This window comes from Mycobacterium sp. 663a-19, assembly GCF_035616495.1.
GTDB lineage: Bacteria > Actinomycetota > Actinomycetes > Mycobacteriales > Mycobacteriaceae > Mycobacterium.
On the sequence record NZ_JAPJAV010000002.1, the window covers coordinates 454765 to 495165 of the forward strand.

A 40401-nucleotide genomic window follows, 5' to 3' on the forward strand; every position below is an offset into this window, starting at 1 on the left:
GCAAACGCGTAACTTTTTGCGGCATCGGATCGTCGAAGGTTCATGGACCAGTCGGATGAACAGATCAGCGAGGCGTGGCGTCAGCACCGCCCGTATCTGATCAACCTCGGATACCAGATACTCGGCGACGTCGGCGACGCGGAAGACGTTGCGCAAGAGGCGTTTCTACGGCTGTCCCGTGCAGACCTGGATGAGATCGACGATGTCCGTGGCTGGCTGACCGTAGTCACCAGCCGGCTCTGCCTCGATCAGGTGCGTTCGGCTCGCGCGCGCTACGAACGGCCGGGTGAGGTCGACCAGCAGTTGTCGTCGGCGCAGCTTGATCCGGCCGACCGGGTCACCCTCGACGACGAGGTCCGCGCCGCGTTGCTGGAGGTCCTGCGCAGGCTCAGCCCCGGTGAGCGGGTCGCGTTCGTGCTGCACGACGTGTTCGGCGTCCCCTTCGACACGATCGCGGAAACGGTGGGCCGCCCCGTCGGCACCTGCCGCCAGCTGGCGCGGCGCGCGCGGGCCAAATTCGGCACGGCCCGACCGAAATTGGGCGAGGTGGCCTCCGCCGAGCACCAGCTCGTCACCGAAAGGTTCATCACCGCGTGCGCCAACGGCGACATCGCCGCGTTGACCGCGGTGCTGGACCCGACGGTCTGGGGGGTGGGCACGGTCCTCGCCGACCCGGCGCCGCCCCCGCAGGTCAACCACGGGCCGCACGCGGTGGCCACCAACCTGCTGCGCTACCTGGGGCCGGAAGTCACGCTGGTGAGCGGTCCGGCCGGGCAGCCGGTGCTGTTGGCGTTCGCGCAGCGCCGGCTCTTCGCCGCGATCGTGCTGACCATCCGGGGCCGCCTCGTCACGAAGATCGAAGCGATCGCCGACCCGTCGGCCCGGGCCGGAGCCGCCCCGCGGGCGTAGCGGCGCCCGGGGCTCAGCTCCCGTCCGTGTCCGGCCGGCGATCGCGACCGGGCCGCGCGGCGAAATATCCTGCGACCGTTGCGGTTACCTGCAAAAATTTGCGGCGCGTCGCCGAGGCCATCTCGTGGGTGACGTCGATGACGCCGCCGGGCCGCAGGTGGGGGTCGAAAGGCACCTCGACGACGGGCTGCCCGTGCTCGATGAACTCGCGCGCCAGCAATTCCCGGGTGCGCTTGTCGGCGTGGCCGTCGGAATCGTTGAGCACCACGATGGTGTGGCGCAACAGCTCCGCCATGCCCTGATCCGACAGCCATTGAATCGTCCTGGCGGCCGCGGAGGCGCCGTCGGCCCACGGCGACGAGACCACGATCAGCGCGTCCAGGTCGCGCAGCACCTCCTGGGTGACCGGCGAGTCCATGGTCGAGCCGCAGTCGATGACCGAGATGGTGAAATGGCGGTCCAGCCGCAACGCGGCCTCCCGGTAGATCGCGGGATCCAGCACCCGCCGCGGGCCGGACGCCGGTTCGCCGGCCAGCACGTGCAGCCCGGTGGAATTGCGGCCGACCCGCTCGATGACGTCGGTGAAGGAGCGCAGGTTGTTGTCCGACGTGATTTCCCAGAAGGAGGCCGTCGAGTGCGGGTCGATGCGGCTGCTCAGCCGGCCGAAGGCGGTGTCGGCGTCGATCGCCACCACGTGGTCCTGCGGGCGGAGCTCGGCGAGAAGCGATCCGACGCTGGCGGCGACCGACGTCTTCCCCACGCCGCCCTTGCCCACCACGCCGACCTTGTAGTTGCCGCGCAGCCCGGTCCGGATGGCCGCCTCGAACCGCGCCTCCTCGCGTTGCGCGGCCGACGGGCCCGGCTTGACCAGACCGAAGGTGACCAGGCGGAGGATGCGGCGCCAGCCGCGCTCGGGCAGCTCCGCCGTCACGGGGGCCGCGGGTGCGGTGGATCGCGGCGGCAACCGGGACGGCGCGGGCGGGCGCGGGGCCGATGGGGTCGACGGGGCCGACGGGGCCGGCGGGCGCGGCGCGGCGGGTCTCGACGGGGCCGGGGGGATGCCCGGGCGTGCCGCGGGGGCGGTGGGCCGGCCGGGCTGCAGGCGGTTCCGCAAGAATTCGTCGCGCTCGTTCATGGGCTCCTCGGTGCGATGCGAGCGATCGTCGCGTGTGCGGCCGACCACGGCGAACTCCCGAAAGTGATGAGGCCCGCGGTCCCGCCGCCGTCCAGTATCGCCTCCGGCGCCGCCTTGGACCCCATCAATTTCGCGCAAAGGCCACTCAGCGCCATTGTGCTGCGCAGGGCGGAACCGCAGCAAACTGCGGCCCGCGGCGATGTGGCGAGCGGCACGGCGCACCGGGGCGGGTGGCCGGCCGATCAGCCGCACCAAAACAGCATGTCGCGCCGGTGCCGGACGCCGCCCGCAGCGAATTTACGTTGCCGGTAGCCGCCAGGCTAGACTTAGGGAAGTTGGCATGTCAGGCGGTTTTTGTCATATCGTTTTACGACTTGTCGAGACCGGGTACTCGCCACCGTTCAGCGCAGCACGGACGATTCCCTGACCGGAACACTTCCGCCTGGGGGACAGCCTATCGACAAGACCGAAGGGGCTCAGCCCGCAACCTCCGGGTGCGGCCCCGTCGGAGCCGCAGACAACGGTCGTGCAGAAAGTTCTGGTGAAGGGTCAGGTGCGTATGACGCCCAAGCGCGTAGGGTTGTACAACCCCGCGTTCGAGCACGATTCGTGCGGGGTAGCCATGGTCGTCGACATGCACGGCCGCCGTAGCCGCGACATCGTGGACAAGGCGATCACCGCGCTGCTCAACCTCGAACACCGTGGCGCTCAGGGCGCCGAGCCGCGCAGCGGCGACGGCGCCGGCATCCTGATCCAGGTTCCCGACGCGTTCCTGCGCGAGGTCGTGGACTTCGAGCTGCCCGCGGCGGGCAGCTACGCGACCGGCATCGCGTTCCTGCCGCAGTCGTCCAAGGACGCCGCGGCCGCCTGCGCCGCGGTGGAGAAGATCGCCGAGTCCGAGGGCCTGCAGGTGCTGGGCTGGCGAAACGTGCCGACCGACGACTCGTCGCTGGGCGCGTTGTCCCGCGACGCGATGCCCACATTCCGGCAGGTGTTCATCGCGGGCGCCTCCGGCATGACGCTGGAGCGCCGCGCCTATGTCGTCCGCAAGCGCGCCGAGCACGAGCTCGGCACCAAGGGCCCGGGCCAGGACGGACCGGGCCGCGAAACCGTCTACTTCCCCAGCCTCTCGGGCCAGACGCTGGTCTACAAGGGCATGCTCACCACCCCGCAGCTCAAGGCGTTTTACCTTGACCTGCAGGACGATCGGCTGACCAGCGCCCTGGGTATCGTGCACTCCCGGTTCTCCACGAACACGTTCCCGTCGTGGCCGCTGGCCCACCCCTACCGTCGCATCGCGCACAACGGCGAGATCAACACCGTCACCGGCAACGAGAACTGGATGCGCGCCCGCGAGGCGCTGTTTCACACCGACATCTTCGGGTCCTACGACGACGTCGAGAAGCTGTTCCCGATCTGCACCCCGGGTGGCTCCGACACCGCCCGCTTCGACGAGGCGCTGGAGCTGCTGCACCTGGGTGGGCGCAGCCTGCCGCACGCGGTGCTGATGATGATCCCCGAGGCCTGGGAACGCAACGAGTCGATGGACCCGGCGCGGCGGGCGTTCTACCAGTACCACGCGTCGCTGATGGAGCCGTGGGACGGCCCGGCGTCGATGACCTTCACCGACGGCACCATCGTGGGCGCGGTGCTCGACCGCAACGGCCTGCGTCCGTCGCGGATCTGGGTGACCGACGACGGCCTGGTGGTCATGGCTTCCGAGGCCGGCGTGCTGGACCTGGACCCGTCGACGGTGGTGAAGCGGATGCGGCTGCAGCCGGGCCGGATGTTCCTGGTGGACACCAAGCAGGGCCGCATCGTCTCCGACGAGGAGATCAAGGCGGAGCTGGCCGCCGAGCACCCCTACCAGGAGTGGCTCGAGAAGGGCCTGGTCCCGATCGACAAGCTGCCGGCGGGCGAGTACGTGCGGATGCCGCACGAGCGACTTGTCCGGCGGCAGCAGACATTTGGCTACACCTACGAGGAACTCAACCTGTTGGTGGCGCCGATGGTCCGCACCGGCGCCGAGCCGATCGGATCGATGGGCACCGACACCCCGGTGGCGGTGTTGTCGCAGCGGCCGCGGATGCTCTACGACTACTTCCACCAGCTGTTCGCTCAGGTGACCAACCCGCCGCTGGACGCCATCCGCGAAGAGGTGGTGACCAGCCTGCAGGCCACCACCGGCGGGGAGCGCGACCTGCTCACCCCGACGGAGCTGTCCTGTCACCAGATCTGGCTGCCGCAGCCGATTCTGCGGAATTTCGAGCTAGCCAAGCTGGTCAACCTCAACCCCGAAGACGAAGTCAACGGACGGCCACACGGCCTGCGCTCCAAGGTGATTCGCTGCCTGTACCCGGTCGCCGAGGGCGGTGCGGGGCTGGCGGCCGCGCTGGACGAGGTGCGGGCCCGGGCCTCGGCGGCGATCGCCGACGGCGCGCGGGTCATCATCCTGTCCGACCGTGGGTCCGACGACACGATGGCGCCCATCCCGTCGCTGCTGGCGGTGTCGGCGGTGCACCACCACCTGGTGCGCGATCGCACCCGCACCCACGTAGGTCTGGTCGTGGAATCCGGTGACGCCCGCGAGGTTCACCACATGGCGATGCTGATCGGCTTCGGCGCCGCGGCGGTCAACCCGTACCTGGCCTTCGAGTCGATCGAGGACATGCTCGACCGCGGCGTCATCGAGGGCGGCACGAACGGGATCGACCGCAACACCGCGCTGAACAACTACATCAAGGCCGCCGGCAAGGGTGTGCTGAAAGTGATGTCCAAGATGGGCATTTCGACGCTGGCCTCCTACACCGGCGCGCAACTGTTCCAGGCGGTGGGCATCTCCGAGGACGTGCTCGACGAGTACTTCACCGGGCTGAGCTGCCCGACCGGCGGCATCACGCTGGACGACATCGCCGCCGACGTCGCCACCCGGCACCAGTTGGCGTACCTGGACCGGCCCGACGAGCGCGCCCACCGCGAGCTCGAGGTGGGCGGCGAGTACCAGTGGCGCCGCGAGGGTGAGTACCACCTGTTCAACCCGGAGACCGTGTTCAAGCTGCAGCACGCCACCCGCACCGGCCAGTACAAGATCTTCAAGGACTACACCCGCCTGGTCGACGACCAGAGCGAGCGGATGGCGTCGCTGCGCGGGTTGCTGAAGTTCCGTGCGGGCGTGCGCCCGCCGGTTCCGCTCGACGAGGTCGAGCCCGCCAGCGAGATCGTGAAGCGCTTCGCGACGGGCGCGATGAGCTACGGATCGATCTCCGCCGAGGCGCACGAGACGCTTGCCATCGCGATGAACCGCCTGGGCGGCCGCTCGAACTGCGGCGAGGGCGGCGAGGACGTGCGGCGTTTCGACCGCGACCCCAACGGCGATTGGCGCCGCAGCGCGATCAAGCAGGTCGCCTCGGCCAGGTTCGGTGTCACCTCGCACTACCTGACCAACTGCACCGACATCCAGATCAAGATGGCGCAGGGCGCCAAACCCGGTGAGGGAGGACAACTTCCGGGCCACAAGGTGTACCCGTGGGTCGCCGAGGTCCGGCACTCCACGCCCGGCGTCGGGCTGATCTCGCCGCCGCCGCACCACGACATCTACTCCATCGAGGATCTGGCGCAGCTGATCCACGACCTCAAGAACGCCAACCCCTCCGCGCGGGTGCACGTGAAGCTGGTCTCCGAGAACGGCGTCGGCACCGTGGCCGCGGGTGTGTCCAAGGCGCACGCCGACGTGGTGCTGATCTCGGGCCACGACGGCGGCACCGGCGCGACCCCGCTGACGTCGATGAAGCACGCCGGCGCGCCGTGGGAGCTGGGCCTGGCCGAGACGCAGCAGACGTTGCTGCTCAACGGTTTACGCGACCGCATCGTGGTCCAGGTCGACGGCCAGCTCAAGACCGGCCGCGACGTGATGATTGCCGCGCTGCTGGGCGCCGAGGAATTCGGCTTCTCCACGGCGCCGCTGGTGGTCGCCGGCTGCATCATGATGCGGGTGTGCCACCTCGACACCTGCCCGGTCGGCGTGGCCACCCAGAACCCGGTGCTGCGGGAGAGGTTCACCGGAAAGCCCGAATTCGTGGAGAACTTCTTCATGTTCATCGCCGAGGAAGTCCGGGAGTACATGGCGCAGTTGGGCTTCCGCACCTTCAACGAGGCCGTGGGGCAGGTGGGATCGCTCGACACCACGCTGGCCCGGGCGCATTGGAAGGCGCACCGGCTGGACCTGACGCCGGTGCTGCACGAGCCGGAGTCGGCGTTCATGAACCAGGACCTGTACTGCAGCTCGCGCCAGGATCACGGCCTGGACAAGGCGCTCGATCAGCAGCTGATCGTGATGAGCCGCGAGGCGCTGGATTCGGGCAAGCCGGTGCGGTTCTCCACCACCATCGGCAACGTCAACCGCACGGTCGGCACCATGCTCGGCCACGAGCTGACGAAAGCCTATGGCGGCCAAGGCCTGCCGGACGGGACCATCGACATCACCTTCGAGGGATCGGCGGGCAACAGCTTCGGCGCATTCGTGCCCCGGGGGATCACGCTGCGCGTCTACGGCGACGCCAACGACTACGTCGGCAAGGGCCTGTCGGGTGGCCGGATCGTGGTGCGGCCGTCCGACAACGCGCCGCCGGACTATGTCGCCGAGGACAACATCATCGGCGGCAACGTGATCCTGTTCGGGGCCACCAGCGGGGAGGCCTACCTGCGCGGCGTGGTCGGCGAACGGTTCGCGGTCCGCAACTCCGGCGCGCACGCGGTGGTGGAGGGCGTCGGCGATCACGGCTGCGAGTACATGACCGGAGGCAAGGTGGTCATCCTCGGCCGCACCGGCCGCAACTTCGCGGCGGGCATGTCCGGCGGTGTCGCCTACGTCTACGACCCGGACGGCGAATTCCCGCAGAACCTCAACGCCGAGATGGTCGAGCTCGAGAGCCTCGACGAGGACGACGTCGAGTACCTGCACGGCACGATCCAGGCGCACGTCGATGCCACGGATTCCGCCGTCGGGCAGCGGATTCTGGCCGACTGGCCCGGGCAGCAGCGGCATTTCGCCAAGGTGATGCCGCGGGACTACAAGCGGGTGCTGCAGGCCATCGCCGAAGCCGAGCGCGACGGCGTGGATGTCGACAAGGCGATCATGGCGGCCGCGCATGGCTGATCCGACCGGCTTCCTGAAATACACGCATCGGGAATTGCCGAAGCGCCGGCCTGTCCCGCTGCGGTTGCGGGACTGGAACGAGGTCTATGAAGACTTCGACGAGAAGACCCTGCGCGAGCAGGCAACCCGCTGCATGGACTGCGGTATTCCCTTCTGCCACAACGGATGTCCGCTAGGCAACCTGATCCCGGAGTGGAACGACCTGGTGCGCAGGGGCCGCTGGCGCGACGCGATCGAGCGGCTGCACGCCACCAACAACTTCCCCGACTTCACCGGCCGGTTGTGCCCGGCGCCGTGCGAGCCGGCGTGTGTGCTCGGCATCAACCAGGATCCGGTGACCATCAAGCAGATCGAGCTGGACATCATCGACCGGGCCTTCGAGGAAGGCTTCGTGGTGCCGCTGCCCCCGCACAAGCTGACCGGAAAGTCGGTCGCCGTGGTGGGCTCGGGCCCGGCGGGCCTGGCCGCCGCCCAGCAGCTGACGCGCGCCGGCCACAGTGTGACCGTCTTCGAGCGCGACGACCGCATCGGCGGGCTGCTGCGCTACGGCATCCCGGAATTCAAGATGGAAAAGCGTGTCCTGGACCGGCGGCTGGACCAGATGCGCGCCGAGGGAACCGAATTCAAGACCAGCGTCAACGTCGGGGTGGACATCACAGCCGAGCAGCTGCGCGCCGACTTCGACGCCGTGGTGCTGGCCGGCGGCGCCACCGCCTGGCGCGACCTGCCCGTCCCGGGACGCGAACTGGACGGCATCCACCAGGCGATGGAGTTCCTGCCCTGGGCCAACCGTGTGCAGGAGGGCGACGACGTCCTCGGTCCGGATGGCGAGCCGCCGATCACCGCCAAGGGCAAGAAGGTCGTCATCATCGGCGGCGGTGATACCGGAGCCGACTGCCTGGGCACCGTGCACCGGCAGGGCGCGGTCGCGGTGCACCAGTTCGAGATCATGCCGCGTCCGCCGGACGAACGCGCCGAATCCACCCCGTGGCCGACCTACCCGCTGATGTACCGGGTGTCGGCGGCGCACGAGGAGGGCGGCGAGCGGGTGTTCTCGGTCAACACCGAGGAGTTCGTCGGCAAGGACGGGCACGTCACCGCGCTCAAGGCGCACGAGGTGACGATGCAGGACGGCAAGTTCGTCAAGGTCGAGGGCTCCGATTTCGAACTCGAGGCCGACCTGGTGCTGCTGGCGATGGGATTCGTCGGCCCGGAGAAGGCCGGCCTGCTCACCGACCTCGGCGTCGAGTTCACCGAGCGCGGCAACGTCGCGCGCGGCGCCGACTTCGACACCTCGGTCCCCGGTGTGTTCGTTGCCGGCGACATGGGTCGCGGGCAGTCGCTGATCGTGTGGGCGATCGCCGAGGGCAGGGCCGCCGCGGCGGGCGCGGACCGGTATCTGATGGGTGCGACGGCGCTGCCGGCGCCCATCAAGCCGACGGCCGTGCCGCTTCAGTAAGCCACACCAGAAATCACACCAGCCACAATAGAAACACTGATATCAAATTTCGGCGTTTCTGCCCACGTTTGCCAGCGCACGGGTGTCTAATGGGCCGTTGTGGGCTTCGTCACAGGGGGAGTCCCGTGGAACGGACCGATCGCAGGAGTGATCACTGTGCATATCAACCCAGTACCTCGGTCGCGGATGGGGCGAATCGCCTGGTCATGGTTTCGTCACCCGATGAAGAGCCGCGAGTTTCCCGCCAAGCAAGAGCGTCTGGTCACCGCTGAAGAGCTGATGGCTTTCGGGGTGTAGCCGATCAGCGCTCGCATCCAGGGTTTGCCCGGCGCGTTTGCTCAGCGTTACCAAATCGTTATTGCGACCCGTCCCACAGTCCCGAATCCCGGATCGCGTCCGCCAACGGCTCCAGGACGGCGGGGTCGTGCGGCGGTGAGATGTACGCGATGCCGAGGTCGAGTCCTTCGGCGGCCAGCCCCGCGGCGTCCTCGATGACCTTCCCGAAGTTGCGGTCGGGCCCCAGGAACAGGTGCGCCGACAGGGTGATCTCCTTGGGATCGCGCCCGATGTCCGCGCAGCACGCGGCCAGCACGTCGCGCTTGCGCGCGAACTGCTCGGGCGTGCCGCCCGCGAAATTCCAGTGCTGGGCGTAGCGCGCCGTGATCGGGAGGGTGCGCTTCTCCCCGCTGCCCCCGATGCAGATGGGCGGGTGCGGGCGTTGCGGCCCTTTGGGTTCGTTGCGGGCGCCGTTGAGCTGGTAGTACTTGCCGGCGAAGTCGGTGGTGTGCTCGCTGAGCAGGCTGATCAGCACCGCGCAGGCCTCCTCGAACCGGTCGAAACGCTCCTTGACGGAGCCCAGCTCGATGCCGTAGGCGCCCGACTCCTCCTCGTTCCACCCGGCGCCGATCCCGAGTTCGAGGCGTCCGTCGGAGATGATGTCGAGCGCGGCCGCCATGTTGGCCAGCACGGCGGGGTGGCGGTAGTGAATGCCCGTGACGAGCGTGCCCAGCCGCAACCGCCCGGTGGCCTGCGCCAGCGCGGTCAGCGTCGTCCAGCCCTCCAGACAGGGACCGTCGCTGTCGGAGAAGATCGGATAGAAGTGGTCGAAGGTCCACCCGGACTCGTAGACGTCGATGTCGTCGGCGGCCCGCCACACGGCGAGCATGTCGGCCCAGGTGGTGTTTTGGGGTGAGGTCTTGAAAGCGAATCGCATATCCCCGACGTTAGCCGGGCTTTATTAAGGGCAACTAAACTCCTGACACCATGACGTGCGCGCTCGGAATCGACACCAAGGTCACCCTGCTGGCGGCCGGGCTGATCTTTCTGCTCGCGCTGGTTCTCGGCGTCTGGAAGTACCGGCAGATCATGGCCGCCGAGGACCACAGGGCCCATCCCTATGTCGACATCGCGCACCGGGCGGCGTTGCTCTATTCGTTCGCGACGCTGCTGCTCGCGGTGTTCGTCGAATTCAGCGCGTGGCCGGCCTGGGTCAACCTGACGGCGGCGATGGTCGTCGTGTTCTTCTTCCTCGCGGCCATCGCCAGCTACATCCACCACGGCGCGCGCCGCGACACCACCAACCAGTTCGAAAACGCCAACCGTCGGCTGCGGGTGGAGATGGCGGCGCTCATCGTCGGGGAGATCGGCGGCTTCGGCGTGATCCTCGCCGGGTTCGTCGCCGGGCAGTTCTCGTGACCCGGGCGGGCACACTGGAGTCATGGATCCGGTAATCGCGCTGCGGCGCATCGCCTATTACAAGGACCGGAGCCGCCAGGACCCCAAGCGCGTCATGGCCTACCGCAGGGCGGCCGACATCATCGAGGGCCTCGACGACGCCGCGCGGGAACGCCACGGGCAGGCCAACAGCTGGCAGACGCTGCCCGGCATCGGGCCCAAGACCGCGAAGGTCATCGCGCAGGCCTGGGCCGGCCGCGAACCCGACGCGCTGATCGAATTGCGCTCTGCCGCAACCGATCTCGGTGGTGGCGAGGTGCGTGCCGCGCTGCGCGGGGATCTGCACCTGCATTCCAACTGGTCCGACGGCTCGGCGCCCATCGAGGAGATGATGGCCACCGCGGCGGAGCTGGGCCACGAGTATTGCGCGTTGACCGACCATTCGCCGCGGCTGACGATCGCCAACGGGCTCTCGCCGGAGCGGCTGCGCGCCCAGCTGGACGTGATCGACAGGTTGCGCGACGAGTTCGCGCCGATGCGCATCCTCACCGGCATCGAGGTCGACATCCTTGAGGACGGCAGCCTGGACCAGGAGCCCGCGCTGCTGGAGCGCCTCGACGTGGTGGTGGCCAGCGTGCACTCGAAGCTGTCGATGGACGCCGACGCGATGACTCGGCGCATGGTGCGCGCCGTGTCCAACGGCCACGCCGACGTGCTCGGCCACTGCACCGGCCGGCTGGTCGCCGGGAACCGCGGGATCCGGCCCGAGTCGAAGTTCGACGCCGAGGCCGTGTTCACCGCCTGCCGCGATCACGGCACCGCCGTGGAGATCAACTCCCGCCCCGAACGCCGCGACCCGCCCACCCGGCTGCTGAACCTGGCGCTGGAGATCGGCTGCCTGTTCAGCATCGACACCGACGCGCACGCCCCCGGCCAGCTCGATTTCCTGGGCTACGGCGCCCAGCGCGCGCTGGGCGCCGGCGTGTCGGTGGACCGGATCGTCAACACCTGGCCGGCCGAGAAGCTCTTGGAGTGGACGGGTTCATAGGCTGCTCTGGACGGCGATGAGGCGCTCGGTGTGTGATCTGGACCATGACCTTTCACAGCGACACCGGCGCGCCGGGCGGCCCCGCGGTCCTCACGCCGGAGGTTCAGCGGGCGGTGTGGTTTCTGGGCGGACTGATCCGCATACGCGCCGGGGCAGATGCGACGGCCCGAAACCTGGCAGTGCTGGAACACCAGGGTGAGCGCGGCTACGGCAGTCCCGTGCACCGGCATCTGGCCGACGACGAAACCTTCTTTGTGATCGACGGCGAACTGCGCGTGGAGGTGAGCGGCGAGGCGCACGCCGTAGGGGCGGGAGCGGTCGCATTCCTGCCACGCCAGCTCCCGCATGGGTTCGTGGTCACCAGCCCGCAGGCCCGGTTCCTCACCCTGCACACGCCAGCGGGTTTCGACCGGTTCACGCTCGCCGCCGGATCACCGGTCACCGGCACGGTGATGGGCCCACCGGATGAGGTGCCGCCCGACCCCGCCGCTCTCGCCGAACTGGCCGCTTCCTATGGCATCGAGGTCGTCGGGCCGCCTCTCTCGCCATGAAAGACGTCGTCGAAACTCAGTCGGGCAGGTGCGGCATCTCCAGGCCGGTGTCGCGGCCGAGCAACACCGCGGGCGTCAGCGCGGACCGGCCGTAGCGACTGCGCACCCGGTCGATCGCGGCGTCGACCGCGAGTCGGCCTTCGCCCTCGCCGAACGGCAGCATCAGCTGCGGAGCGCCGGTGCGATCGATTCCCGACACCGCGAAGCCGACCAGTGTCAGCCCGCGCTCGGCGATCAGCGGGCCCGCCGCCGCGACCAGCCGCCGGGCGGCGGCCAGGATCGGCTGCGTCGACGACGTGGCCCACGGCAGCGTGTGCGACCGGGTCGCCCGGCCGAAGTCGTCGAACCGCAGCCGCAGCACCACCGTGCGACCGGTGCGCCCGGCGGCGCGCATCCGGGTGGTGATCCGGTCGATCAGGCCGACCACCACCGCGTCGACCTCGGCGGGGGACATGCGGTTGCCGGCCGCGCCCAGCGCCCGCTGGGCGCCCACCGACCGGCGGCGCGCCCCGGTGGTCACCCGACGGCGGTCGATATTGTGGGACAGCGCAAACAGTTGGCGGCCCATCGCGGCGCCGAGCAACGAGGCCAGCGTCGACTCGCTGAGCTCGGCGACGTCGGCGACGGTCGCGATGCCGTGCGCGGTCAGCTTGTCGGCGGTCACCGCGCCCACGCCCCACAGCCGGCGCACCGGCAGCGGGTGCAGGAAGGCCAGCTCGCGATCCGGCGGCACCAGCAGCAGCCCGTCGGGCTTGGCCTCCCGGCTGGCGACCTTGGCCAGGAACTTGGTCCGCGCGACCCCGACCGTGATGGGCAGTCCCACGCGATCGCCCACCTGGGTGCGCAGCCTGCGAGCGATCTGCAGCGGCGGGCCGGACACCCGGGTCAGGCCGCCGACGTCGAGGAACGCCTCGTCCACCGACACCGCCTCCACGATCGGTGTGACGTCGCGAAACACCTCGAAGACGGCGTCGCTGGCGCGGGTGTACGCGGTCATCCGCGGCGGCACCACGACGGCGTGCGGGCACAGCCGGCGCGCCTGCGACCCGCCCATCGCGGTGCGCACGCCGTAGGCCTTGGCCTCGTAGCTGGCGGCCAGCACGACGCCGCCGCCAACGATCACCGGGCGGCCACGCAGCGTCGGGTCGTCGCGCTGCTCCACGGACGCGTAGAACGAGTCGAGATCCGCGTGCAGGATGGACGCGTCACACCGCACGAACACATGTTCGCACGGGGTTACGACAGTCGGCCGGGCTCGCCGTAGATGCTGCTGACCCAGACGTGGGTGAGGGTGTCGACGACCCGGTCCGGGTCGACGGCCGGGGTCTCGGCGGACAGCGCGGCCATCATGGTGCGCTCGTTCATCTGGTTCAGCGAGGTCGCCAGGTCCGCGGCCGGGACGGTCTCCGGTGCGGCGCCGCGGGCCCGTTCGGCGGTGATCATGGCCGCCGTCTGATCGATCCACTTCTGCATGAACCCCGACCAGACGCTGCGCAACTCGGAACTGGTGGCCAGCGCCTCCCGGGCGGCGCGGCTCAGCGCTGGCTGCGAGGCGAACGCGGTGTAAAACGCCTTGATGCCGTGGCGCCATGCCCGGAGCGGGTCCGCGGGTAACCGCGCAATAGCGTCGTCGATCTCCGCGTCGGCACTCGCGATCACCGGCTCGAGCAGCGACAGCAGCACCGCCTCCTTGGACTTGAAATAGAAGTAGAAGGTGGGCCGCGACAGGCCGGCGCCCCTGGCCAGGTCGTCGACCGAGATGTCGGCGAACGAGCGCTCTTCGAGCAGCCGCGCGGCGGTCGCGAGGATGGCCTGCTCGCGGTCGTCGCCCGAGGGGCGGATGGAGCGGCGGCCGCGCAGGGCGCGGGTCGGGCTGGTCACGGCCGCTACTTTACACGGTGTTGAGTATTTCGACAGAGTGTTGACCGACTCGACGCGACGTTGATAGCGTGGCGGAATGACCGAGCACCTTGACGTCGTCATCGTGGGCGCCGGAATCTCCGGCGTGAGCGCGGCCTGGCACCTGCAGGACCGCTGCCCGACCAAGAGCTACGCCATCCTGGAGAAGCGTGCCGCCATGGGGGGCACCTGGGACCTTTTCCGTTACCCGGGCATCCGCTCCGACTCCGACATGTACACGCTGGGCTTCCGGTTCCGGCCGTGGACCGAGCGCCAGGCCATCGCCGACGGCGGGCCGATCCTCGACTACGTCAAGGACACCGCCGCGATGTACGGCATCGACCAGCACATCAGGCTCAACCACAAGGTGGTCGGCGCCGACTGGTCCAGCGCGGACAACCGCTGGACCCTGCAGATCGAAAGCGACGGCACGGCGAAGACCATCACCTGCACTTTCCTGTTCCTGTGCAGCGGCTACTACAACTACGAGCAGGGCTACGCGCCGAGGTTCGAGGGCGCGGAGGACTTCACCGGCCCGATCATCCATCCACAGCACTGGCCCGAGGACCTCGACTACGCCGGCAAGAACATCGTCGTGATCGGCAGCGGCGCCACCGCGGTCACGCTGATCCCCGCGCTGGCGGAGTCGGGTGCGGGGCACGTCACGATGCTGCAGCGGTCACCGACTTACATCGTCTCCCAGCCCAAGCGCGACAAGTTCGCCGAACGGCTCAACCGCTGGCTGCCCGAGACGCAGGCGTACACCGTGGTTCGCTGGAGGAACGTGCTGCGGCAGGCGGCGCTGTACGCGGCCTGTCAGAAGTGGCCGCGGCGGATGCGGAAGATCCTGCTCGGCTTTGTGCGCCGCCAGCTTCCCGAGGGCTACGACGTGCAGAAGCACTTCGGCCCGAACTACAACCCGTGGGATCAGCGGCTGTGCCTGGTTCCCAGCGGCGACCTGTTCCGCGCCATCCGGCACGGGCAGGCCGACGTGGTCACCGACACCATCGACCGGTTCACCCCAACCGGCATCCGGCTCAACTCGGGTCAGGAGCTGCCGGCCGACATCATCATCACCGCAACGGGTTTGAACCTGCAGCTGTTCGGTGGGGCGACGGTGAGCGTCGACGGGACGCCGGTGGACCTGACCAAGGCGATGGCCTACAAGGGCATGATGCTGTCCGGGCTGCCGAACATGATCTACACGGTGGGATACACCAACGCGTCGTGGACGCTCAAGGCCGACCTGGTGTCGGAGTTCGCCTGCCGGCTGCTGAACTACATGGACGACAACGGTTTTGACACCGTGGTGGTCGAGCATCCGGGTTCCGATGTCGAGGAGCGCCCGTTCATGGAGTTCACCCCGGGCTACGTGCTGCGCTCGCTGGACGAGTTGCCCAGGCAGGGCTCACGCACGCCGTGGCGGCTGAACCAGAACTACGTGCGCGACATTCAGCTGATCCGGCGCGGCAAGATCGCCGACGAAGGCCTGCGGTTCGCGAAAAAGCCCGTGACGGTGGCGGTTTAGTCACCCGGCGCGACGACGACGATGCCGTCGTCGTCGCTGTAGGCGGTATCGCCGGGCACGAAAATCACACCACCCAGGCTGATTTCGACGCCGCGCTCGCCGGCGCCGGTCTTGGTGCTCTTGCGGGGATTGGTGCCCAGCGCCTTGATGCCGATGTCGATGTCGCGCAGCGCCGCGGCGTCTCGCACCGCCCCGTTGACGATCAGCCCGGCCCAGCCGTTGGAGCGCGCCAGTTCGGCGATGACGTCGCCGACAAGCGCGGTGTGCAGGGAGCCGGCCCCGTCGATCACCAGGACCCCGCCCGCACTGCGCTGCGAGAGCACCGATTTCAGCAGCGCATTGTCCTCGAAGCAGCGCACGGTGTTGATGGGCCCGGCGAATTGCGCGCGGCCCCCGAACTGGCGGAACTGGAGGTCGCAGCTGCGAACGTCGGGCCCGATGCTGTCTACGAGGTCGGCGGTCGGCCGGAATGACGCGGTCAACGACGCCGCAGTTGCCGCACCAACAGGATCGCCAGGAGGCTGAGCGCCAGGGCAACCAGCACCGGCACCGGCAACGGGCTCGCGGTGGGCGCCGGAACGTCGGCGGGAAGCGGGTTGTTCGCGCGGTCGACCGTTGACTTCGCCTGCGCCGCAGCATCTTTCGCGGCGGCCAGTTGGCCGTTGGTTTCGATCCGCTGCTGGGTGGGTTCCGGGGTCTTTGCGGCTGCCTTCTTGGCGGGGGCTTTCTTGGCAGGTGATTTCTTGGCGGCCTTTTTGGCGGGGGCCTTCTTCGCGGCCGCCTTCTTGGCCGGCGCCTTCTTGGCGGGCGCTTTCGCGGCCTTCTTGACCGGCTCGTTGACCGGCTCGGCGGGGGGCTTGTTCTCCGGCGGTGTCGATGCGCCGTTGGGCTCGCTGTTGGGGTGATCCTGAGGGTCTGCCATGCGGCCGCTCCTTTGCAGCTTTGTCTCTAGCGCACCGGGTCGTCGCGTCCCATCATGCCAGGGCGCCACTGGGCGCCTCGGTGAGCGGGGCCGGTCACGGCCTGCGCCGGGCCGCCCATAGGGCGCCCGCGGCGACGAGCGCCACCGCTACCACCACAAACGGCCAGACCGGGAACTCACCGCCGGTGTCGGTCGCGGCGGCCGGCCCGGGGGTACCGCTGCCCGGCACCGCCAGCCGAAACGACCAGGAACCGGACACCACGTGGCCGTCGGCCGACGTCACCCGGTAGTTCACCGTATAGGTCCCCGATGGCCCGAGCGGTCGCACGCCGACGCCGACCACCGCGCCCTGCACCGTCGGCTCCCCCGTCGACCACACGTTGCCGTCGGGCCCGACGACCGTCATGGCCGCGAACGTGGTCTGCAGCCGCTCGTTGAAGGTGGCGCTGACCCGGTCGGGACCTGTCGTCAGGACCGCATTTTCCGCCGGTTCGGCGGACACGCGCGCGGCGTGCGCCAGCGCCACGTGCGCGTTCAGGATCGCGGTCAGTGCCAGGGCGGCCAACAGCACCCCCGCCCACGCGACACCCGCCGCTCGCCTCATGCTCGTCGGCGCACCAGCACCAGCAAGAAGCCCAGCGCGCCCAGCACCAGGGCCGCCCCGCCCAGGAGGCGGGCGGTGTTGTCCGGCGATCGCGACGCGCGGAACCCGACCGTCGTCAAATACCATGTCCGGCAACCGCTTTCAGGTCAACCCGAGCCGGGCCATCAGGTCCGCCTCGATCCCGTCGAGCTGCGACGAGATCGCGCCGTGGGCGGTCCGGCGGCGCGCCGCCGGCATGTTCTCGGCGGCGGTGACGGCCGCCGAAAGGTCGGTGAGCCGTTCGTCGATGGCGGCGACGAACTGCTTGGTTTCGGCGTCCTTGGGCTTTTTCTCCTGCACCATCCGCAACGACTTCTCGGCCCCGGCGATCCGCGCCGACAGCTCCGCGCCGCGCCCCGAGAACTGGCCGATCTGAGCCAACGGAACCCCCAGCCGGTCCGCGCGGCGCTGGTCGATGAGCGCGCGGGCGGACACCGCGGCCCGGTAGATCAGGGGGGTCAGGATCGGGGCGAGCAACCGGGACACGGTCAGCAGCCGGCGGATGCGCGTGGGCGACAGCAGCTTTCCCTCCCGCGCCGCCTTGAGTTCGGCCTCGGCGACCTTGACCGCCGCGCGGTCGCTGTCCCGCTGCGCCTTGATCTGGGCCTTGAGCGCCTTGTCCGCGGCGCGCAGGTCGCCCTTGATGCGGCGGGCCTCGTTCTTGGCGGCCAGCCGGGCCTCGAGCCTGGCGCGGTGCTTGATCGCGCGGGCTTCGGCGCGGCGCGTGGCGCGACTCTTTCGCTTGCGGAACAGGGCCATTCCCGGCCGCCTCCCGGTATCTCGTGGACTATCGCTCTCGCGTGTACGCGATCCGTGAGCCAACCCTAATGGGAATGGACCGGCGGCAGCCGTTCAGGTCGGGCTGCACTGCCTCGGTGTGCTTTAGGCGCCGAGCTGCTCTTTACGGCGCAGCTCGTTGACCCGCTCCGCGATGTCCTGCTGGGCTTCGGGAGACAACTCGGCGGCCCCCATCGCGATGCGGCGCACACCGTCGTCGCGCATCGTGGCAAGCCACGACAATTCCTTGTCGAGCTTTTCGTAGTACTCGTCGTCAGTGAAGTACGCCGACTTGATGCGGAAGAAGTTTGCCAACGCCGCCATGGTGGCTGTCGACGGGTTCGTCCTGTTGCCGGAACGTAGCTGCGACAGGTAGGGAGCCGACATCGTGATGCCCTCCGCCTTGAGCGCCGCGATCACCTCCGCGGAGGTGTGCGGCCCGCGTCCGGGTGGATAAACCGTGTCGAACAGGCGGTTCAGGCGGGCGGCGAACGTCGTGCTCATCGATATGACCTCCACTGGGCTGTAGAAGTGAACTGTTACCTATGCATATTTGCTCATGGTAGCGAGCGCCTGAGTACGCGACCAAGTGCAAACCCTAGCGGTTTTGGTGGCGGCGTTGCTGGCGCCCGCCAATTCCTCACTGGACGAGCGTCTAACTGATTCGCTGGGGTGTCCACTAAATATCCGAAACTCACAGGTTATCCGCAGAATCGGGGTGCGGCGTCGAAGTGGCGGGCCAGCGGGTTGGGACCCGGCCCGGAGGCCGCACCGATCGTGCTGGCCGATCGCGCCGCGATCGGCAGGCAACCTGACCCCATCGAACGGCAGATTTGCTGCCAGGTCTGCAAAGCGGCGGTGGAACGGACCGTAGGTACAGCGCACCTGCCCACGGAGATACCTCTGGGGGCGGCTGCCGGCCGGGGCCGGGGAGCGGTGGTGCCGTCAGCAGCTAGGCGATGTCCGGTGACCTCCCGGTGATCGAGACTTCGGTTCGGCGGCGCCGCCGCAGAGTTTGCGCGGCCGCGGCCGCCGCGGCGGCCAGCACCACCATCGCGGATGCCGAGATTGCTAGCGGCCGCTGGCCCAGCGCGCCGTCGAACAGCATCCACAGGCCGAACATCAGGAAGAGCAGGCTGGCCAGCACGTGCAGCAGCTGCTGGGGCAGTCGGCGATTCAGCAGCGCGCCCACGCCGATCGCCAGGGCGTCGGCCACGACCATGCCCACCGTCGAGCCGATCCACACGCCGCGCCAGTCCTGGTCGCTGGCCAGCGCGAGGGTGGCCAGCGTCGTCTTGTCGCTCATTTCGGCGAGCACGAACGACGAGATCACGGCGACGAGCGCGAAGCGCGGCTCGGCCGGGCTCGAGACCGCCTCGTCCTTGGTCGTGCCCTCGCGCCACGCCCACACCGCGAAGATCAGGAACGCGACCGCGGACGCGAACCCCAGCGGGCGCGCCGGCAGCGCGGCGCCCAGGAAGTGGCCGACGGTCACCGAGGCCCCGTGCACGCCGAACGACGCGATCCCGACCCCGATCAGCACCACCCACCAGCGGCAGCGCAGCGCGTAGGTCAGGGCGATGAGCTGAGAGCGGTCGCCGAGTTCGGCGAGGAAAACCACCCCGAGGCTTAACAACGTGGCGGCGAGCATGCGGGACGACCTTTCGACGCGTTGTCGACGACCAAGTCGCCGAACATCGGTCGAAGGTCTCGCCCACCGATCCGTTCGGACCGGTTCGCCGGCCGGGCTGTGCGCCAGTATGTCGACTCGACGATTCGGGGCTACTCCCCTTCGCTGACCGTCTCAGGCTAACGGGCTGATCCGGCGGGCGCCAGCGCGCGGAGAAAGTTCGGGAATCCGAAATCCCTTATGCGGCAAGTAGCATCGCCAGGATCGCGGTGTCGGGATGGCTGATGGGGTCGACGCCGACGCGGCTCACCATGGACGTGATGGTGCCGTCGGCCTCCGCTTCCACCCAGGCCGCGCGGTGCTCCAGCCCCAGATACGGCAATCCCGGAAGCAGCACGCATCCGGACGCGGCGCCCGTGCACTCCGGCAACGACGGCATGGTTTCCGACGGCGGGTGCAGCATCAGCAGCGCCGGGGGCTGATGATCGGCGAAATACCCTGGCGGGATTGCCGATTCACCGAAGACGGTGCCCTCGGCCAGGACCAGGCCGACGGTGCCCGGCTCGGGTTCGTCGGGCAGCTCCTCGCGGGCGCCGAACACGGTTGTGGTGGAGAGCAATCCGGGCAGGGAGGCCACCCGGACCGCGACCATCAGCAGCTGGGCCCATTCCTTGGTCGAGTCTGGCCAACGCCCGGAGATGACGAACCCCTTGAGCGCACCGCGGGCATGGAACGGGGCGACCCCTATCGGTCCGCTCGACCCTGTGTCCACCTCGACCTCCGCGCGACGCCTTCCTCCGAAATAACCACGCTGGCAGCTCGAATAACTAAGAATGCCTGCGGTTTAGGCGCGTTGCAACTCGACACGGCCGGTGGCCTCCGGCAAAGACAGGGGCGCCACGGATGCCCGTGACGCCCCAGCCCGGAAACGGCCTCAGCCGGCGATCAACCCCTTGGTCTTCGAGGTCGCGGCGGCGTAGCGGTCCTGCACGTCCGCCCAGTTGACGACGTTCCAGAACGCCTTGGCGAAATCGACCTTGACGTTCTTGTACTGCAGGTAGAAGGCGTGCTCCCACATGTCGAGCAGCAGCAGCGGCACGATGCCGAGCGGGAAGTTGGACTGGTGGTCGTACACTTGGAAGACCAGCAGCTTGTTGCCGAGGGTGTCCCAGCCCAGCGCCGCCCAGCCCGACCCCTGCACGGTGGTCGCCGCGGCATGGAATTGGGCGCGGAAGTTGTCGAAGGACCCGAACGCGTCGTCGATGGCCGCGGCGAGCTCGCCGGTCGGCTTGTCGCCGCCGTTGGGCGACAGGTTCTTCCACCAGATGGTGTGGTTGACGTGTCCGCCGAGGTTGAACGCGAGGTTCTTCTCGTTCAGCAGGATGGCGGCATGGTCTCCCTTGGAGCGGGCCTCCTCCAGCTTTTCCAGGGCGTCGTTGGCGCCCTTGACATAGGTGGCGTGGTGTTTATCGTGGTGGAGCTCGTTGATCTGGCCGGAGATGTGCGGTTCCAGCGCTCCGTAGTCCCAGTCCAAATCGGGCAGGGTGTATACAGCCACGGCATTCCTTTCTTCGGTGCATCGTTGGTGATCGGACGCTCATCGCGCGGGGCTGCCACGCGGCGGCCAGCCATGATCAACCCTGCTCCATGAGCGCGCCCGCCGCAAGAAACGGCTAGTAGCCGGTAACCCCGATATCCGTTCGGCGAAACGTCACGACAAGACGATGATGGCGAGAACCGCCAGTAATGCCAGCGCGATCAGGCCGGCCCGCAGGCACGCGACGCTGTAGCTATGGCTCCAGGTGGGCGAGCCGGAATACGAGTTCGAGGGGCCCGATGATCCCGGACGGAACGAATGCGTGGCCATCAATCGCCTTCCACCAGCACGTTCACCCCGCTCCAGTGAGGTGAGTCACAACGACGTTTTCGTGATGGCGATCATAACGCGTCGCGGCGGGCATGAAAAACGCGGCGCCGCACCCGCCCGCCGCGGTCGCGGGTGCTTAGCTGGGCAATCCATTTCGCTCGGAGCCCGTTCCGGGCTGTCGATAGCGCGCCGGAACCACCCGGTGTTATCCACAGTCGCGGCCCGGGTGCACCGGCTGAGGCAGTGCAGATGGCGTTTGTACCCGAAAGACCGGTGTGGATAAACCTGTGGAAACTGTGGATAGCCTCAAGCGAACGTTCACGTTGCGGACGCCTCGCGGCGCACCCGGTCCGCGCCGCCGGCCCGGCTCGCCGCCGGAGCTACGCTGGTCCGGTGATCCAGGTGTGCTCCCAGTGCGGCACTCGGTGGAACGTGCGCGACCGGCGGCGCGAATGGTGCCCCCGCTGTCGCGGCGCGCTGATGGCGCCCCTGGCGGATCCGCCCCCCGCCGGCCCACAGTGGGGCACCCGCGGTATCCCGCCGGCGCCGCCGCGGCCGGCCGGGTGGCAGCGCACCCCGCCCCGGCTGCCGCCGGGCTTCCGGTGGATCGCGGTGCGCCCCGGTGCCGCACCGCCCGCGCGGCGCCGGCTGCGGCCCCTCGGGCCCACCCCGCGCTACACCGTGATCCCGCGCTGGGGGTTGGCCGACCGCGTCGAGCAGGCCCCCGCGGGGGCCGAAACCCCAACGCCGACAGGGCCATCGGTCGCGTCGGTGCGCACCAGCATCTTCGTCGGCGTGCTGGTGCTCGGCATCGCGGCCCTGGTGTACGTCGTGCGGTACGTGCTGTTGATCGTCAACCGGAACACGCTGCTGAACACGGTGGTGGCCGTCGCGGCCGACTGGCTCGGGATCCTGGCCAGCGTGGCGGCGCTCGCGGCGGTGATCACCGCCGGGGTGATGCTGATCCGCTGGCTCATCGCGCGGCGGGCCGCGGTGTTCTCGCACCATCGGATGCCGGAGCCGCGCTCCGTGCGGGCGCTGTGGGCCGGCTGTGTGGTGCCGCTGGCCAACCTGCTGTGGGCGCCGGTGTTCGTCATCGAGCTCGCGACGATGGAGGAGCACTACCACCGGCTGAAGAGACCGATCCTGGTGTGGTGGATCGCGTGGGTCGCCAGCTACACGGTTTCGACCTTCGCGATGGTCTCCAGCTTCGCCACCGACGCGCAGGGCATCGCCGACAACACCGTCATGATGGTGTTCGCGTATCTGCTCGCGGCGGCCACCGTGGCCGCCGCGGCCCGGGTGTTCGAGGGCTTCGTGCGCAAACCGGTCGAACGGCCCGCGCATCGCTGGGTCGTGGTGGACCCCGAGGACGCGGGTCAGGTTGAGTTGCGGGGGCAGGAACCGGCAGCATAGCGGTATGACATGGGCCGACGAGGTGCTCGCCGGGCACCCCTTTGTCGTGGCCCACCGCGGCGCGTCGGCCGCCCGCCCCGAACACACGCTCGCCGCATACGATCTCGCGCTCAAGGAGGGCGCCGACGGCGTCGAATGCGACGTGCGGCTGACCCGCGACGGCCACCTGGTTTGCGTGCATGACCGTCGGCTGGACCGGACGTCGACGGGGGCGGGGTTGGTCAGCACCATGACCCTGGCCCAGCTGCGCGAGCTGGAATACGGCGCGTGGCACGACAGCTGGCGCCCGGACGGCGCGCACGGCGACACCGGCCTGCTGACGTTGGACATGCTCGTCGGCCTCGTCCTGGACTGGCACCGGCCGGTGAAGCTCTTCGTCGAGACCAAGCACCCGGTCCGGTACGGCTCGTTGGTCGAGAGCAAGTTGTTGGCGCTGCTGCACCGCTTCGGCATCGCCTCGCCCGCGTCGGCCGACCGCTCGCGCGCGGTGGTGATGTCGTTTTCGGCGGCCGCGGTCTGGCGGATCCGGCGCGCCGCGCCGATGCTGCCGACGGTGCTGCTCGGACGGAACGCGCGGTACCTGGCCAGCAGCGCCGCCACCGCCGTCGGCGCCACCGCCGTCGGGCCGTCGCTGGCGGCGTTGAAGGAGTATCCGCAACTCGTCGACCGCGCGATCGCCCAGGGCCGGGCGGTGTACTGCTGGAACGTCGACGAGTACGAGGACATCGACTTCTGCCGGGACGTCGGGGTGGCCTGGCTGGCCACGCACCACCCGGGCCGCACGAAGGCCTGGTTGCAGCACGCCCGCAGCGTCGGCGACTGAATCGGGCGCCCGGAAGCCGTTACCGCTGTCCGTCGAGCGCCTCGGCGGGCACCGGGGCGTCGGCGGCCAGCGCGTCGAACAGCTTGCCCGCCACGTCGTGGTTCCACACCACCACCGCGCCCGCGTCGCCGCTGCCGAACTCGCCGATCGGCACCGTCACGGAGGTGGGGGACCCGCGCAGCGCCCAGCCCAATCGGGCGAGGTCCCATACGTGGTCGCCCCGGTCGACGGTCAGGGCGCCGGCCGCGGCATGCGCGATCGCGTACCAGCGAAACGGGTTCAGCCACACCGACGGGCTCGACGCGCGGTGCAGCAGCGCCGACATGAACTGCCGCTGGTTGATCATCCGGTCCAGATCCGCCCGCGGCGTGTCGCGGGACCGGACGTAGCCGAGCGCGTTGCGGCCCTCGAGCTTTTGGCAGCCGGCCGGCAGGTCGATGCCGGCCAACGGGTCGCTGACCGGCGCGGTCGGGCACACGGTCACCCCGCCGAGCGCGTCGACCAGCGCGGCGAAGCCGGCGAATCCGATCTCGACGTAGTGGTCGAGGCGTAGCCCGGTGGCCTGCTCGACGGTTTGCGTCAGCAGGGTCGCCCCGCCCATGACGAACGCGGAGTTGATCTTGTCCTTGCCGTGGCCGGGGATGGGCACGTAGGAGTCGCGCGGCAGCGAGACCATCGTCGCCGGCGTGCTCGAACCGAACGACGGCACATGCACCAGCAGGATGGTGTCGGTGCGGCCGGCGCCGACATCGCCGCCGGTGGACAGGTCCTGTTGCTGCTCGGCGGTCAGGTCCCGGCGGCTGTCGGACCCGACGAGCAGCCAGTTGGTGCCGCGGCCGGCCGCGGGCCGGTCGGCGTAGTCCGTCAGCACCGCCTCGCGGCGCAGCGTCCTGTCGAACCAGGCGGCCCCGCCCACGATGCCGGCGCCGGCCAGTAGCGCGCCGATCAGCAGGAGCAGCGCCACCCTGCGGCCCCAGCGGCGCCTGCGCCGTGCCCTCGGCGCGACGGGACGCGGCGGGGGTACCTGCGTGGGCGCCCGGCGCAGCGGCACCGTCTCGGCCGTCGGCGACGCGGTGTGGCGACGAATCACCTGCGGCGGCTCCGGACGCGGCGGCTCCGGACGCGGCGGCTCCGGCCGCTCCGGGGATCTGTCGCCGTTCACCCGGATAACGTACGTGGCGTCGGGGGCCGGTTACCGGCGGGCGCGCAGCCCGTTGATGAACGGGCAGCCCATCAGCACCCGGAACGCCTGGCTCAGCCCGGGCATGTCGTCGGCCGGCTTGTGGAAGGGCAGCCGCACGTCGCGGTCGCCGTCGTCGCCCTCGATGCGGAACCGCACCCCGTAGCGGTCGAGCCCCAGTGGGCGGACGCGTCCGCGGCGCAGCGTCGCCGGCAGCCGGGACACCAGTCGCGCGACGACGTCGCCGTGCGCATTGTCCAAGTGCCACAACAGGTTCGACTCGATCTCGCAAAACGGGTCGGGGCGGGCCGCGAGCAGGTCCGCGACGCCGACGGCCTCGGCGCCGGTGGCGTCGGCCACCACCACGGACGCGATCTCGAGCCGCAGCAGGCGGTACCGGGCCTCCGTCCCGTCCGGCGGCGCGGACCGGGGCCTGTCGACCTGCAACAGTGCCGGGTCCGGGCACTCGGTGGCGATCAGGTCGAGGATCTTCGGCACCGCGCCCGGCGGCACCCGTCGCAGCCGGCCGCGGACCCACACCAGGGAGCGGACGGGTTCGCGCAGCGGCAGCGGCGCGTAGTCGGTCAGCTCGAGCAGGGCCTGCGACCCGTCCACCCGCGCGGCGTCGCGGTCGGCCGGAAGCGCGACGGCGAAGGACCCGTCGTGCAGCAGGTGATGCACCGGCGTGGCGACCGGTCCCTCGCGGCCGTCCCCGTTCTCGATGGCCAGGAGCGCACCGCCGGCCCGGGTGCAGGCGCTGCGGATGCGTTCGGCGGTCGTCGGCGCGGCGCTGGTCTGCGGTAACATCGTTCTCCCATTGGCTTAGGTAAGGCTAAGTTAACTTAGATGCACCGGCGACGCAACCCTTGTTTCGGGGTGGCCGCCGTTAGGGTTGGAGCGTGGTCCGCATTGCATATCTGGGTCCCGAGGGGACCTTCACCGAGGCGGCGTTGGTCCAGATGAGGTCGGCCGGACTGGTTCCCGACCGGGGGCCGGAGCCCGTGCGGCAACTGCCGATCGAGAGCACGCCGGCGGCGCTGGACGCCGTTCGCAACGGCGATGCCGACTACGCGTGCGTGCCCATCGAGAACTCGATCGACGGGTCGGTGATGGCCACCCTGGACAGCCTGGCCATCGGCTCACCGTTGCAGGTTTTCGCCGAGACGACGCTGGACGTGGCGTTCAGCATCGTCGTCAAGCCGGGCCGGGGCGCCGCCGACGTGCGCACGGTCGCGGCGTTCCCGGTGGCCGCGGCCCAGGTGCGCCACTGGCTCACCGCCCGGCTGCCCGGGACCGAGCTGCGGCCGGCCTACTCCAACGCCGACGCCGCGCGACAGGTGGCCGACGGCAACGCCGACGCCGGGGTGACCTCGCCCCTGGCCGCCGCCCGCTGGGGGCTGGACGTCCTGGCCGACGGTGTCGTCGACGAACCCAACGCCCGCACCCGCTTCGTGCTGGCCGGCCTGCCGGGCCCGCCGCCGGCCCGCACCGGCGCCGACCGCACGTCGGTGGTGCTGAGCGTCGACAACGTGCCCGGGGCGCTGCTGGGCGCGCTCGCCGAATTCGGCATCCGCGGTATCGACCTGACCCGGATCGAATCCCGTCCGACCCGCACCGAGCTGGGCACCTACCTGTTCTTCGCCGACTGCGTCGGCCACATCGACGACGACGCGGTCGCCGAGGCACTCAAGGCGCTGCACCGTCGTTGTGCCAGTGTGCGATACCTGGGTTCCTGGCCGACGGGCGCGGCCGCCGGCGTGCTGCCGCCGCCGGCCGACGAGGCGTCGCGGTGGCTGGCGCGGTTGCGGGCGGGCAAACCGGAGCAGGACTTCGACTCATGAGCGGTCGTCTGGTGCTGGTGCGGCACGGCCAGTCCTACGGCAACGTCGAGCGCAGGCTGGACACCCGGCTGCCGGGCGCCGAGCTGACACCGAAGGGCCGCGACCAGGCCCGGGCGTTCGCCCTCGGCTCCGGGCGGCCGGCGATGCTCACGCACTCGATCGCCACCCGGGCGTCGCAGACGGCCGCGGTGATCGGCGCCGCGCTCGACGTGGCGGCCCACGAGGTCGTCGGCATCCATGAGGTGCAGGTCGGGGAGCTGGAAAACCGCAGCGACGACGACGCGGTCGCGGAGTTCAACGCCATCTACGACCGGTGGCATCACGGCGAGCTCGACGTGCCGCTGCCCGGCGGCGAGACCGGCAACGAGGTGTTGGACCGCTACGTGCCGGTGCTCACCGAACTGCGGATGCGCTACCTCGACGACGACGACTGGGACGGCGACATCGTCGTCGTCAGCCACGGCGCGGCGATCCGGCTGGCGTCCGCGGTGCTGGCCGGGGTGGACGCCAACTTCGCGCTGGACAACCACCTGGACAACGCCGAGTCGGTGGTGTTGGCGCCGATCACCGACGGGCGGTGGAGTTGTCTGCGGTGGGGAACGTTGACGCCGCCGTTCTACCCGCAGCCCGACGCCAGCCCCGTCGAGGACGCGGTGCGGTCGAGCACCGACCCGATGGGCTGACCCGGCGATCAGACGGCCAGCGGGACCGATTCCTCGGTGCAGCCGCAGCCGACGGCGTCGCAGTCGATGACGAACGCGTGCGGCAACAGCTCGGGGCTGACGCAGCCGGGCTCGGTGCACTCCGACCGGCGCAGCCAATGGCGAATGATGGTGCCGTGGCAGTGATCTAGTCCAGCCCGGCAGTCGCGGCAGTCAGCGCTCATAACGCGTTCATAGCACCGACGCCGGACAAATTCGGGATGCCGCGCCCTGGCGGACGCTCGCGGATCGGACGCCGTCGTCAGGCCCAGCCCAGTTCGTGCAACCGGTCGTCGTCGATGCCGAAGTGGTGGGCGATTTCGTGGATCACCGTGATCGCGACCTCCTCGACGACCTCGTCGTCGGAGTCGCACGCGTCCAGCAGCGCCTCGCGGTAGATGGTGATGGCGTCGGGCAGCGATCCGCCGTAGTCGGAGTCGCGGTCGGTCAGCGCCACGCCCTCGTACAGGCCGAGGAGCCCGCCGTCCTCGGGGTGGCGGTCGGCCACCAGCACGACGACGTTGTCCATCGCGGCCGTCAGCTCGGGCGGGATCAGGTCGAGCGCGTCGGAGACCAACTCGTCGAACCGTTGCGGATCCATCCGCACGGCCACCGGCTAGCCTCCCGGCGCGGGCGGCGGCGGTGGTGCGGGTGGCGCTTCCGGAGCCGGCGGTGCCGGTGGCGCCTCCGGGGCGGGTGGTGGTGGCGGTGGCGCCTCCGGGGCCGGCGGTGGTGGCGGGGCTTCGGGCGGCTGGGTGGCCGGGGCCTGCGACGCCGGCGCCTGGGGTGGCGTCACGACCGGCTGCTGCGGCAGGTGCTGGTTGTTCGGCGGGATGGCGTTGGGCTGGGAGGTGGGCTCCGGCGCCTGAACCTGAACCGGGATCGACGGCAGCGAGAGCCGCTCCTCGGGGATGTCGGGCGGCGGCACCGGCGGCTGACCGTTGATCAGCAGCTGCCCCTTGGCGTGGTTGACCAGCGTCGCCCAGCCCCCGTTGCCCAGGCTGGCGCCGATGCTGCAGGCGACCTCGCGGCTGCCCGCCTGCCAGCTGGGCAGCGACACGGTGGGGTAGATCAGCGTCAGCGTGGTGGTGCGCAACTTCACGGGCGCGAGGTACGCGTCGGTCATCCTGGTGCACGAGTCCTTGATGAAGCCGTCCTGCTCGGGCTCGGCGGGCAGCGCGCCGGGGAACTTCTCGGCCAGGTTGACCGTGCCCGTGATCTCCATCGCGTGCGGGGCCGCGCAGTCGACGGGAACATCGTTGGGCTGGTTGGTCGCCGTGTCGATGCCCAGGCAGGTGCCGGCGGGCCAGACCTTGGACTGGTCGACGTCGGCGACCCTGCCCTTGAACGCGGCCTGCTGGTTGTTCGGCCCGGGCAGCTGCAGGCCGCACAGCATGCGGCGCTCGCCGGACTGGCGCCAGGCCCGGTCCCCCGACCACAGCATGCTGACGCTGAACTTGCTGTTGGGATCGAACTTGGGCCCGAGGTAGCGGCGCACCGCGGCCTCGCACTGCTCCTGGCTGATCTGCTGGATGCGCGCCGGCGACGGGGGCGCCGCGGAGGGCCCGTACTCCGAGCCAGGGAACGTGCGCATGTCGATGGACTCGGCGACCTCGAACTTGTGGTCGTCCGCGCAGTTGACGATGCCCGCCGACTCCGGCGTGATGTCGGGCCACATCAGGCAATCGCCGCTCTTGGCCCGGTTGAATGCGGCGTCACTCTTGGCTCCGGTGCTGGGCACCGGGTTGCTGTTGAGGTAGCCGGCCAGCCGCCCCGGCCCGCTGCCGCCGACCGGGATCGCGGTGGCCAGCCCGGCGATCAGCAGGCCGCCGAGCGCGAAGAGGAGCAGCGCCCGCCGGGTCGCGGTCGCCTGCAGGGACCGCGGCCACCGGAAACCGCCCGCCGGCTGGTCCGCTTCGGGCGCTTCGGGCGCTTCGGGCGTATCCAACATCGGCTCCATTCTGACAGGGCCCACCGAGGGGCGTGACAAATGTTGCTGATGTGATGCCGTATCGCGCACTCGGTCCGACGCCGGTGTCGGGCCAAAAGTAGTCTTCAGGCCGTGATCGACCTGAAGCTGCTCCGCGAGGACCCCGACGCCGTCCGCCGTTCCCAGCGCAGCCGCGGCGAAGACCCGAAGCTGGTGGACGCCCTGCTGGCAGCCGACGCGAACCGCCGCGCCGCGATCACGGCGGCCGACGCGCTGCGCGCCGAGCAGAAGGCCGCCAGCAAGAGCGTGGGCGCCGCGTCGGCCGAGGAGCGGCCGGCCAGGCTGGCCCGCGCCAAGGAGCTCGCCGAGCGGGTGAAGGCCGCCGAAACGGCCCAAACCGAGGCCGAGGCGGCGTTCACCGCCGCGCACATGGCGATCTCCAACGTCATCGTCGACGGTGTCCCTGCCGGCGGGGAGGACGACTTCGACGTCCTCGACGTCGTCGGCGAGCCCAGGGCGATCGAAAGCCCCAGGGACCACCTGGAACTCGGCGAGGCACTGGGCCTCATCGACATGCAGCGCGGCGCCAAGGTGTCCGGCTCGCGGTTTTACTTCTTGACCGGCCGGGGCGCGCTGTTGCAGCTGGGCCTGTTGCAGCTGGCGTTGCGGCTGGCCGTCGACAACGGGTTCGTGCCGATGATCCCGCCGGTGCTGGTGCGCCCGGAGGTGATGGCCGGCACCGGGTTCTTGGGCGCCCACGCCGAGGAGGTGTACCGGCTGGAGGCCGACGACCTCTACCTCGTCGGCACCTCCGAGGTGCCGCTGGCCGGGTATCACGCCGACGAGATCCTGGACCTGTCCGCCGGCCCGCTGCGCTACGCGGGCTGGTCGACGTGTTTCCGCCGCGAGGCCGGCAGCCACGGCAAGGACACCCGCGGCATCATCCGGGTGCATCAGTTCGACAAGGTGGAGGGGTTCGTCTACTGCGAGCCCGGCGACGCCGAGGCGGAGCATCAACGGCTGCTGGGCTGGCAGCGCGAGATGCTGGCGCTCATCGATGTGCCGTACCGGGTGATCGACGTGGCCGCGGGCGACCTGGGTTCCTCGGCGGCGCGCAAATTCGACTGCGAGGCATGGGTTCCCACGCAGGGCACCTACCGCGAGCTGACGTCGACGTCGAACTGCACCACCTTCCAGGCGCGCCGGCTGGCCACCCGGTACCGGGACGACAACGGCAAGCCGCAGATCGCGGCCACACTCAACGGGACCCTGGCCACCACCCGGTGGCTGGTGGCGGTCCTGGAGAACCACCAGCGGCCCGACGGCAGCGTGCGGGTTCCGGACGCGCTGGTGCCCTTCGTCGGCACCGAGGTGCTCGAGCCTTAGGCGGGCACCGTCTCCCGTTCGTGGCGGCGCTGCCGCTCCATGGTGGCGAAGTAGAACGCGAAGGCGAAGGCGAAGCTGGTGAACAGGCTGGACACGAAGTACAGCCAGGGGCGCCGCAGCCCGCGGCGATAGCCGTCGACGATGGTGAACAGCGGCAGCAGGATCACATTCGCGATCGTGTAGTCCTGGCTGGCCGAGCTGGCCGCCGGGTTGGTGAACATCAGCCGGATGTAGTCCGACCAGCTGCCGGGCCCCCAGATGGGGTTCGTCGATCCCGCCGAGTACTGCTGCACGAAGTGGATGTTGAACCACCAGCCTAGCGCCACGGACGCGATGCCGACGACGTAATACACGGATTCCAGCGGCGAGAAAAACGGGCCGGCCGCCGGCCGGGCGAAGACGCTGGCGTTCGACGCGACGATCCAGCCGATGACGGAGAGACCGAGAACCGCATGCACGAGAAGCGAGACCATGGCCGAAGTCTCACCGCCTCCCAAAGTTTTGTCAATAATGACATAACCTAATGGGGTACCTTACTGCCATGGTCCGGCCGGCGCAGACGGCGCGCAGCGAGCGCACCCGGGAGAAGCTGATCCAGGCCGCAATGGTGCGATTCCTGGCCCAGGGCGTGCAGGAGACCTCGGCCGAGCAGATCGCCGCGGACGCCGGGGTGTCGCTGCGCACCTTCTATCGGCATTTCGGCTCCAAGCACGAACTGCTGTTTGCCGACTACACCGGGCTGACGTGGTTTCGCGCGGCGCTCGATGCCAGACCGGTCGACGAGCCGGTTATCGATTCCGTCCAGACGGCCATCTTCGCGTTTCCGTATGACGTTGAGGCCGTGACGAAAATCGCCGCCTTGCGGGGCGGCGACCTCGACCAGGGACGCATCGTCCGCCACATTCGGGATGTCCAGGCCGACCTGGCCGACGCCATCGAGTACCGGTTGCGCAGGCGTAGCTGCCCGGCGGATCTGACGGCCGATGAGCGGCTACGCATCACGGTGACCGCCCGCTGCATTGCGGCGGGTGTCTTCGGCGCCATGGAAGCCTGGATGGTCGGCGAGGATCGATCGCTCGGCGAGTTGGCGCGGATGTCGCACATGGCGCTCGAATCGCTGCGAGCAGGCATCAGCGGCACCTGGGCCACCGCAGTTTTGTCATAATTGACAAAACTTTCGATCCGTGCCAGCCTGCCCAGAATGACTGGTTATGACGCGATCGTTGTCGGTGCCGGGCACAACGGGCTGGCCGCGGCGGTGCTGCTGCAGAAGGCCGGACTGCGGACCGTGTGCCTGGACTCGAAGCTGTACGCCGGGGGGATGGCCTCCACCGTGGAGCTGTTCGACGGGTACCGCTTCGAGATCGCCGGCTCGGTGCAGTTCCCGACGGCGGCCGTCGTGGTGCAGGAGCTGGGCCTGGACACCCTGCCGACCATCGACCTGGACGTGATGTCGGTGGCGGTGCGCGGTGTCGGCGACGACCCGCTGGTGCAGTACAGCGACCCGGTCAAGCTGTTCACCCACCTCAACGAGGTGCACGGAGCGGACGCGGTCAACGGCATGGCCGGGCTGATGGCGTGGAGCCAGGCCCCGACGCGGGCGCTGGGCCGGTTCGAGGCGGGCGCGCCGCCCAAGACGCTCGACGAGATGTATGCCTGCGCCACAAACGAATTCGAACGCTCCGCCATCGACGACATGCTGTTCGGCTCGTGCACCGACGTGTTGGACCGCTACCTGCCGGACCGCGAAAAGCACGGCGCGCTGCGCGGCTCGATGACCGTGCTGGCCGTCAACACCCTCTACCGCGGGCCGGCCACCCCGGGCAGCGCGGCCGCGCTCGCCTTCGGGCTGGGCGTTCCCGACGGGGACACCATGCAGATGAAGAAGCTCCGCGGCGGCATCGGCGCGCTCACCGCGCACCTGTGCGAACTGCTGCAGGGCCACGGCGGCGAGCTGCGGCTGCGCACCAAGGTGACCGAGATCCTGGTCGACGACGCCGGTTCCAAAGGGCGGGTGACCGGCGTGCGGACCGAGGCCGGGGAGACGCTGACGGCCCCGATCGTCGTCTCCGGCATCGCGCCCGACGTCACGCTCAACGAGCTGATCGACCCCGCTGCGCTGCCGGCCGACATCCGGGCGCGCTACGCGCGGATCGACCACCGCGGCAGCTACCTGCAGATGCACTTCGCGCTGGACGAGGCGCCCGCCTTCGGCCCGCCGTACGAGTCCCTCAATGACCCGGCCATGCAGGCATCCATCGGGCTCTTCTGCACGCCGGAGGAGGTCCAGCGGCAGTGGGAGGACTGCCGCCGCGGGATCGTCCCGGCCGATCCGACGGTGGTCCTGCAGATCCCGTCGCAAAACGATCCGGACCTCGCCCCCGAGGGCAAGCACGCCGCGTCGGCGTTCGCGTTGTGGTTCCCCATCGAGGGCGGCGCCGACTACGGCCGGGCAAAGGTCGAAATGGGTCAGCGGGTGATCGACAAGATCACCCGGCTCGCGCCGAATTTCGAGCGCAGCATCATCCGGCACACCACCTTCACGCCCAGGCACATGGGCGTGATGTTCGGCGCCCCGGGCGGCGACTACTGCCACGGTCTGCTCAACCCCGACCAGATCGGCCCCAATCGGCCCGGCCCGAAAGGCTTTCTCGGCCAGCCGATCCCGATCGAGGGACTGTACCTGGGCAGCGCCGGTTGCCACGGCGGACCGGGAATCACCTTCATCCCCGGCTACAACGCCGGGCGGGCCGCGCTGGACGACCGCTAGGGCGACTCGCCCAGCAACCTGTCCAGCAGCGCGGTGAACTCGTCCGGGCGCGCGGGCGTGAACGCGGGGCTGGGCCAGGTTCCCGGCACGTCCAATGTGATCAGCGTCGACCTCAACGGGCGCTTCATGTCCAGGGGCAGCCAACGGCGGAAATCCGAGGTGCCCCAGACGCGCAAGCGGTGCCAGAAGAGGTCCAGCGCCTCGGTCTTGTACCCACGGATGGTGTCGAGCGGGATGACCTTGGACGTGCCGGAGGGAAAGTGGTAGCGGCGCAACGTGATCGCCGCGCGGTCCAGCTGGACCAGGCCGTCGTCATACGTATCGGTCATGCCCGGGAGCTCCGCAGCGGATGACCCCGCGAGGTCAGGCAGCGGCCGTCGTCCAGGCGCCACTGCCACCCGTGCAGGTTGCAGGTCAACGTGTTGCCCTCCACCACACCGAATTTCGACAGATCGGCCTTGAGATGCGGGCAGCGGCGCTGAATCTCCCAGCCGTCCAGGACGATCGACGCGGAGTCGTCGTGGGTTTCGGCGAACCAGCCGTCGGCGTACGCGATGCGCTCGTCGGTCAGGCACTTGAAGAACGTGTACAGGTATTCGTTGTAGCCGCCGACCCGCCACGCCGTGAAGCGGGTGGACAGGAAGATGGTGTTCACCCAGTCCGGCTCGCGGTCGCGCAGCACGGTGCGCACCAGCTCCGGCGCGATGGCGAAGCCGTAGCGGACCTTCTCGTCGGGAATCGCTTCGCGCACGGCCCGTTTCGGGAAGTCGAGGATGATGGTCTCCGGGCCGATCACCAGCTCGACGGGGTAGCCGATGCCGTCGCAGATCTCGTCGCTCTGCGACATGATCGGTTCGAACAGCGCCCGCAGCGGTTCCAGCAGCGGCTCGCCGGTCGCGGGGGCCCAGCTCGCCCGCTCGGCGGCCAGGACGGGCGCCATCCGGTCGGCGTAGTCGGCGATGTAGGCCGACTTGCCGGTGGTGAAGATGGCCTCCACGTCCTCGACGGGCAGCGGGTGGCTCAGCGAGCTCAGCCGCGCACCGGTGAAATCCGCGGTCGACCCCGGGATCATCAGCAGGCCGCGATCGTGCCCGTGGGCGCGCATCTGGTCCAGGAACACCATCTGGTCGGGGAAGATGTTGGCCGGGTCGCCGCGGTCGTCGTTGAGGTGGCGCAACTCCGGGTCAAGGAAGCACGGCGGCCCGGCCGACGGCACCACCCAGGTCGCCCCCACCTGGGCGATGTACTGGCGGGCGCGATCCATCTGCCGTTGCCGTTTCTGGGTGCCGAACGACGCCTTGGCGCGGGCGGGCATGTCGTAGACCATCGGGTACCAGATCGCTCCGGAGTACTGCAGCATGTGCACGTCGACGTGCCCGAACTGACAGGCCAGCACGTCCAAGTCCACCGGCCGGGCGTCGTTCATGTTGAAAACCGTTGTGCTGCCGTCGGAAACCGCCAGCGCCGAATCGCCGATCGGCCCGTCCGCGGGGGCGCGCAGCGCGATGATCATGACGTCGAGCTCGCCCTTGGGCCCGGCGACCCGGTGCTTGACCGAGTCGGTGGTCTCGAAGAATCGGTGAAAGCCCAACTCCTGCAGCTCATTTCGAAGGTCGGGCACCGGAAAGTCGGGCAGCAGCACCACCGCGTCCTTGTTGACGTGGGCGCGCAGGTGCCTCGCGTCGAAGTGGTCCTTGTGCAGGTGCGAGACGTACAGGTAGTCGCAGTCGCCCAGCGCGTCCCAGTCCAGCCCGCTGTTGTCCGGGAAGGGGAACCAGGACGCGAAGTAGGCGGGGTTGACCCAGGGGTCACACAGGATGCTGCCCGCATGGGTCTGGATCAGGAATCCGGCGTGGCCTACGCTCGTGACCTGCACAAATACCTTTCTCGGGTCGCTGGGGATCGCCCCAAGCTTAGCGTGCGGCGCCGTCCGTGGACTGCGTCAGGCGGCTCACAGCCGGGAGCATTACGCTGAATGGCTGTGGAACCGGTATACGGGACTGTCATTCAGCTTGCCCGGTTGGTCTGGCGCGTACAGGGCCTCAAGATCACGGTCTCCGGGGTCGAGAACCTGCCCACCAGCGGCGGCGCGGTCGTCGCGATCAACCACACCGGCTACCTCGACTTCACCTTCGCCGGCTTGCCCGCCTACAAGCAGGGCCTGGGCCGCAAGGTCCGGTTCATGGCCAAGCAGGAGGTCTTCGACCACAAGATCACCGGACCGATCATGCGCAGCCTGCGGCACATCCCGGTGGACCGGCTGGACGGGGCCGCGTCCTACGAGGCGGCCGTCCGGATGCTGAAGGACGGCGAGCTGGTCGGGGTGTACCCCGAGGCCACCATCAGCCGCAGTTTCGAGATCAAGGAGTTCAAGTCGGGGGCCACCCGGATGGCGGTCGAGGCCGGCGTGCCGATCGTTCCGCACATCGTCTGGGGTGCACAACGCATCTGGACCAAGGGCCATCCCAAGAAGCTGCTTCGCCCGAAGGTGCCGATCATGGTGCTCGTCGGCGAACCGATCGAGCCGACGCTGGCGATCGAGGATCTGAAGGGCCTGCTGCACTCGCGGATGCAACACCTGCTGGAACGGACGCAGGAACAGTACGGGCCGCATCCGGCCGGGGAGTTCTGGGTGCCGCGCCGGCTGGGCGGCGGCGCCCCCTCGCTGGCCGAGGCGTCCCGCCTAGACGCCGAGGAGGCGGCCGCGCGGGCGGCCCGTCGCGCCCGGGCCGCACGGGCGCCGGAGCCGTAGCCCATGGCGGAGCCGACCTTTCGCACGCTCGAGATCATGGCCCAGCTGGTCGTGATGGCGACCGGAACCCGGATCACCTACCGCGGCGAGGAGAACGTCCCGGCGCACGGCGGCGCGGTGGTGGCCATCAACCACACCAGCTACGTCGACTTCCTGCCCGCCGCGTTGGCGATGCACCGCCGCGGCCGCCGGCTGCGGTTCATGATCAAGGCGGAGATGCAGCGGGTGAAGGCGATCAACTTCTTGATCAAACACACGAAGACCATCCCGGTGGACCGCGACGCCGGCGCCGGGGCCTACGCGGTGGCCGTGCAGCGGCTGCGCGAGGGCGAGCTCGTCGGGGTCTACCCGGAGGCCACCATCAGCCGCAGCTTCGAGCTCAAGGAATTCAAGACCGGGGCCGCCCGGATGGCCCTCGAAGCCGACGTCCCGATCGTTCCGGTGATCGTCTGGGGCGCGCAGCGGATCTGGACCAAGGACCACCCGCGGCACATCGGCCGCCGCAAGCTGCCGGTCACCGTGCAGGTGGGCCCGCCGCTGCGGGCCGCCGACGACGTCGCGCAGACCAGCGCCGCCCTGCGCGAGGCGATGACGGAGCTGCTGCATCGGGCCCAGCAGGACTATCCCCAGCCGGCCGGCGCCTACTGGGTGCCGGCCCGATTGGGCGGCGGCGCACCGACTTTGGCCGAGGCGGCCGAGATCGAGGCCGAGGAGGCCGCGGCACGGTCGGCCAACAAGGCCGCCAACCGCACCCCGAATCGGTCGCGGTAGGGGCGCGGGAGGGAAAGGAGAAGGACATGGGAGACGCCTTTTACCGGTTCGGCGAGTTGGTCGTCCCGCCGGTCGTCGCGATGCAGGGAACGAAGTTCACCTACCGCGGCCTGGAGAACATCCCGCAGCGGGGCGGCGCGATACTCGCCCAGAACCACACCAGCTACCTGGACTGGCTCCCGACGATGCTCGCCGTTAAGGAGCGGGGCCGCCGCATGTACTTCATGATCAAGGCGGAGATGGGCGAGGTGAAGTCGGTCAACTACGTGATCAAGCACGCCCGGCTCATCCCGGTAGACCGCAGGCGTGGACACGACGCTTTCGACGTCGCCGTGCGGCGGCTGCGCGAGGGCGAGCTCATCGGGATGCATCCCGAGGCCACCATCAGCCGCAGCTACGAGCTCAGGGAGTTCAAGACGGGCGCCGTGCGGATGGCGCTGGAGGCCCAGGCGCCAATCCTTCCAGTGGTCGTCTGGGGCGCACACCGCATCTGGCCCAAGGATCATCCGAAGAAGGTGTGGCGCAACAAGGTTCCGATCACCGTGGCCGTCGGCCGCCCGCTGGCGCCCCAGGGCACGCCGGAGCAACTCAACGTCATGCTGCGCAGTGTGATGAACGAGTTGCTCTACCAGGTGCAGGAGGAATATCCGCATCCGGATGGCGAGTACTGGGTGCCCCGGCGGCTGGGTGGCAGCGCCCCCACCCGAGAAGATTCCCAGGCCATCAGGTTGGCCGAATTGCAGGAGCGGATTCGACGGTACGGAACCGATGGCGTGACCCGGCCGGGGCAAGATCTGAGCGGATTACATTGACGCCCAACGACTTCGAAGGCGGACCGTGTCGGTGACAGCTCGGTGACCGACCCGATATCGCCGGCGCTGATCGCTTGCGACGTCGACGGCACGCTGTTCGACGGAAGCGAAACCATCTCCCCGCGCACGCGCGAAGCGGTGCGCGCCGCGGTGGCCGGCGGCGCGGGCTTCGTCGTGGCCACCGGGCGGCCGCCGCGGTGGATACGCCCGGTGGTGGACGCGCTCGGGTTCGCGCCAATGGCGGTGTGCGCCAACGGCGCCGTCGTCTATGACCCCGCGTCCGACCGGGTGGTGTCGGCGCGCACCATCGACGTCGACACCCTGGCCGAGTTGGCCGAGCTCGCGAACCGGGTCATCCCGGGCGCGGGGCTGGCCGTCGAGCGGATCGGCGAGCGCGCCCACGACACCGCGACGCCCCAGTTCATCAGCTCGCCGGGCTACGAGCACGCATGGCTGAACCCGGACAACACCGAGGTGTCGATCGAGGACCTGCTCAGCGCGCCGGCGATCAAGCTGCTGATCCGCAAGGCCGGTGCCCGCAGCGCGGACATGGCGGCCGTGCTGACCAAGCACGTCGGCATCGAGGGCGACGTCACCTACTCGACCGACAACGGGCTGGTGGAGATCGTCCCGCTGGGAATCAGCAAGGCCACCGGCGTGGAAGAGGTCGCCAAGCCGCTGGGGATCGGCAGCCATGAGGTGGTGGCGTTCGGCGACATGCCCAACGACGTGCCGATGCTGCTGTGGGCGGGGCACGGCGTGGCGATGGGCAACGCGCACCCGGACGTGCGGGCCGCCGCCGACGAGGTCACCGCGTCCAACGACGACGACGGCGTCGCGCGGGTGCTGGAACGCTGGTGGCGATCGGCTTGAGCGCCTAGGTGGTCGTCGGGTGCGCCGGCAGCGAGAAGTGTTCCGGCGGCACCGTGGGGCCGCTGGGCGACTGCGTGGCCAGCGGCGTGGTGATCCCGTCGACGACCTCGGTGATGTTTCCGGTGAGCCGCTCGAAGTTCAGCGTCCCGTGCTGGAAGTTCTGCGTAATCCGCAGTGGCTCTTGGATTTCCGCGCTGGTGGGCAACCCGAGCGGGCCCCGCTCGAAGCTCAGCGACGCCCAGGCCTCGTAGATCGCGCCGGTGACCGGCTGCGCGCCCGTCTCGGGTGACCAGTACATCGCGCCCTTGGCGAACGTGGCGTAGCGGGCGCCGCCCTCGGCGCTGTCCTCCGGCGAGGTCGGCGCGCCCAGGACGCTGTTCATGCCGCCGATCGCCTGCCAGTGCTCGTAGATGGCGCCGCCCTGCAGCGCCTTGATCAACTCCTCGGGCGGATCGTTGACATGCGATGCGATGTCCCGGATTTCGTCCATCAGCGCATAGGCCGCGTTGCCGGGGCAGTCGGTGTTGCCGACGTCGCGGTGGGTGAAGATGGTGGGCAGGTTCGCCACCGCGCCGGCCGGGAAGGTGGTGTAGTGGCTGCCCGCCGACTCGAGGGCCACCGTGCCCTTGGGGTCGACGTCGTCCAGGCCCAGACGCCAGCCGAGGAGCCGGCCGACGGTTCGAAGCTGGATCGGCGTCGGCGGCACGTCGTCGAAGTTGCCGATCATCGCCACGCCCCAGGTGTTGCGGTTGAAGCCGCCGGTGTGGAAGGCCTCGACCGCTTTGGTCAGTCCCCCGGCGCTGCCCTCGAAGACCTGGCCGTACTTGTCCACCAGCGCGTTGTACGCGATGTCGCACCACCCCAGCGTCTTGCTGTGGTAGGTGTAGATGGCCTTGACGATCCCGGCCGATTCCAGCGGTGAGTAGTCGTTGCTGCCCGCGGTGTGGTGGATGACGGCGGCGCGAATCCCGTTGTCGTACTGGGGACTACCGCATCGCAGCGATTCGTCGGCCCCCCATTCGGCGCGGCTGATGATGGGCGGCGCCTGGCCCGGCATGACGACCCCCGACGGCGGCGTCCATTGCGTCTGCGCCGGCGCCTGCGGCGGCGAGATGAGGATCGCCGAGATGTTCTGCCCGAGGGGCTGCTCCCGCGACGCCGGCTTGTAGCCCAGGCCCGCGTCCTCGGCCGGGCCGCTCGGCGGCGCGGCCCGCGTCACCGGCGCGTCGAGCGGGCGGGTGACCGCGATCTGCACCGTCGTGGTGGTGCCGACGAACACCGGATCCGTGCTGCGCGGGCCCTCGGTGGGACCGCCCTGCTGGGCCGGGCCGGCGTCGTTGCCCGAACCGCCGTCGGGGGCAGCGGTCTCGTACTCGGTCTGATACCAGGGCCCCCAGGATCCGTCGGGCCGCCGGGCGCGCACCCGGGTCGAGGTGCCGGCCAGGTCGCCGGTGAGCGCGACCAACGCGAACGGCTCGTCCTGCGTGACCTGGCGAACCGTGACGCCCGCGCCGAGCCCGATCAGCGGTCGCTCGGTGAGCTGGGTGCCGCGCGCCGGGGGCGGGCGGGCGACGCCGCGATCGTGTGTCGCGTCCGCCACCGCCGAGACGATGACCACCGTCGCCGCGACGGCGGTGAGCAGCATCGTTGGTGCGCGACAGCGGGACGACACCAGCCGATGTTACGTGTGTTTCTGATGTTACCTATGAGGCGACACGATGTATGCGCCCGAATACTCCACGAAAACCTGTTCGACGGCACCGCAGAGGTTTGGTTGCCGGGCGGGTTGCTAGCTCCCCAATCCCGGACTCTGCGGTGCCGTCAGGTGACAGGTCCCCCGAAGCTCTTAGACCGGAGGCAGCGCCGGCGCCGCGGCCGGCAGTGCCCCGGCGGCCGCCGGCAGCGCACCCGCCGCCGCGCCCGGCAGGGCACCCGCGGCACCCGCCGCG

At 69.7% G+C, this 40401-nt stretch carries 40 protein-coding genes and 1 pseudogene; 18 read left to right on the forward strand and 23 right to left on the reverse strand.

The annotated features are described in order from the left end of the window. The first annotated feature begins 42 nt into the window (after nt 1-42). Nucleotides 43-909, forward strand: coding sequence for an RNA polymerase sigma factor SigI (sigI, locus tag OQ968_RS06475; RefSeq protein WP_324675841.1), 867 nt, complete (start codon nt 43-45; stop codon nt 907-909). Between the two features lie 13 nt (nt 910-922). Here the strand turns inward: sigI and OQ968_RS06480 are convergent, their stop codons facing one another. Continuing rightward, nucleotides 923-2044, reverse strand: coding sequence for a MinD/ParA family protein (locus OQ968_RS06480; RefSeq protein WP_324675968.1), 1122 nt, complete (start codon nt 2042-2044; stop codon nt 923-925). Between the two features lie 559 nt (nt 2045-2603). Here OQ968_RS06480 and gltB point away from each other — a divergent pair. Beyond that, nucleotides 2604-7199, forward strand: a complete 4596-nt coding sequence (gltB, locus tag OQ968_RS06485) for a glutamate synthase large subunit (RefSeq protein ID WP_324675843.1) — start codon at nt 2604-2606, stop codon at nt 7197-7199. After that, complete coding sequence (locus OQ968_RS06490) at nt 7192-8658, forward strand: glutamate synthase subunit beta (protein ID WP_324675845.1); 1467 nt, start codon at nt 7192-7194, stop codon at nt 8656-8658. The genes gltB and OQ968_RS06490 overlap by 8 nt, the downstream gene beginning before the upstream one ends. A gap of 355 nt (nt 8659-9013) precedes the next feature. Here OQ968_RS06490 and OQ968_RS06495 read toward each other — a convergent pair whose 3' ends face one another. After that, a complete protein-coding gene (locus OQ968_RS06495; protein WP_324675847.1) occupies nt 9014-9871 on the reverse strand; it encodes an LLM class F420-dependent oxidoreductase in 858 nt (285 codons plus the stop codon). 50 nt (nt 9872-9921) lie between these two features. Here OQ968_RS06495 and OQ968_RS06500 point away from each other — a divergent pair, with 50 nt between their 5' ends. From OQ968_RS06500 to OQ968_RS06510, 3 genes are read left to right on the forward strand one after another with little or no spacing between them, the layout of a single operon-like run. Continuing rightward, nucleotides 9922-10353, forward strand: coding sequence for a hypothetical protein (locus OQ968_RS06500; protein ID WP_324675848.1), 432 nt, complete (start codon nt 9922-9924; stop codon nt 10351-10353). A gap of 22 nt (nt 10354-10375) precedes the next feature. Continuing rightward, nucleotides 10376-11380, forward strand: coding sequence for a PHP domain-containing protein (locus OQ968_RS06505; RefSeq protein WP_324675850.1), 1005 nt, complete (start codon nt 10376-10378; stop codon nt 11378-11380). 32 nt (nt 11381-11412) lie between these two features. Next, nucleotides 11413-11931: a cupin domain-containing protein gene (locus OQ968_RS06510; protein ID WP_324675852.1), complete on the forward strand. Its 519-nt coding sequence runs from the start codon at nt 11413-11415 to the stop codon at nt 11929-11931. A gap of 16 nt (nt 11932-11947) precedes the next feature. Here OQ968_RS06510 and dinB read toward each other — a convergent pair whose 3' ends face one another. Both dinB and OQ968_RS06520 read right to left on the reverse strand, forming a co-directional pair. After that, on the reverse strand, nt 11948-13153 hold the full coding sequence (gene dinB / locus OQ968_RS06515) for a DNA polymerase IV (protein WP_324675854.1): 1206 nt from the start codon (nt 13151-13153) through the stop codon (nt 11948-11950). Nucleotides 13154-13167: 14 nt separating this feature from the next. Beyond that, nucleotides 13168-13812, reverse strand: coding sequence for a TetR/AcrR family transcriptional regulator (locus OQ968_RS06520; RefSeq protein ID WP_324675856.1), 645 nt, complete (start codon nt 13810-13812; stop codon nt 13168-13170). A gap of 76 nt (nt 13813-13888) precedes the next feature. On the opposite strand from OQ968_RS06520, the gene OQ968_RS06525 reads away from it, so the two are divergent. After that, nucleotides 13889-15358 carry an NAD(P)/FAD-dependent oxidoreductase gene (locus OQ968_RS06525; RefSeq protein ID WP_324675858.1) on the forward strand — a complete coding sequence of 490 codons (1470 nt, stop codon included), beginning with the start codon at nt 13889-13891 and terminating at the stop codon, nt 15356-15358. Here OQ968_RS06525 and rraA read toward each other — a convergent pair. From rraA to OQ968_RS06575, 10 genes are all read right to left on the reverse strand, one after another. Continuing rightward, nucleotides 15355-15840: a ribonuclease E activity regulator RraA gene (gene rraA, locus OQ968_RS06530; RefSeq protein WP_324675860.1), complete on the reverse strand. Its 486-nt coding sequence runs from the start codon at nt 15838-15840 to the stop codon at nt 15355-15357. The genes OQ968_RS06525 and rraA overlap by 4 nt on opposite strands. Then, on the reverse strand, nt 15837-16280 hold the full coding sequence (locus tag OQ968_RS06535; RefSeq protein WP_324675862.1) for a nucleoid-structuring protein H-NS: 444 nt from the start codon (nt 16278-16280) through the stop codon (nt 15837-15839). Before OQ968_RS06535 ends, rraA begins: the two co-directional genes overlap by 4 nt. A gap of 94 nt (nt 16281-16374) precedes the next feature. After that, nucleotides 16375-16884, reverse strand: coding sequence for a copper resistance CopC family protein (locus OQ968_RS06540; RefSeq protein ID WP_324675864.1), 510 nt, complete (start codon nt 16882-16884; stop codon nt 16375-16377). After that, on the reverse strand, nt 16881-17003 hold the full coding sequence (locus OQ968_RS06545) for a hypothetical protein (RefSeq protein WP_324675866.1): 123 nt from the start codon (nt 17001-17003) through the stop codon (nt 16881-16883). Before OQ968_RS06545 ends, OQ968_RS06540 begins: the two co-directional genes overlap by 4 nt. A 22-nt stretch (nt 17004-17025) precedes the next feature. Continuing rightward, nucleotides 17026-17682, reverse strand: a complete 657-nt coding sequence (locus OQ968_RS06550) for a DUF6474 family protein (RefSeq protein ID WP_324675868.1) — start codon at nt 17680-17682, stop codon at nt 17026-17028. A gap of 123 nt (nt 17683-17805) precedes the next feature. Beyond that, nucleotides 17806-18204 (reverse strand): transcriptional regulator, encoded by a 399-nt coding sequence (locus OQ968_RS06555; RefSeq protein WP_324675870.1) that lies wholly within the window; start codon nt 18202-18204, stop codon nt 17806-17808. Between the two features lie 448 nt (nt 18205-18652). Further along, a complete protein-coding gene (locus OQ968_RS06560) occupies nt 18653-19351 on the reverse strand; it encodes a TMEM165/GDT1 family protein (RefSeq protein ID WP_324675872.1) in 699 nt (232 codons plus the stop codon). Nucleotides 19352-19568: 217 nt separating this feature from the next. Continuing rightward, nucleotides 19569-20102: a peptidase gene (locus OQ968_RS06565; RefSeq protein WP_324675874.1), complete on the reverse strand. Its 534-nt coding sequence runs from the start codon at nt 20100-20102 to the stop codon at nt 19569-19571. A 162-nt stretch (nt 20103-20264) separates the two neighbouring features. Next, entirely contained in the window at nt 20265-20888 is a 624-nt protein-coding gene (locus OQ968_RS06570) for a superoxide dismutase (protein WP_324675876.1), read from the reverse strand. A 153-nt stretch (nt 20889-21041) separates the two neighbouring features. Beyond that, complete coding sequence (locus OQ968_RS06575; protein WP_324675877.1) at nt 21042-21197, reverse strand: hypothetical protein; 156 nt, start codon at nt 21195-21197, stop codon at nt 21042-21044. A gap of 393 nt (nt 21198-21590) precedes the next feature. Here OQ968_RS06575 and OQ968_RS06580 point away from each other — a divergent pair, with 393 nt between their 5' ends. Together OQ968_RS06580 and OQ968_RS06585 are read left to right on the forward strand one after the other, a co-directional pair. Continuing rightward, nucleotides 21591-22613 carry a DUF4328 domain-containing protein gene (locus OQ968_RS06580; protein ID WP_324675879.1) on the forward strand — a complete coding sequence of 341 codons (1023 nt, stop codon included), beginning with the start codon at nt 21591-21593 and terminating at the stop codon, nt 22611-22613. A 4-nt stretch (nt 22614-22617) separates the two neighbouring features. Next, a complete protein-coding gene (locus OQ968_RS06585) occupies nt 22618-23436 on the forward strand; it encodes a glycerophosphodiester phosphodiesterase (protein WP_324675881.1) in 819 nt (272 codons plus the stop codon). A 19-nt stretch (nt 23437-23455) separates the two neighbouring features. On the opposite strand, the gene OQ968_RS06590 is transcribed toward OQ968_RS06585, so the two are convergent. Both OQ968_RS06590 and OQ968_RS06595 read right to left on the reverse strand, forming a co-directional pair. After that, entirely contained in the window at nt 23456-24598 is a 1143-nt protein-coding gene (locus OQ968_RS06590) for an LCP family protein (protein ID WP_324675883.1), read from the reverse strand. 30 nt (nt 24599-24628) lie between these two features. Beyond that, the gene (locus OQ968_RS06595; protein ID WP_324675885.1) at nt 24629-25423 is read right to left on the reverse strand and encodes a DUF2470 domain-containing protein; all 795 of its coding nucleotides are present in this window, start codon (nt 25421-25423) and stop codon (nt 24629-24631) included. A 92-nt stretch (nt 25424-25515) separates the two neighbouring features. On the opposite strand from OQ968_RS06595, the gene pheA reads away from it, so the two are divergent. Continuing rightward, complete coding sequence (gene pheA / locus OQ968_RS06600; protein ID WP_324675887.1) at nt 25516-26457, forward strand: prephenate dehydratase; 942 nt, start codon at nt 25516-25518, stop codon at nt 26455-26457. Then, nucleotides 26454-27140: a histidine phosphatase family protein gene (locus tag OQ968_RS06605; RefSeq protein WP_324675889.1), complete on the forward strand. Its 687-nt coding sequence runs from the start codon at nt 26454-26456 to the stop codon at nt 27138-27140. The genes pheA and OQ968_RS06605 overlap by 4 nt, the downstream gene beginning before the upstream one ends. An 8-nt stretch (nt 27141-27148) precedes the next feature. On the opposite strand, the gene OQ968_RS06610 is transcribed toward OQ968_RS06605, so the two are convergent. The 3 genes and pseudogenes from OQ968_RS06610 to OQ968_RS06620 all read right to left on the reverse strand — a co-directional run bounded on the left by OQ968_RS06610 (nt 27149) and on the right by OQ968_RS06620 (nt 29109). Continuing rightward, entirely contained in the window at nt 27149-27343 is a 195-nt protein-coding gene (locus tag OQ968_RS06610; protein WP_324675891.1) for a hypothetical protein, read from the reverse strand. Continuing rightward, nucleotides 27340-27771: pseudogene (locus tag OQ968_RS06615) on the reverse strand (metallopeptidase family protein). The gene OQ968_RS06610 and the pseudogene OQ968_RS06615 overlap by 4 nt, the downstream one beginning before the upstream one ends. A gap of 3 nt (nt 27772-27774) precedes the next feature. Next, a complete protein-coding gene (locus OQ968_RS06620; protein ID WP_420715842.1) occupies nt 27775-29109 on the reverse strand; it encodes a septum formation family protein in 1335 nt (444 codons plus the stop codon). 111 nt (nt 29110-29220) lie between these two features. On the opposite strand from OQ968_RS06620, the gene serS reads away from it, so the two are divergent. Then, nucleotides 29221-30474, forward strand: a complete 1254-nt coding sequence (gene serS / locus OQ968_RS06625) for a serine--tRNA ligase (RefSeq protein WP_324675895.1) — start codon at nt 29221-29223, stop codon at nt 30472-30474. On the opposite strand, the gene OQ968_RS06630 is transcribed toward serS, so the two are convergent. Continuing rightward, the gene (locus OQ968_RS06630; protein WP_324675896.1) at nt 30471-30947 is read right to left on the reverse strand and encodes a DUF2834 domain-containing protein; all 477 of its coding nucleotides are present in this window, start codon (nt 30945-30947) and stop codon (nt 30471-30473) included. The two genes, serS and OQ968_RS06630, sit on opposite strands and share 4 nt — an antisense overlap. 68 nt (nt 30948-31015) lie before the next feature. Between OQ968_RS06630 and OQ968_RS06635 the strand changes: the two genes are divergently transcribed. Further along, on the forward strand, nt 31016-31639 hold the full coding sequence (locus OQ968_RS06635; RefSeq protein ID WP_324675898.1) for a TetR/AcrR family transcriptional regulator: 624 nt from the start codon (nt 31016-31018) through the stop codon (nt 31637-31639). Nucleotides 31640-31675: 36 nt separating this feature from the next. Continuing rightward, complete coding sequence (locus OQ968_RS06640) at nt 31676-33244, forward strand: NAD(P)/FAD-dependent oxidoreductase (RefSeq protein WP_324675900.1); 1569 nt, start codon at nt 31676-31678, stop codon at nt 33242-33244. Here the strand turns inward: OQ968_RS06640 and OQ968_RS06645 are convergent. After that, entirely contained in the window at nt 33241-33573 is a 333-nt protein-coding gene (locus OQ968_RS06645) for a hypothetical protein (protein WP_324675902.1), read from the reverse strand. The genes OQ968_RS06640 and OQ968_RS06645 overlap by 4 nt on opposite strands. Then, entirely contained in the window at nt 33570-35120 is a 1551-nt protein-coding gene (locus OQ968_RS06650; protein ID WP_324675904.1) for an MBL fold metallo-hydrolase, read from the reverse strand. Before OQ968_RS06650 ends, OQ968_RS06645 begins: the two co-directional genes overlap by 4 nt. Before the next feature lie 105 nt (nt 35121-35225). Between OQ968_RS06650 and OQ968_RS06655 the strand changes: the two genes are divergently transcribed. The 4 genes from OQ968_RS06655 to OQ968_RS06670 are packed head-to-tail and all read left to right on the forward strand — an operon-like array spanning nt 35226 to nt 38452. Beyond that, on the forward strand, nt 35226-35996 hold the full coding sequence (locus OQ968_RS06655; protein ID WP_324675970.1) for a 1-acyl-sn-glycerol-3-phosphate acyltransferase: 771 nt from the start codon (nt 35226-35228) through the stop codon (nt 35994-35996). 3 nt (nt 35997-35999) lie between these two features. Beyond that, nucleotides 36000-36767, forward strand: a complete 768-nt coding sequence (locus OQ968_RS06660) for a lysophospholipid acyltransferase family protein (RefSeq protein ID WP_324675906.1) — start codon at nt 36000-36002, stop codon at nt 36765-36767. A gap of 26 nt (nt 36768-36793) precedes the next feature. Beyond that, nucleotides 36794-37579, forward strand: a complete 786-nt coding sequence (locus OQ968_RS06665; protein ID WP_324675908.1) for a lysophospholipid acyltransferase family protein — start codon at nt 36794-36796, stop codon at nt 37577-37579. 42 nt (nt 37580-37621) lie between these two features. Then, on the forward strand, nt 37622-38452 hold the full coding sequence (locus OQ968_RS06670; protein ID WP_420715843.1) for an HAD family hydrolase: 831 nt from the start codon (nt 37622-37624) through the stop codon (nt 38450-38452). 4 nt (nt 38453-38456) lie between these two features. Here OQ968_RS06670 and OQ968_RS06675 read toward each other — a convergent pair whose 3' ends face one another. Beyond that, the gene (locus tag OQ968_RS06675) at nt 38457-40124 is read right to left on the reverse strand and encodes an LGFP repeat-containing protein (protein WP_324675910.1); all 1668 of its coding nucleotides are present in this window, start codon (nt 40122-40124) and stop codon (nt 38457-38459) included. Nucleotides 40125-40401: the final 277 nt, after the last annotated feature.

Bases quoted from the DNA above. Each gene is read 5' to 3' on its own strand.
- OQ968_RS06665 (WP_324675908.1), top strand. From the start codon at position 36,794: ATGGGAGACGCCTTTTACCGGTTCGGCGAGTTGGTCGTCCCGCCGGTC.
- OQ968_RS06550 (WP_324675868.1), bottom strand. From the start codon at position 17,682: ATGGCCCTGTTCCGCAAGCGAAAGAGTCGCGCCACGCGCCGCGCCGAA.
- OQ968_RS06495 (WP_324675847.1), bottom strand. From the start codon at position 9,871: ATGCGATTCGCTTTCAAGACCTCACCCCAAAACACCACCTGGGCCGAC.
- OQ968_RS06560 (WP_324675872.1), bottom strand. From the start codon at position 19,351: ATGCTCGCCGCCACGTTGTTAAGCCTCGGGGTGGTTTTCCTCGCCGAA.
- OQ968_RS06525 (WP_324675858.1), top strand. From the start codon at position 13,889: ATGACCGAGCACCTTGACGTCGTCATCGTGGGCGCCGGAATCTCCGGC.
- OQ968_RS06575 (WP_324675877.1), bottom strand. From the start codon at position 21,197: ATGGCCACGCATTCGTTCCGTCCGGGATCATCGGGCCCCTCGAACTCG.
- OQ968_RS06490 (WP_324675845.1), top strand. From the start codon at position 7,192: ATGGCTGATCCGACCGGCTTCCTGAAATACACGCATCGGGAATTGCCG.
- OQ968_RS06630 (WP_324675896.1), bottom strand. From the start codon at position 30,947: ATGGTCTCGCTTCTCGTGCATGCGGTTCTCGGTCTCTCCGTCATCGGC.
- OQ968_RS06480 (WP_324675968.1), bottom strand. From the start codon at position 2,044: ATGAACGAGCGCGACGAATTCTTGCGGAACCGCCTGCAGCCCGGCCGG.
- OQ968_RS06535 (WP_324675862.1), bottom strand. From the start codon at position 16,280: ATGGCAGACCCTCAGGATCACCCCAACAGCGAGCCCAACGGCGCATCG.
- gltB (WP_324675843.1), top strand. From the start codon at position 2,604: ATGACGCCCAAGCGCGTAGGGTTGTACAACCCCGCGTTCGAGCACGAT.
- OQ968_RS06555 (WP_324675870.1), bottom strand. From the start codon at position 18,204: ATGAGCACGACGTTCGCCGCCCGCCTGAACCGCCTGTTCGACACGGTT.
- OQ968_RS06585 (WP_324675881.1), top strand. From the start codon at position 22,618: ATGACATGGGCCGACGAGGTGCTCGCCGGGCACCCCTTTGTCGTGGCC.
- sigI (WP_324675841.1), top strand. From the start codon at position 43: ATGGACCAGTCGGATGAACAGATCAGCGAGGCGTGGCGTCAGCACCGC.
- OQ968_RS06610 (WP_324675891.1), bottom strand. From the start codon at position 27,343: ATGAGCGCTGACTGCCGCGACTGCCGGGCTGGACTAGATCACTGCCAC.
- OQ968_RS06660 (WP_324675906.1), top strand. From the start codon at position 36,000: ATGGCGGAGCCGACCTTTCGCACGCTCGAGATCATGGCCCAGCTGGTC.
- OQ968_RS06635 (WP_324675898.1), top strand. From the start codon at position 31,016: ATGGTCCGGCCGGCGCAGACGGCGCGCAGCGAGCGCACCCGGGAGAAG.
- OQ968_RS06505 (WP_324675850.1), top strand. From the start codon at position 10,376: ATGGATCCGGTAATCGCGCTGCGGCGCATCGCCTATTACAAGGACCGG.
- OQ968_RS06500 (WP_324675848.1), top strand. From the start codon at position 9,922: ATGACGTGCGCGCTCGGAATCGACACCAAGGTCACCCTGCTGGCGGCC.
- OQ968_RS06640 (WP_324675900.1), top strand. From the start codon at position 31,676: ATGACTGGTTATGACGCGATCGTTGTCGGTGCCGGGCACAACGGGCTG.
- OQ968_RS06605 (WP_324675889.1), top strand. From the start codon at position 26,454: ATGAGCGGTCGTCTGGTGCTGGTGCGGCACGGCCAGTCCTACGGCAAC.
- OQ968_RS06620 (WP_420715842.1), bottom strand. From the start codon at position 29,109: ATGTTGGATACGCCCGAAGCGCCCGAAGCGCCCGAAGCGGACCAGCCG.
- OQ968_RS06595 (WP_324675885.1), bottom strand. From the start codon at position 25,423: ATGTTACCGCAGACCAGCGCCGCGCCGACGACCGCCGAACGCATCCGC.
- OQ968_RS06645 (WP_324675902.1), bottom strand. From the start codon at position 33,573: ATGACCGATACGTATGACGACGGCCTGGTCCAGCTGGACCGCGCGGCG.
- OQ968_RS06540 (WP_324675864.1), bottom strand. From the start codon at position 16,884: ATGAGGCGAGCGGCGGGTGTCGCGTGGGCGGGGGTGCTGTTGGCCGCC.